Annotated in this window: 44 protein-coding genes and 2 pseudogenes; 32 read left to right on the forward strand and 14 right to left on the reverse strand. The window is 47.8% G+C overall.

The genetic code is table 11. The annotated features are described in order from the left end of the window. Positions 1–44 precede the first annotated feature (44 nt). The 3 genes from H4O21_RS19940 to H4O21_RS19950 form a co-directional block, all read right to left on the reverse strand. Positions 45–530 carry a tyrosine-type recombinase/integrase gene (locus tag H4O21_RS19940; protein ID WP_182810659.1) on the reverse strand — a complete coding sequence of 162 codons (486 nt, stop codon included), beginning with the start codon at positions 528–530 and terminating at the stop codon, positions 45–47. 307 nt (positions 531–837) lie between these two features. Beyond that, positions 838–1,158, reverse strand: coding sequence for an NIPSNAP family protein (locus H4O21_RS19945; protein ID WP_182810660.1), 321 nt, complete (start codon positions 1,156–1,158; stop codon positions 838–840). 28 nt (positions 1,159–1,186) lie between these two features. After that, positions 1,187–2,413 carry a CAP domain-containing protein gene (locus H4O21_RS19950; RefSeq protein ID WP_182810661.1) on the reverse strand — a complete coding sequence of 409 codons (1,227 nt, stop codon included), beginning with the start codon at positions 2,411–2,413 and terminating at the stop codon, positions 1,187–1,189. Positions 2,414–2,646: 233 nt separating this feature from the next. Here H4O21_RS19950 and H4O21_RS19955 point away from each other — a divergent pair, with 233 nt between their 5' ends. From H4O21_RS19955 to H4O21_RS19975, 5 genes are all read left to right on the forward strand, one after another. Then, entirely contained in the window at positions 2,647–2,898 is a 252-nt protein-coding gene (locus H4O21_RS19955) for a type II toxin-antitoxin system Phd/YefM family antitoxin (protein WP_182810662.1), read from the forward strand. Next, positions 2,888–3,175, forward strand: a complete 288-nt coding sequence (locus tag H4O21_RS19960; RefSeq protein WP_182810663.1) for a type II toxin-antitoxin system RelE family toxin — start codon at positions 2,888–2,890, stop codon at positions 3,173–3,175. Before H4O21_RS19955 ends, H4O21_RS19960 begins: the two co-directional genes overlap by 11 nt. A 233-nt stretch (positions 3,176–3,408) precedes the next feature. Then, positions 3,409–3,663 (forward strand): helix-turn-helix transcriptional regulator, encoded by a 255-nt coding sequence (locus tag H4O21_RS25480; protein WP_220495767.1) that lies wholly within the window; start codon positions 3,409–3,411, stop codon positions 3,661–3,663. Positions 3,664–3,971: 308 nt separating this feature from the next. Then, the gene (locus tag H4O21_RS19970) at positions 3,972–4,274 is read left to right on the forward strand and encodes a hypothetical protein (RefSeq protein ID WP_182810664.1); all 303 of its coding nucleotides are present in this window, start codon (positions 3,972–3,974) and stop codon (positions 4,272–4,274) included. 441 nt (positions 4,275–4,715) lie between these two features. Further along, on the forward strand, positions 4,716–4,943 hold the full coding sequence (locus tag H4O21_RS19975; RefSeq protein ID WP_182810665.1) for a hypothetical protein: 228 nt from the start codon (positions 4,716–4,718) through the stop codon (positions 4,941–4,943). A gap of 293 nt (positions 4,944–5,236) precedes the next feature. On the opposite strand, the gene H4O21_RS19980 is transcribed toward H4O21_RS19975, so the two are convergent. After that, on the reverse strand, positions 5,237–5,467 hold the full coding sequence (locus H4O21_RS19980) for a tyrosine-type recombinase/integrase (RefSeq protein ID WP_220495762.1): 231 nt from the start codon (positions 5,465–5,467) through the stop codon (positions 5,237–5,239). A 208-nt stretch (positions 5,468–5,675) separates the two neighbouring features. On the opposite strand from H4O21_RS19980, the pseudogene H4O21_RS19985 reads away from it, so the two are divergent. Both H4O21_RS19985 and H4O21_RS19990 read left to right on the forward strand, forming a co-directional pair. Then, positions 5,676–6,255, forward strand: a pseudogene (locus tag H4O21_RS19985) (IS5 family transposase); the annotation flags it as partial. Positions 6,256–6,339: 84 nt separating this feature from the next. Further along, positions 6,340–6,759 carry a hypothetical protein gene (locus H4O21_RS19990; RefSeq protein ID WP_182810666.1) on the forward strand — a complete coding sequence of 140 codons (420 nt, stop codon included), beginning with the start codon at positions 6,340–6,342 and terminating at the stop codon, positions 6,757–6,759. A 55-nt stretch (positions 6,760–6,814) separates the two neighbouring features. On the opposite strand, the gene H4O21_RS19995 is transcribed toward H4O21_RS19990, so the two are convergent. Then, positions 6,815–7,213: a VOC family protein gene (locus H4O21_RS19995; protein ID WP_182810667.1), complete on the reverse strand. Its 399-nt coding sequence runs from the start codon at positions 7,211–7,213 to the stop codon at positions 6,815–6,817. A 443-nt stretch (positions 7,214–7,656) separates the two neighbouring features. Here H4O21_RS19995 and H4O21_RS20000 point away from each other — a divergent pair, with 443 nt between their 5' ends. From H4O21_RS20000 to H4O21_RS20065, 14 genes are all read left to right on the forward strand, one after another. Further along, positions 7,657–8,910 (forward strand): sarcosine oxidase subunit beta family protein, encoded by a 1,254-nt coding sequence (locus tag H4O21_RS20000; RefSeq protein ID WP_182810668.1) that lies wholly within the window; start codon positions 7,657–7,659, stop codon positions 8,908–8,910. Between the two features lie 29 nt (positions 8,911–8,939). After that, a complete protein-coding gene (locus H4O21_RS20005) occupies positions 8,940–9,224 on the forward strand; it encodes a sarcosine oxidase subunit delta (RefSeq protein ID WP_182810669.1) in 285 nt (94 codons plus the stop codon). A 15-nt stretch (positions 9,225–9,239) separates the two neighbouring features. Continuing rightward, the gene (locus H4O21_RS20010; RefSeq protein WP_182810670.1) at positions 9,240–12,257 is read left to right on the forward strand and encodes a sarcosine oxidase subunit alpha; all 3,018 of its coding nucleotides are present in this window, start codon (positions 9,240–9,242) and stop codon (positions 12,255–12,257) included. After that, positions 12,250–12,921 (forward strand): sarcosine oxidase subunit gamma, encoded by a 672-nt coding sequence (locus H4O21_RS20015; protein WP_182810671.1) that lies wholly within the window; start codon positions 12,250–12,252, stop codon positions 12,919–12,921. The genes H4O21_RS20010 and H4O21_RS20015 overlap by 8 nt, the downstream gene beginning before the upstream one ends. Before the next feature lie 191 nt (positions 12,922–13,112). Next, complete coding sequence (purU, locus tag H4O21_RS20020) at positions 13,113–13,979, forward strand: formyltetrahydrofolate deformylase (RefSeq protein ID WP_182810672.1); 867 nt, start codon at positions 13,113–13,115, stop codon at positions 13,977–13,979. 182 nt (positions 13,980–14,161) lie between these two features. Continuing rightward, complete coding sequence (locus H4O21_RS20025; protein WP_182810673.1) at positions 14,162–14,812, forward strand: helix-turn-helix domain-containing protein; 651 nt, start codon at positions 14,162–14,164, stop codon at positions 14,810–14,812. 151 nt (positions 14,813–14,963) lie between these two features. Further along, positions 14,964–15,716, forward strand: a complete 753-nt coding sequence (locus H4O21_RS20030) for a helix-turn-helix domain-containing protein (RefSeq protein ID WP_182810674.1) — start codon at positions 14,964–14,966, stop codon at positions 15,714–15,716. 51 nt (positions 15,717–15,767) lie between these two features. Further along, a complete protein-coding gene (gene fabA, locus H4O21_RS20035) occupies positions 15,768–16,256 on the forward strand; it encodes a bifunctional 3-hydroxydecanoyl-ACP dehydratase/trans-2-decenoyl-ACP isomerase (RefSeq protein ID WP_182810675.1) in 489 nt (162 codons plus the stop codon). Positions 16,257–16,387: 131 nt separating this feature from the next. Next, the gene (locus tag H4O21_RS20040) at positions 16,388–17,023 is read left to right on the forward strand and encodes a LysE family translocator (protein ID WP_182810676.1); all 636 of its coding nucleotides are present in this window, start codon (positions 16,388–16,390) and stop codon (positions 17,021–17,023) included. A gap of 183 nt (positions 17,024–17,206) precedes the next feature. Beyond that, positions 17,207–18,430 carry a serine hydrolase domain-containing protein gene (locus tag H4O21_RS20045; protein WP_182810677.1) on the forward strand — a complete coding sequence of 408 codons (1,224 nt, stop codon included), beginning with the start codon at positions 17,207–17,209 and terminating at the stop codon, positions 18,428–18,430. 149 nt (positions 18,431–18,579) lie between these two features. After that, complete coding sequence (locus H4O21_RS20050) at positions 18,580–18,993, forward strand: MmcQ/YjbR family DNA-binding protein (RefSeq protein ID WP_182810678.1); 414 nt, start codon at positions 18,580–18,582, stop codon at positions 18,991–18,993. Positions 18,994–19,019: 26 nt separating this feature from the next. Continuing rightward, entirely contained in the window at positions 19,020–20,381 is a 1,362-nt protein-coding gene (locus tag H4O21_RS20055; RefSeq protein ID WP_182810679.1) for a sensor histidine kinase, read from the forward strand. After that, entirely contained in the window at positions 20,378–22,057 is a 1,680-nt protein-coding gene (locus H4O21_RS20060; RefSeq protein ID WP_182810680.1) for an ATP-binding protein, read from the forward strand. The genes H4O21_RS20055 and H4O21_RS20060 overlap by 4 nt, the downstream gene beginning before the upstream one ends. A gap of 123 nt (positions 22,058–22,180) precedes the next feature. Next, complete coding sequence (locus H4O21_RS20065; RefSeq protein WP_182810681.1) at positions 22,181–22,891, forward strand: response regulator; 711 nt, start codon at positions 22,181–22,183, stop codon at positions 22,889–22,891. Positions 22,892–22,914: 23 nt separating this feature from the next. Here the strand turns inward: H4O21_RS20065 and H4O21_RS20070 are convergent, their stop codons facing one another. The 7 genes from H4O21_RS20070 to H4O21_RS20100 all read right to left on the reverse strand — a co-directional run bounded on the left by H4O21_RS20070 (position 22,915) and on the right by H4O21_RS20100 (position 32,271). After that, a complete protein-coding gene (locus tag H4O21_RS20070; RefSeq protein WP_182810682.1) occupies positions 22,915–24,993 on the reverse strand; it encodes a methyl-accepting chemotaxis protein in 2,079 nt (692 codons plus the stop codon). A gap of 218 nt (positions 24,994–25,211) precedes the next feature. After that, complete coding sequence (locus tag H4O21_RS20075; protein ID WP_182810683.1) at positions 25,212–25,955, reverse strand: glutamine amidotransferase-related protein; 744 nt, start codon at positions 25,953–25,955, stop codon at positions 25,212–25,214. Positions 25,956–26,164: 209 nt separating this feature from the next. Beyond that, positions 26,165–26,974: an ABC transporter permease subunit gene (locus tag H4O21_RS20080; RefSeq protein ID WP_182810684.1), complete on the reverse strand. Its 810-nt coding sequence runs from the start codon at positions 26,972–26,974 to the stop codon at positions 26,165–26,167. Continuing rightward, entirely contained in the window at positions 26,974–27,882 is a 909-nt protein-coding gene (locus H4O21_RS20085; RefSeq protein WP_370463941.1) for an ABC transporter permease subunit, read from the reverse strand. Before H4O21_RS20085 ends, H4O21_RS20080 begins: the two co-directional genes overlap by 1 nt. A gap of 44 nt (positions 27,883–27,926) precedes the next feature. Further along, on the reverse strand, positions 27,927–29,117 hold the full coding sequence (locus H4O21_RS20090; RefSeq protein ID WP_182810686.1) for an ABC transporter ATP-binding protein: 1,191 nt from the start codon (positions 29,115–29,117) through the stop codon (positions 27,927–27,929). A 272-nt stretch (positions 29,118–29,389) separates the two neighbouring features. Next, positions 29,390–30,502, reverse strand: a complete 1,113-nt coding sequence (locus H4O21_RS20095; protein WP_182810687.1) for a polyamine ABC transporter substrate-binding protein — start codon at positions 30,500–30,502, stop codon at positions 29,390–29,392. 425 nt (positions 30,503–30,927) lie between these two features. Continuing rightward, complete coding sequence (locus tag H4O21_RS20100; protein ID WP_182810688.1) at positions 30,928–32,271, reverse strand: glutamine synthetase family protein; 1,344 nt, start codon at positions 32,269–32,271, stop codon at positions 30,928–30,930. A gap of 258 nt (positions 32,272–32,529) precedes the next feature. Between H4O21_RS20100 and H4O21_RS20105 the strand changes: the two genes are divergently transcribed. From H4O21_RS20105 to H4O21_RS26365, 6 genes and pseudogenes are all read left to right on the forward strand, one after another. Next, the gene (locus H4O21_RS20105) at positions 32,530–33,240 is read left to right on the forward strand and encodes a GntR family transcriptional regulator (RefSeq protein WP_182810689.1); all 711 of its coding nucleotides are present in this window, start codon (positions 32,530–32,532) and stop codon (positions 33,238–33,240) included. A 399-nt stretch (positions 33,241–33,639) separates the two neighbouring features. Next, positions 33,640–35,016 carry an aspartate aminotransferase family protein gene (locus tag H4O21_RS20110; protein ID WP_182810690.1) on the forward strand — a complete coding sequence of 459 codons (1,377 nt, stop codon included), beginning with the start codon at positions 33,640–33,642 and terminating at the stop codon, positions 35,014–35,016. A gap of 396 nt (positions 35,017–35,412) precedes the next feature. Further along, positions 35,413–36,222 (forward strand): LuxR C-terminal-related transcriptional regulator, encoded by an 810-nt coding sequence (locus H4O21_RS20115; protein WP_182810701.1) that lies wholly within the window; start codon positions 35,413–35,415, stop codon positions 36,220–36,222. 302 nt (positions 36,223–36,524) lie between these two features. Then, a complete protein-coding gene (locus H4O21_RS20120) occupies positions 36,525–38,429 on the forward strand; it encodes a TonB-dependent receptor plug domain-containing protein (RefSeq protein WP_182810691.1) in 1,905 nt (634 codons plus the stop codon). Positions 38,430–38,567: 138 nt separating this feature from the next. Beyond that, on the forward strand, positions 38,568–40,160 hold the full coding sequence (locus H4O21_RS20125; RefSeq protein ID WP_182810692.1) for an alpha/beta hydrolase-fold protein: 1,593 nt from the start codon (positions 38,568–38,570) through the stop codon (positions 40,158–40,160). A 164-nt stretch (positions 40,161–40,324) separates the two neighbouring features. Next, positions 40,325–40,638, forward strand: a pseudogene (locus tag H4O21_RS26365) (PD-(D/E)XK nuclease family transposase). A 216-nt stretch (positions 40,639–40,854) separates the two neighbouring features. Here the strand turns inward: H4O21_RS26365 and H4O21_RS20135 are convergent. Continuing rightward, a complete protein-coding gene (locus H4O21_RS20135; protein ID WP_182810693.1) occupies positions 40,855–41,817 on the reverse strand; it encodes a LysR family transcriptional regulator in 963 nt (320 codons plus the stop codon). A gap of 302 nt (positions 41,818–42,119) precedes the next feature. Between H4O21_RS20135 and H4O21_RS20140 the strand changes: the two genes are divergently transcribed. From H4O21_RS20140 to H4O21_RS20150, 3 genes are all read left to right on the forward strand, one after another. Continuing rightward, entirely contained in the window at positions 42,120–43,535 is a 1,416-nt protein-coding gene (locus tag H4O21_RS20140; protein WP_182810694.1) for an acetyl-CoA carboxylase biotin carboxylase subunit, read from the forward strand. Between the two features lie 86 nt (positions 43,536–43,621). Continuing rightward, positions 43,622–45,427 carry a sodium-extruding oxaloacetate decarboxylase subunit alpha gene (oadA, locus tag H4O21_RS20145; RefSeq protein ID WP_182810695.1) on the forward strand — a complete coding sequence of 602 codons (1,806 nt, stop codon included), beginning with the start codon at positions 43,622–43,624 and terminating at the stop codon, positions 45,425–45,427. Between the two features lie 85 nt (positions 45,428–45,512). Beyond that, positions 45,513–46,169, forward strand: coding sequence for a carbonic anhydrase (locus H4O21_RS20150; protein WP_182810696.1), 657 nt, complete (start codon positions 45,513–45,515; stop codon positions 46,167–46,169). A 104-nt stretch (positions 46,170–46,273) separates the two neighbouring features. Here H4O21_RS20150 and H4O21_RS20155 read toward each other — a convergent pair whose 3' ends face one another. Continuing rightward, on the reverse strand, positions 46,274–47,185 hold the full coding sequence (locus H4O21_RS20155) for a LysR family transcriptional regulator (RefSeq protein ID WP_182810697.1): 912 nt from the start codon (positions 47,183–47,185) through the stop codon (positions 46,274–46,276). A gap of 92 nt (positions 47,186–47,277) precedes the next feature. Between H4O21_RS20155 and H4O21_RS20160 the strand changes: the two genes are divergently transcribed. Both H4O21_RS20160 and H4O21_RS20165 read left to right on the forward strand, forming a co-directional pair. Next, positions 47,278–47,559, forward strand: a complete 282-nt coding sequence (locus H4O21_RS20160) for a DUF1330 domain-containing protein (protein ID WP_182810698.1) — start codon at positions 47,278–47,280, stop codon at positions 47,557–47,559. A gap of 6 nt (positions 47,560–47,565) precedes the next feature. Next, a complete protein-coding gene (locus tag H4O21_RS20165; RefSeq protein WP_182810699.1) occupies positions 47,566–48,069 on the forward strand; it encodes a DUF2867 domain-containing protein in 504 nt (167 codons plus the stop codon). Positions 48,070–48,287 lie beyond the last annotated feature (218 nt).

Here is a 48,287-nt window from a genome sequence, read left to right on the forward strand (position 1 = left end):
GTTTATCCCTGAATGAGAAAAAAGTCATGGACACTTATGAACAATTAAGCCTTTACGGGGTTATTGCTGCATGAAAGTGTCCACAGTATTGCTATACGGTTCTGTAATTCAAGCATGCTAATGATCTGATAGTTTCTCAGACCAATATCCATTCTGGCCCGGTTCATTAAAACCTGAAGCTGATCAGTCCCCAGATTACGGGGTAATTGTTGAGGTAGCCGAATTCTGAGATCCACTTTGTGGAAAGGATTAACATCGATCTGCTCATCAAATTCCAGCCACCGGAACATGGCCTTGAGGCAAGCTATACGTCTTTTTACAGAGCTGCTTTTGAGTCCATCTTCAAACAGGTGTTGTACGTAACCTGTGATCACATGCTTGTCTATATTTTTGATTTTCTTGCGACCACCAACAAAAGTAATGAACTGCTTCAGATCGATGTCGTAAGCTTTCAGGGAGAGGTCTGACAGATTTTTATGGTAGCGGCAGTAATTCAGGTATTCTTTGACGCAGCTATTCAGTGTTGTCATTTTAATTCGCAGATACGTGAAAATTTTGCATGATCATATCATTGCGACAGAATTTGACGCTATATTTTTGGGCCTGAATCTTTATTTCAATAAGTATGATTTGAAGTGGTACCAGAAAATGAAGAAAAAATATAACAGGTATTTTTTCTGATACTTTTCATGTAATTATCGCCATGCAGTGTCCTCGGTGACTTTGCCTTTAAACTCTTGCCATATGCTGAAAAAAAAGGGATGGTCATCATAACCATCCCTTATCAGATCACCCGATGAAACCGCTTTACCAGTCATTCTATGCGTTGATTGTCATTCAACCTGTTTGCAGATGGCTGAACTCTTTTCGGGCAAAGCCTGACTGCCGGTCCAGCATGGTGTTATGGGTTAGTGGCCAGTCCGGGTTATCCGGTGACGTTTTAAAGTAATGCAGGTTGTTTTTCAGAAAGGTCTGAAAAGGAACACCATTAACGTGCTGGCTGAAGGCGGCTTCGTCTTTATAGGCTTCTATAAACGTCACCTGAGTTTGTTCCTGTAAAGGAATCGGTTGAGGTGGCGATTCTATCGGGTTGTTGTCTGCATCCAGAACATCGGGTCCTGTCAGGCTGACGTTATATGCCAGTGTGTCTTTCTCCATTTCCCTGATTTCTTCTGCCTGGTATGTGCTACTTGGACCTTGTCTTGAATTTCCAGCTTACTATAGAGTGATCCCCATCCAGCTCATACACCAGCTCAGCACGATATTCACTATCATATTGCAGCTCTTCAATTGGGAAGAAAGCAAATTCATGAGAGTCTAATTTATTATTTACATCTGTATATTGATCAATTCTGATTACTTCATCTATTAGAAGCCCCTGATCATCAAAAAGCTGAAAAGATATAATGTCTGGTGGGATAGGGAAGTAATAAGGGTTAAACGCAATGGACACAGGGTAGCCCGTTTTATCGTAGTTAGGAAGTGGGTCTGGTTTTTCTCCAGTGAAGTTAACTGGTATATCGATACTATTAGCATGAGGCCATATAATGAATGCAGGATTTTCTTTCAAAACCTGATTTTTTGCCTCCTTAAATTCACGCTCTCCAACTTTTCTGCTTTCAACTGCACATATGCCACTGTAAGATGTGCCGCCTTTGTAAGAATCATAAGAACAAAGGTGATTGATAAAGCTATTTGAATAATTTATCACCAGGTTGTGACCACATTGATTTTCTTTGACTGAATAACCAGTACCAATAGAGTTCATCCTGAATGACAGCATAATAAAACGGTGATAAATACCGGAGAACAGCCGATCGATAGATGACTTTAGAGTCCTGCTGTATGATATAACTTCAGAAACTTGATTAGATTGACCTCCGGTGTGCATTGCCCGATTTGCTGCTGTTTTACCTGTGAACTGGGGAGAGTACCTTTCTTCTGTATGCCCAGTTGTGTCATTAGCAATTAAGTAATCGCTATGCTTCTGGGCTGCATTTTCAAGATAGTCTGCTCTCTGCATTCGTATCATGCCAGCCTGCTCCCTTAGTTGAGCATGATATTTGTAAATTTCTTCTTTAGATATAAAATCTGGCCTGCAGCTATGGGTTTTATAGTATTCTTGATACTGATCTTTGTAATGAGCTCTCCAGCCAATCTCTACAGGCTCTTCTCCGTATCGCCCCCCCTGAATGTATACTTTACTACTCTCATCAATACCAAGGTATATTTTTGTATCTGGATAAAAGCGATAGGTCCAGCCATTTTCTGTTTGCGTTTCTTCCTGGCCAGGGAATAGGTCAGGGTATTCAAATTCGGCCCAGTTCAGGAATCGATCATTGTTATCGAAGTAACCGTAAGATGCTGCAGGCAGAGTAGAGAGAAGCAAAATGTATGCGATATTCCTGATCACGATTAAATCCTGTTGAAGTATGAAGTCATCATCTTTTATCTCATGTAGTAGCCTTGGGTGAAAGCAGAAAAAAGCAGGATAGGCACTTTTTTCCTGATATTTTTCAGGTAATTATCACCTGTGGCTCCGCAATCAGGCAAGGCACACCGAGAGTATTGCCCAAAATACATTTGGCCAGAACCGGAAATAGGATCTAAAATAAGCACTGATTTTAGTGCCGATTTGGTGTTGTTATGAGACAGATTTTAGCGGATTACTCAGCCAGTATTTCAGAGCTGAAAAAGAACCCGACAGCTTTGCTGAATAAGGCTGAAGGTTCAGCAGTGGCTATTTTAAATCACAATACGCCTGCGGCTTATCTGGTTCCTGCGGAAACCTATGAATTGATGATGGATATGCTTGATGACTATGAGCTGGCAAAGTTGGTAGAGAGCCGTCGGGCAGATCTGTCTGAAGCGGTAGAAGTCAATATTGATGACTTATAAGCTCAAGTTCTTGCCGGTCGCTCAAAAGGAGTGGAGTAAACTGGCACCGCCCATCCAGCACCAGTTTAAAAAGAAACTGAGAGAGCGTTTGGATAACCCTCATGTTCCTTCTGCAAAACTTCGGGGTTATGAATCGGTTTATAAAATTAAACTTCGTACTGCTGGTTACCGTTTGGTGTATGAAGTGATAGACGATGAGATCGTTGTGTACGTTCTGGCAATCGGCAAGAGAGATAAAGACGCTGTATACAGAACGTTAGCCTCCAGATCTGGTTGAGTGAAAGAAAAATAAGACAGGCATTTTTTCCTGATATTTTTCAGTTAATTATCATCTTTCACTGACAAACAGCTGATAGTTCCTGTTAAAACGTTTAGAGAACTCGCCAAAGTGCTGCAACAGATGGTGAAGCCTGCTCTGTTCCGGGATGTTGGCCAGCATGCTATGCAGGACATTCTTTCAGGATGTTTTTCTTCTATTTGCTGTGATTTGAGTCTTCCAGTAGGGAAGCGATGATATTGACGCCATCCAGCCCGTTAATCAGTACATCATGGGTAAAGGTCATCTCTGCTTCAATCCGTTTTTCTGCAGAAAAATCAGAGGTGAGGGTACTCCGGGTACGGTATCCGGATCTGTTTGCCTTTATACTGACCGATCTCAGCAGGATCAAAGTAACCGTTTCACCAGAGATGGCGTTGCGTTTGTCTGAGGCTCTGGGTCGTACAGCAGAAAGCTGGCTGGCCATGCAGGGTAATTACGATCGCTGACAGGCCGAACTGGTTTTGTTATGAGGCGGACTTTGTCAGTTTGATATGGTTATCTTTGATGTCATTCGGCTGGGTGTCGGTACTCGATAGGTGTCTCTGCAGGTAAAACAACCCGGCCCATCACCACGCACATTCCCGGCAAACAGACTCATGCCATTCTGTATTATTTCGTTATAACGACCTTTCATTTTTTGCTTTTAACTCTGAGTTAACACACAAGTAACAAGCAGAGGGCTACCTAAAAATATCAGCCTGGTTAACATACGCATCATCAAGTTACGACTTACAAGTTCAAGAGGAATTAAACCATGAATACTTTTACTAAACTGATTGTTGCTTCTGTTGCTGCTGTATCTTTTCAGGCGGTTGCTGATACCAGTACCACTAACAACCCATTTGCAGCGATTGAGCCTGCGGGTTACTCTCAGGAAGCGAATCTGAGCGGTTCATCTGCTATCAGCAATGATGTTGTTACCCTGAAAGTGATTGAGCCGGTATCCAGCTCTAAAGAAGCACAACTGACTGATTCAAATGATTTTTCGTATGATTTTGAAGAAGTGGCTTTCCACGATGTAGAGCCGGTTTCAGTATCTAAAGAAGCGCTGCTGTAAGCTGTCTGGCAGCATTCAATGCTGAACTTGCAGGGTTGCATACAGACAGATGTTTATATTGATAACCAGAATCTCCCAATATGACTATCCATATAAACCTGAAATAAAAGGGATACGATCTGACAGGTGATAAGGTTGAGGTTAATACTGTTTTAACCAAATCTTATTGCCTGCGATCTTTTATAGTTGTTCTATCTTTTTTCTTCTTATTGTTTCATGATTTACAAATGATTTATGTGTTGTATATCGCTTCGATAACCTGAGGGATGTATTCCCTGGCTGCGCTTTTCCAATATACCTTTTGCTTTATCCATGATGCTGACCAATCCGCCTGACACGGCCACAGCAAAATCACTGCTCATTCAGAAATTTTTAGTCGTTTATGCATGATGGGTTGGATATACTAATTTTTTAATAATTAGTAGTTAAAGGCTTGTCACAGTGAAAATGCCCCTTGTTCCGCCTGCTTCGGATCGTCTGCTGGATATACTGAATAAGGGAGATGAGTCCCTGTTTCAGTTGTTGTTCAGTTCAGATATTGGCCCATGTGATGATAAAGGCCGATATATGCACTGGGATAAGCTACGTCACCTGACACCTTCTGCAGGTTTTACCTCTGAGCTGTACTGGCATGCAAATATATCAGAACTGATCAGGCAGGTGGGCTAGTACAGCTGAATGTGTCATCTGGCGTCCCACTATACAGACGTAACATACTGATTTCATTAGGTGCTAAAAGAGCGAATTCTATCAGGGTTAGTTATTCTTCTTAGTAAAAATATCATTATATTCAGTATGTTACGTCTTCAAAAAGATAAAAGTGGGGTTGTGGGGGGCGGAGGTTCGAATCCTCTCGTCCCGACCATCGTTTTATCTTGAAAAATAGCAACTTATAATGAGTTGCTGTTTTTTTTCGTCTGTCGTTTGCAGAAGTTTTGCAGATAGTTTGCAGACAAAATCCCTCATTTCAGTGTTTTTCTATCGTAATTTGCCGCTTTTGCCGGTGTCCATTTCTGCTGATACCCTGCCAGATAGTGCTCTGTCATTTCTGCATTAGAGTGGCCCATTAATGCCTGTACGGCATAGGTGTCTGAACCTGTTTTTTCCAGCAAGTGACCTCCCAGTGATCGAATTTCATGAAAGGTCGGACGGGCATTTTCCGGAAGCCCCGCTGTGTCGGGATAGTTGTCCAATAAACCTGTACTGAATAAAAACAAACAGTGGACACATGGACTGGATATGCCTCGTTATTCTGATTCACGCCGTGAAGCCATACTGAAGAAACTGGAAGCCTGTAGGTGATGTCACTCTGAATCCGGTAAAAGAAAAAGAGATGAACCGCTCTGTTAATCAAGCAGGCTGAAACCTGTTTATTGGACAACTATCCTGACACAGCGGGCCAGTGACTTCCCAAAATGGAGAACGGTACATGCCTACTTCCTGCAATGGAGCGAGACACGAGAAGAGGACAATACCAGCATCCTTCAGGAAGCCTTAAAAAAAACAGGTTGGAGAGGCCCGTATAAAACAGGGGCGCAACGCCTTGACGAGCTTTTGCATCGTTGATGCTCAAAGTGTCAGAAATGCCGATACAGCAGGTTCAAAAGGCTATGATGCAGGGAAGAAGATCTCCGGTATCAAGCGCCATATTGTTGTTGATACTCAGGGTTTGCCTCACGCCATTGCCGTTACTACAGCCAATGTCACGGATCGAAAAGGCGCACTAAAAGCGTTTGCTGATAACCTGCCAAACCTGTCATCGGTTAAGTCCGTATTGGTTGATGGAGGCTATACAGGCCAGCCTTTTGCAGGAGCTGTTGATGATATTCTGAATGCAGAGGTACAGTTTGCGAAAAGAAGTGAGTTGCACTCTTTTGCAGTGATCCCTAAGCGCTGGGTAGTAGAAAGATCTTTTGCCTGGCTGGAGAAGTGCCGTCGCTTATGGAAGAATTGCGAGCGAAAGCTTAATACCAGTCTCTAGTTCACACATCTGGCATTCCTTGTTCTGTTGCTTTGAAGATTATGAACAGGCTCTAAAACAAAAACACTATGAGCAATTCAGGCTATGAGTAACAACTTACTTGCCAGCTGGCATTCCAATCATAATAAAAGGCTTGTCTCAACGGTTTTACCTGATGGTTGTCGTGATGTAATCCTGAAGATAATGGGGTCAGAAAAACCTGTTTGCTTTGTTTCTCCCCTGTTTGATATACCAGAAACGGTTTATATCGAAGTAAATACTCGCTTTCAGGGATTTCCTTTAAAACCGGGAGTTGAGATTAAAGAAACGGAGCTGGTTGATTATTTTCAGGACAAACCGGTGGCGGCCAGTGAGTTAGCAGAGGTTCTGGACGATTTCACAAGTTTGTCCCCTGCTGTAGATGAGGCGTTAGCCTGCTTAGCCAGCGACGTTTACTCTATAAAGCAGGCTTCGAATCGACTAGGTGTAAGTACTCGCACTCTGCAATGGTTAATATTAACGTAACACCCACACAGCTATTAAATGCGCCAGAACTGCTCGAACAACTCAAAGAAAAAGGCTACGGTTGAGCCGCCATTGGAGAACAAAGCTCAACAAGAAAACCATTGTTATCCGTCACATAAGCTATCGTCTGCCCCCAGGGCATAGCCTCAGTATCCTGTACCAGAACAGCACCGGCATCCAAAGCTCTCGCCACTGCTGATGCGACATCATTAGTCTCAAAAGCAATTTCAAAACTGGGCGAGTTTGCGTTGACTTTTCCCGGACTCTTACCAAGCTCTTCCATCAGCTTAAACGATGAAAATGAGAGCGTAGTACCGCCAGTATCAAGCTCTCCGTAATCACCACTCTCATGCAACATCGCCTGCTCCAGACCAAATGCTGCCTTGTAAAAGTCGAGTGTGTCGCGAACATTTTCAACGTAAAGAATGGTGTATCTGAATTTTAAAGCATCCATAACCTTTAACTCCTGATTATTTAAAGCCTGTAGCAGTTTAGATGCTCCCGGATCGCTTGTCCTGGATAAATGCGACAGTCCGTGGACACAAAAAATGGCGTGTATCAAATCATCATGGCTCCAGGAGATACCCTCTGTTAAGCAACACTGAGCTTTCGACAGTCCGGGTGTCGCAAATCGACATGATTGGGCCGCTGTTAAGCAGCACTCAATCCCCCCCTCTGTTTAGTATTAACTGGACAATGTGGCCTACACCGTGATCCGGACAAATCTGGCTTTGAAAGCCAGAGGGATTCAAAAGGCTACAAATGAGCACTCTGCCTGAGGTCTGTATTCAGCCTTAGCAGTTATAAAAAAGCGGAATGAAGTGAACCTGAATACACAATTCACTTCTGAGCTGGTTTTTCAGCCAGGTTGGCTGGCATCCAGAGAGGGTTATAACAATGCAAAAATACTCTGGCTTCGGGCTGTTTAAGCACAGTCTGAACCACCACGAAAACTGGCAGCGTGCCTGGAGAAACCCAACGCCAAAGAAAAAGTATGATGTCATCATTGTTGGCGGTGGTGGTCACGGTCTGGCGACAGCTTATTACCTGGCAAAACAGTTTGGTGTAACCAATGTTGCCGTTATCGAAAAAGGGTATCTGGGTGGCGGTAATACCGCACGTAATACAACTATTGTTCGTTCCAACTATCTGTGGGACGAAGCGGCTCACCTGTATGAGCACGCAATGAAACTGTGGGAAGGTCTGTCTCAGGATCTGAACTACAACGTGATGTTCTCTCAGCGTGGTGTACTGAACCTGGGCCACACTCTGCAGGATATGCGTGATATCGAGCGTCGCGTGAACGCTAACCGTCTGAACGGTGTGGATGGTGAGGTTCTGGATCCTAAGCAGATCAAAGAGATCGTGCCGCATATGGATTGTTCTGAAAACACCCGTTACCCAATCATGGGGGCTTCCTGGCAGCCACGTGGTGGTGTAGCCCGTCACGATGCGGTAGCCTGGGGCTTCGCTCGTGGTGCGGATATGCACGGTGTCGATCTGATTCAGCAGACTGAAGTAACTGATCTGATCATTGAAGATGGCACGATTACTGGCGTTAAAACCAACCGTTACGGCGAAATCAAAGCCGACCGTGTGGGTTGTGTTGTTGCAGGTAACTCAGGTGTGCTGGCTAATATGGCTGGTTTCGAGCTACCGCTGGAGTCTCACCCGCTGCAGGCGCTGGTATCTGAGCCGATCAAACCGATTCTGGATACGGTTGTTATGTCGAACCATGTACACGGTTACGTATCCCAGTCCGATAAAGGTGACCTGGTAATCGGTGCCGGTATCGACGGTTATAACGGCTATGGCCAGCGTGGTTCTTTCCCAACGATTGAACACACGGTACAGGCGATTGTTGAGCTGTTCCCTATCTTTAGCCGTGTGCGTATGAACCGTCAGTGGGGCGGTATTGTTGATACGTGTCCTGATGCTTGTCCAATCATCAGTGAAACGCCGGTTAAAAACCTGTTCTTCAACTGTGGTTGGGGTACCGGTGGCTTTAAGGCGACTCCGGGTTCCGGCAACGTATTTGCGGCATCTCTGGCCAAAGGTGAGATGCATGAACTGGCTAAGCCGTTCTCTATGTTCCGTTTCCACAATGGCGCGCTGATTGATGAGCACGGCGCTGCTGGTGTAGCGCACTAATACGGGCAGAGTCTGAGGAGAGAGAATCGATGTTTCATATCTATTGCCCGCATTGTGGCGAATACCGGGAAGAAGAAGAGTTCCACCCCGCTGGCCAGGCACACATTGCCCGACCACTGGACCCGGAAGCCTGCTCTGATAAAGAGTGGGGTGAATACCTGTTTTTCCGTAAGAACCCTCGTGGATTACACCATGAGCTGTGGGTACACGCAGCGGGTTGTCGTAAGTTTTTCAATATGACCCGTGATACCCAGACTTATGAAATTAAAGAAGTTTACAAGATCGGCGAACAGCCATCTGTAGTGGCAGAGTAATAAGGAGCGGAATCCATGACACAGAAAAACCGCCTCCAGAGCGGAGGTCGCATCGACCGTTCCAGAACCCTGACTTTTACCTACAACGGTAAGCAGTACAAGGGGTATCAGGGCGACACTCTCGCTTCTGCGATGCTGGCAAATGGCATCGATGTGATTGGCCGTAGTTTTAAATACAGCCGTCCTCGCGGCATTATTGCAGCCGGTGCAGAAGAGCCGAATGCAATCATGCAGCTGGGCGCGACTGAAGCCACTCAGGTGCCTAACGTACGTGCCACTCAGCAAGAACTGTTCGATGGTCTGGTATCCGGTGCCACCAATGGCTGGCCGAGTGTTGATACCGACATAATGGGCGTATTGGGTAAAGTCGGCGGCAACATGATGCCACCGGGCTTCTACTATAAGACCTTTATGTATCCTCAGTCTATGTGGGATACCTATGAGTCCATTATCCGTAAAGCGGCTGGTCTGGGCCGTTCTCCGCTGGAAAATGATCCGGATACCTACGACAAAGTAAACCAGCACTGTGACGTTCTGGTAGTCGGTGCCGGTCCTGCGGGTCTGTCTGCAGCATTGGCGGCAGCGCGTAGTGGCGCTCGCGTTATTCTGGCAGATGAGCAATCCGAATTCGGTGGCAGTTTGCTGAGCAGTAAAGAAACCCTGAATGGCATGCCTGCCAGTGAGTGGGTAAGCTTTGTTACAGAAGAGCTGCGCGGCTACGACGATGTGATGCTGCTGCCTCGCTCTACAGTGAACGGCTATCACGATCATAACTTCCTGACCATTCACGAGCGCCGTACAGATCACCTGGCAGATCTGGCACCTGCCGGTCAGGTACGTCAGCGTCTGCACCGTGTACGGGCTAAATGGGTGATCCTGGCGACCGGTGCTCACGAGCGTCCGCTGGTATTTGCCAACAACGATGTACCGGGTTGTATGGTCGCTAATGCTGTATCGACTTACATCACCCGTTATGGTGTGGTTCCGGGCAATGAACTGGTACTGATGACCACCAATGATTCAGGTTATCAGGCTGCTCTGGACTGGCATGATGCAGGCCGTAAAGTAGCGGCGATTGTGGATACCCGTCAGAGTCCATCCGGTGATCTGATTGAGGCTGCCCGTAAGCGTAATCTGAACATCATAACCGGTTCCGCAGTCATTGATGTACAAGGCAGCAAGCGTGTGTCCGGTGTTTCTGTTGCACCGATCAGTGCAGACGGCAGTCGTGTGACCGGTTCCGTAACGAAACTGAGCGTGGATACGGTTGCATCTTCTGGTGGCTGGAGCCCGGTAATTCACCTGTCCTGCCATACTGGCAGTCGTCCGGTCTGGAATGAAGAAGTGGTAGGCTTCCTGCCAGGACCTACCGTACAGAAACAGCTGACTGCTGGTGCGATCAATGGTAGCTACAGCACAGGTAAGGCACTGGAAGAAGGCCTGACGGCAGCGGTAGAAGCGATTTCTGCGCTGGGTCTGAAAGCGGCTGAAGTGGTACTGCCTGAGTCTGTTGATGTGAACAACGGCGCACCGATGACGCTGTTCCACGTTCCGCACCTGAAGCCGACTGCAAAAGCGCCAAAACAGTTTGTTGATTACCAGAATGACGTAACGGCTGCAGGTATTGAGCTGGCTTGTCGTGAAGGTTACGAGTCCATCGAACACGTTAAGCGTTATACCGCTATGGGCTTCGGTACTGACCAGGGTAAGCTGGGTAATATTAACGGTATGGGCATCGCAGCCAAAATACTGAACAAGTCTATCCCTGAAACCGGTACAACCATTTTCCGTCCTAACTACACGCCAGTTACCTTTGGTGCTATTGCCGGTCGTGATTGTGGCGCGCTGTTTGATCCTGAGCGTTACACGGCAATGCATAAGTGGCATGTTGAGAACGGTGCTAAGTTTGAGGATGTGGGTCAGTGGAAACGTCCGTGGTACTTCCCGAAAGCCGGTGAGTCCATGCAGGATGCGCTGAACCGTGAGTGTAAAGCCACTCGTGAATCCGTCGGTATTCTGGATGCGTCTACACTGGGTAAGATTGATATCCAGGGTAAAGACGCCCGTGAATTCCTGGGGCGTGTTTACACCAACGCCTGGGCCAAGCTGGCAGTCGGTAAGTGTCGCTATGGCCTGATGTGTGGCGAAGACGGCATGGTGTTTGACGATGGTGTGACCTCTTGCCTGGGCGAGAACCACTTCGTAATGACCACCACATCTGGCGGTGCAGCCCGTGTTTACGAATGGCTGGAACTGTACCATCAGACCGAATGGCCAGAGATGGAAGTGTACTTCAACACGGTAACGGATCACTGGGCTACCATGACCATCTCCGGTCCTAACAGCCGTAAGCTGCTGCAGGAACTGACTGATTACGATGTGTCGAAAGAGAACTTAGGCTTTATGGATTGGAGAGAGATGCAGGTTGCTGGTGTTCCAGCACGTGTATTCCGTATCTCCTTTACCGGTGAGCTGTCGTTCGAGATCAACGTACAGGCTAACTATGGTCTGCATGTTTGGGAAAAACTGTTCGAGCACGGTGCTAAGTACAACCTGACGCCATACGGCACAGAAACCATGCACATTCTGCGTGCAGAGAAAGGGTTCATCATTGCCGGTCAGGATACGGATGGCTCTGTGCACCCGTACGATCTGGGTATGGCCTGGTGTGTATCGCCGAATAAACCATTCAGCTTTATCGGTAAGCGCGGCATGGCCCGTGAGGATTGTGTTCGTCCGGACCGTAAACAACTGGTAGGTCTGAAGACCGTTGATCCGAACGTGGTACTGCCGGAAGGCGCCCAGGGTGTATTTGACCCGAAAGCACCTATCCCTATGCCAATGGTCGGCCATATTACTTCCAGTTACTGGAGTGCCAACCTGGGTCGCAGCATCGCCATGGGCTTTGTAAAAGGCGGTCTGGATAAGATGGGTGAGAAAGTCTATTACCCTCTGGCCGATGGCAAAGTTGTAGAAGCTGAAATCTGTAGTCCAATCTTCCTGGATCCTAAAGGGGAGCGTCAGAATGTCTGATAATGTAGCCGTAGAAGAACAAGCGCCAGCACCAGCCACTGTGGCGATCATGGATCAGCGCCCTGGTCCAGAGATTGCAGGTGAGTCTCCTCTGCATCATGCTGATCTGGATTCTCTGGCAAAGCAAGGCAAACGTCAGGGTGGTGTTCACCTGCGTGAGAACAAACTGCTAGGTCACCTGACTCTGCGCTGTAACCAGAGTAACTCTGAGCAGCTAGCTGCCGTGGTTCGTGTGCTGGATGTGGCTCTGCCACTGCAGCCTCTGACCTCTGTGGAGAAAGGCGATGTCTCTATTCGCTGGATGTCTCCTGATGAATGGCTGATTATTGTGCCAGGCGAAAAGGCGTTTGAAGTAGAAAGTCGCTTCCGTGATGAAATGGAAGGCCATTACTCTCTGGTGAACTCCAGTGGTGGTTCAACGGTACTGGAACTGTCCGGTAACAACGTGGTGGATATGCTGAAAAAATCCACGCCGATTGATCTGCACCCGAAAGAGTTCCCAGTGGGTAAAGTGGTATCGACTGTCTTTGCAAAAAGCACCGCTATCATCCGTCGTACTGGCGACAAGCGCTTTGAACTGGTGATTCGTCGCAGCTTTGCTGATTACGTATGGCTGTGGATTCAGGATGCCAGCCGTGAATATGGTCTGGTTGTTGACGCCTGATAACGGCGTACTTCCTGCACCAACGGGCTGATTGCCCTTCTGATAAACCGCCCTGTCCGGGGCGGTTTTCAGCCATTAAATACTTTTGCTGATTCAGCACCAGAGTACCACCCATGATTCAGCCTGACCTGCCGGTTTTCTGAATCCCTTTCTGGTTGTCGAATAAGCCACTAAGCCTGGAAAAGATTGCTATGACAAGCCCGATTAAACCCTGGATTTTTACTGCAACCTGTCCCAGTCTTCTGGGCACCGTTGATGTTGTGACCCGCTATATGGCGGCATCAGGACATTATGTGGATGAGATCCACTCGTTTGATGACCGTGAAGCAAAACGCTTTTTTATCCGTATTGAATTCACCCCTCAATCTGATGATTTCAGCCCAGAGAAGTTTGCCGAAGAATTCGCCTCACGTGCAGAACAATTTCAGATGGAGTGGGAACTGACAGAACCGAATCATCGCCCTCGCGTGGCCATCATGGTATCTAAGTATGATCACTGTCTGAACGATCTGCTGTATCGTCATCGTACCGGCCAGCTGAATATCGAAGTACCTGTAATTATCTCCAATCACCCGGATCTGGAGCCTCTGGCTAAATGGCATGATATTCCTTACTACCATCTGCCAATCACCGCTGAGACGAAACCTCAGCAAGAAGCAGACGTGATTAAACTTCTGGAACAATACGACATTGATCTGGTCGTACTGGCGCGTTACATGCAGGTTCTGTCACCGGATCTGTGTCGGTATCTGGATGGTAAAGCCATTAATATCCACCACTCTCTGCTGCCAGGCTTTAAAGGGGCTAAACCGTATCATCAGGCCTGGGAAAAGGGTGTGAAAATGGTTGGTGCTACCGCTCACTACGTGAATAACGATCTGGACGAAGGTCCTATCATTACTCAGGGCATTCAACAGGTAGATCACGCCCATTATCCGGAAGATCTGGTCGCTAAAGGTCAGGATATAGAACGCGTCACTCTGTTTAACGCGGTTCGTTATCATGTGCAGAAACGTGTATTCCTGAGTGGCAGCCGCACGGTCGTGTTCAGTAACTGATCGTACCTTTTTTCAGGGCTGGTGCAGAAAAGTATATCTTCTCCCGGAGATATACTTTTCTTTCTGCCTGAAAGTCTTCTGGTCAGCCCTCTCTGCCAGATAAAACAAGACGTTATAATCTGATAGCATGACACCAGCCACCACAAATACCCGTTAATACTCCAGCCCTGAAGTCTGTATCCATGAATAAACTGAATCTGAATAAAATTGCTTATGATGACCCGACAAGCCGTCATAGCAAGCAACTGCCCTGCTCCACTTCAGATCAGGCTCAGAAGCAGACACCGGATCTGGGCAGTACACTACGCAGCCATCGGCAGGAAAAAGGCTATACCCTGGATCAGGTGGCCCAGCTGACAGGTATCGCTAAGTCGACGATATCTAAAGTAGAAAACAACCAGACCTCCCCCAGCTTTGAGACCCTGCAGCAGATTACTCAGGGGTTGAATATTCACCTGCCCCAACTATTTGAACGCGTTGAAGATAGACCAAAACCTTATGGCAGACTGGATATTACCCAGGGTGATAAACAGAAGCTGTACACTGCTCAGAGCTATGACTATCAGCAGCATTCAGACCAGATTGCCAATAAAAAGCTCAGCCCCAGGGTACTGACCATTAAAGCCCGCTCAACCCAGGAATTAAACGGCTGGATCAAAGACGACGGCGAAGGCTTTTTATACGTGTTACAGGGCAGTATTATACTTTACTCAGAATTTTATGAGCCTATCACCCTGAATAAAGGTGACAGCACCTATTACGACTGCAATATGGGGCATAACTTCTTAGCTTCTGGCGAAGATATCGCCAGGGTTTTATGGGTGGTTTCCTGAACGATCAGGCCACTTGTAAAATTTACTTTATTCCTCTATGCCCGTGATACAATCGAACGACACATATCTGTATTCGATCTGAGTAAGTCTTATCTATCATCCGTTTCAACCGACTCTGACCCAGCCAGGTCAAACACACTTTGGCATTGAGGTGAAACTGGCCAGACCTTGTAAAGCTCTGGAAAACACCGTTTATGCCTTTGTTCAGGTCAGAACGGACAGAACGGCGATATACCCCATTGTGCCAGACGGTACTAACATTCTGTTTTTCTCATCATGTCGTGAATCCTTTGGTGGTACTCAGTCAAAAATTTTAGAAATACCGCTGACAATTCCTGATGGCGAGTATTTTGGTATCTGGTTTTATCCGGGAGCGATGCGCCGCTTTTTTAATATCGACCTGTCAGAGGCAAGCGATACCGTCTTTGGGCTGGATTTTCTGGAAGTTCCTGTGTTCCGGAACTTACACGAGCGTATTTATGATGAGGTCAGTTTTGAAAACCGGATCAGTTTATGTGAACGCCTGCTGACCAGGACGCAAAGCAACGCTGGTTTTATCGCTTATCTGGATCATACCCTGAGTCAGATTTATCAATCTGGTGGGAATCTCTCTGTTGAGAAGCTGGCTGATAGGGTGGGTTGCAGCTCCAGGCATCTGAACCGTATTTTTCAATTACATATTGGCGCTTCAATCAAAGCGTTCTCTCAAATGGTTCGAATGAATTCTTTTTTGAATAACAAGTATCGTTATGGGACTTACTCCAGTTTTCCTGCTCTGCCTGGACAGTATGATTCTGGATTCTTTGATCAATCTCATCTGATCCGCGCCTTTAAAAAACAGGGCCTTCAGTCACTGTCGCCTTTCGTACAAGAATTTATGTCCGATTTTTACAATTCAAAATAGAGTCTGAAATTCATACTACTAAGCCTGCTTTTAAGAGTTTATGAGGTCAGTATGCAGTTTTCTCACTCCGATATTTTAGCCATGTCCGAAGGTTCCTTTTTTGGCAAAGGTAACGCTCAATTGCCCAGTGACCAGATGCTTATGCTGGATGAAATTACTCATCTGGATACATCGGGTGGCCAGTATCAGAAAGGTTTTTTGCAAGCTCAGTTCATGATCAAACCCGATCACTGGTTTTTTGCTTGTCATTTTAAGGGCGACCCCGTTATGCCCGGATGTCTGGGGCTGGATGCATTATGGCAATTATTGGGTGTTTTTCTGGGCTATTCAGGCCTTCCGGGAAGAGGTCGGGCATTGGGTGTTGGCAATGTACGTTTTACGGGACAAATCTATCCGGATACCAAAGCCATTGAATACCATATCCATGTTAAGAGAGTTATCAGAAAACCGCTAGCGATGGGAATTGCTGATGGCTTTGTCCTGCTGAATGGCGAAGTGATTTACAGAGCGACCGATTTAAAAGTAGGCATGATTTGTTGATGGCCTGGCTGAAAGGCAGCAGTTGGAAAACACCGGTTGAACAAACCTTAAATTCTATTAGCTTCATTCCCTGATGAGCGGGTATCCTGTGCAGCACAATTGACCTGCTCTTATTAGGAGGGTTCCAGAACGTGGATATCATACAAATATTCAGTTTTATGCTGGTAGCGGCACTGCTGGTTATTTCACCCGGACCAAACGGTGTCTTAATTGCGAAAACAGTCCCTGTTTCTGGTAAAGCGGCTGGGTTTGCCAACATCGGGGGCTTTATTGCGGCATTCTTTGTTCATGGCAGCCTGTCTGTATTCGGATTATCGGTGCTTCTGGTTCAATCTGCTCAGGCGTTCACCCTGTTCAAACTGCTGGGAGCCGCTTATCTCTGCTGGATCGGTATCAAATCATTGATGCAGGCATGGCAAAACAAGCCTGTTCAGAATAACGCTGAGGGAACCAGTAAGCCAACATCACTGACAAGTGCTTTTGCGGAAGGCTTTCTGACCAACGCCCTGAACCCTAAGGTGTCCATGTTCTATCTGGCTGCTTTTCCACAGTTCATCCCTGTCGACGACAGTGTTGCGGCCGCATTTATGCTGGTCGTCCTGCACGCAATCATTAATCTGGCCTGGTTTTCGGTCATGGTCATGCTGCTGGCCCGCATAAAGCAGGTATCCCGGAATTCCGCTTTTTCCCGTTGGCTGAAATCAGTGACGGGGGCTGTATTTATCGGCTTTGGGGCTAAACTGGCGTTTCTGAAACCAGCCGGGTAAAGCGTGCTTCAACTCCGAATCTGGATAGCCCGTTTTTTCAGACACCCCGTCTTTACTGATGAGCTCAGGCTTTGCAGATAACTCGACAAAGCCTGACAAAACCCGACACTTCCCGAACCACTCTGACCGGCTCTGAGGATAAGCTGAAGGCACAGATTAGAGAGATTTCCGGAGTGGTTCAGTATGAACAAATGGCTTTCTGTTGTGCTATGCGGCACAGCAATAACGTTATCAGGTTGTAATGGCAGTTCATTTAAAGAAGCTTTTGACAAAGTTGAGGCTGAAGAAAAAATTCGTAAGCTGATTAATGACACCATGAAAGAGGATCAGATACCGGGCATGGCCCTGGCGCTGGTCTCTGATGAAAAAACACTGTTTGCCAAAGGTTTTGGCCATCTGGATACCAGTCAATTAAATAAAGTGGGCTCTGATACCCCTTTCTGGCTCGGTTCCATCAGTAAAGCCGTCATGGGTACGGCTATCATGCATGCCAGAGATCAGCAGTTGCTGAGCCTGGATACCTCAGTGCCTGAAACCCTGGCGCAATCCGCCCCCTTTGTACTGGCATCGCCAGAAACAGATTCTCTGACGCTCAGACACCTGGCTACCCATACCGGAGGAATTACCGACAATGACTATTATGGCTGCGCTTATTACACCCATGATGCCGGGGGCAATATTCAGTATCTGGTCAGTAACTATACTGATATAACCTGCTCTTCTGAGGTTTCGACAAATCTGGCAGGGTATCTGCGTAGTTACCTGGCAGAAGATGGTCAGTATTATGATCCGACAAATTTCACCACACAGGGAGAACAGCAATACTCTAATATCGGGGCGGCGCTGGCAGGTTACACCCTGGAGCTGAAAACAGGGCAGTCTCTGGCAGATTATGCCCAATACAATCTGTTCAGCCCTATGGGCATGACCGATACCAGCTGGAAGCTCAGTGACTTTGATACCAGCCGAATCGCCCGGCCTCATATGCGCTCGGATACCGGGCAACCTATTCCTCTGCCACTGTACAGCTTATCGACCTGGCCGGATGGCGGGTTGCGCAGTAGCGCCAGAGACCTGGCAGTTTATCTGCGTATGATGATGAATCAGGGTAAGCACAATGACACCCGAATTATCCGCTCTGACAGCGCCGCTCTGATGCAGGCGACTTTATCCGGGGATAATAATAACGGCCACGGGATATTCTGGTACACCGTGACCAGTTACGGCCGCACGCTTAAAGGCCATAGTGGATCGGATCCGGGGGCCTTCAGCATGATGTTTTATGATCCGGATAAATCGCTGGGGCTGGTTCTGCTGGCAAATGGCGATGATGACTTTCCCGGCATGGACAGTAAGTACCAACACCTGATGGAAAAACTGCTGGATTATGCTGAAGACCTGGACTAAAACATCGGACTAAGTCAGCAGACATATCTGCTGTACACAGTGCCAGTGCTTTATCTGCAACGGGGCGGGTTATCAAAGTAACCCGGTCACTGTTTCCGGGTCTGAACGACAGGTATTATTCGAATCTGTGTTTACTCAGGAGAGAAATAATGAATTACCAGGATACTGTTAATTATTGCCTGTCCCGCCCGGAAGCGACCCAGGACTATCCATTCGGACCGGATGTGTCAGTCTTTAAAGTCAGAGGAAAAATGTTTGCCCTGCTGGGCACCAGCGGACAGTCTGGTAAAGAACTGGGTACTGAGTTTGCAGGGTGCGATTTTCTGAACCTTAAATGTGATCCTGATGAAGCCTTTATGCTCAGAGATATTTTTCCGGAAGTACTGCCCGCCTACCATATGTCAAAAAAGCACTGGATCAGCGTGGTTCTGAAAGTATCTATGCCAGCGAATGAAATAGAACGATTAATAGATCGCTCTTATGGTCTGGTGGTTAAAGGGCTGAAAAAGTCAGAACGTGCTCAGCTGGAGCTGCACTATTCTGCCGAAGAAATCTATCGCTGAGCCTGGTCTTCGGGCAGATTATTCTTATGAAGAAGTCATTTTTTCTGACGCTGTTACTGGTCATGCTCGCAGCGGGTATGTTACTGCCCTCACTGGCATCAGAGCATCTGGGCGGCTATCTGATGAAACCCTTTCTGCAGCGCCTGAGTCACTACTACGTCACCACCAGTGCTCATACTGCGGCTTACTGGTTATCTCTGCAGTCTGAAGAGCAGCGCCCTGAGGCCTTTGCACAGGTAAAAAGCCTGTATCCGGTTGAAATACAGATGACCAGGACAGATCAGCTATCTCATTTATTAGCCCACTCACTATCAGATAACACTCTGAACAGACTCAGTAACGGAGAGCTTATTTTTCTGGATCAATCAGAGCATTTTATTATTGGTATCCCTGATTCAGACCAGATACTGATTCTGCTCAGCCCGGATAAAACCCTGGTCAACATTACCACAGATGCAGAAGCTGAAAGTATGGGAACTCTGGCTCTGTTACAGCGGCGCTTTCAGAATCAGCCTGAACAGCAATGGCCGAAGATTATGGCCGAAACGTCTGCTCTGTTTCCTTATCCTGTCACTCTGCTCTCCATACAGGAGATACTAACCGATCAGCATGACAGCATACGTCTTAATGCTTATCAAAAAGAAGCCCTTCAACAGGGGCGGGCCGTTGCAGTGAGCAATAAACGCAACCTGATGAACTATGGCTCCGGGCTGGATTATTTTATGCAGCGACTGGATAATAGTAATCAGGTACTGGTTGCGGGTCCGGCTTCATTGGTTGTTCAGCAACAACTGGACCGCTATCAACTGATCAGTCAGGGCAGTATGTCACTGCTGGTATTGTTGCTGTTATCACTCTGGTTGTTACCAACCTGGCGAGCGTCTCGCTCTCTGATCAATAGTGCCAGGCGTTTTGCAATGGGCCAGATGCCTGACCGGGCCCGACGCTATCGCTTCAGTCATTTTCATCCGGTGACAGACACCTTTAACCGAATGGCAGAAGATATTGAAGCGGATTTTAAAGCCAATCAACGTCTTATCCAGACCCTGAGCCGGGAGATGGATTCCAGAATATCGGGGATTGAAACCGGTCTGAATCAACTGGAGAAACATCTTAAATCGACTTCCGAAGCAGATACCACTTCAAGCGTTTCCAATAAAGCCGGAGAGTTGCCGGAAGCCTGTACCGAACAGCAGATGACCTGGCTGATCGAAAAAGAAGTGGATCAGCTCAGCCAGTTAACATCGGATGCCCTGATCAAAGCCCGCCAGCGCTCAGAAGACACATCTTTCACGGATACCACCAAAGACACCACAAAACCTGTAACAGATAAAACCAGGGTTCACACGGCTTCTGTTCCAGAATCCGGTTCAGGAGAAAAGCGATGAAGAAAAGCTTTTTTCTGCAATTACTGATACTTATTATTCTGCTGGTCAGTATTAGTCAGGCCAGTCAGATATCCCGTATCTTCGATTTATGGTCACCTCATATGACCATGATTGAACACCACCGCTTTCAGGGAACCCGAGCCTTGCTTGAGCGACACCTGCAAAGCTTTCCACCTTCTGAACGCCAACGGCAAGTCGATAGCCTGCAGCCGGAATTTGGCTATTATCTGGGTTATCAGGCTATCGAACAGCTGTCATTATCAGACGAACAATGGCAGCAACTGGAGCAACAAACGCATATCTTTGATCCGGATAGCCTGAATCACTATCTGCTATCTGAACAAGTACGCACCAATCGCCCGCAGGTTCTGGTGATACAGAATATCGATATGGATACCGGTCATGTGGAATCCCCCATAGAAAAAGGACTGACGGGTAACGCTCGTTTGATCGAGGCTATTCTCCTGCGTTTTCCTCAATCACAATGGTCCGACCTTGTGCAACAGATACAGCCCGATGATGGCATACCCTATGCTCTGCACGCTCTGGAGAGTTTATCGCTGACAGCTGGCCAGCAAATAGCACTGCAACAGACCGGAATCACTTTTCAGCCAAAGGAAGAATACGAGCAGTCCGCCGATATGGCTTTCAGCCGAATCGGTAACAGCCAACAAATACTTGTACAGGGACCGGTCACAGGCGAGGCCGTCTCCCGTTATCAGATGAGTGCTCTGGCCGCTTATTTTCTGATGCTGGCCGGTATGATAGGTCTGCCTGTTGCTCTCTGGCTCTGGCCAGTATGGCGTTTCTCTGGCCGGATTAAACAATATTGCCAGCAGTGCGCTCAGGGAGACTTCAGCCAGCGTTTATCGTTAAAAGCAGCCGGGCAGTTAGCCCCCCTGGCCGAAGTGCTGAACACCATGGCTGACCGTGTGGATTTCAGTCGTCAGCAGAGCCAGACGTTCAGCCATGCGATCTCCCATGATATACGCACCCCTCTGACCAATCTCAGTTTTTCACTGGAGCTGTATCGCCGGGCAGACAACCCTGAGCAAAAACAAAAAATTATGCGCCGTATGCAGGCATCACTGACAGAAATAAAACAACTGCAAACCGAACTGGATATGTTCAGCCGGTTTGAGCATCAGGTGGTTCGTATGCCTCTGAACACAGAACCACTCGCCGAGTTCTGGCAGGAGGTGCAGAATAAATGGCAACATTTACCAGCGCAGCATGCTGCTGATGGCAAAACCCTGACCATAGCCGCAAGCCAATGCCAGGCTCTGTGTCAGCTGAACAATCACTATTTACAGCGGGCACTGGATAATCTGATTAACAATGCATTAAGGCATGCCGACAGTCAGGTCCGTGTCACGCTTAATCAGGTGGAATCGGGTCAAATCGGCACTCATTGTGTGATCAGTGTAGAAAATGATGGTCAGCCGATCGACAAGCAGGATCAGGAACGTATATTCCAGCCCTTTGTCCGTCTGGAAGAGAGCCGCAACCGTGACTCCGGTGGTGCGGGCCTTGGCTTATCTATCGTCAGAGCCATTGCAGAAGCTCACAATGGCAAAGTCAGTGTAATGTCTGAGGTTTCTTCGGGATGGACCTGTTTTCAGATAACCCTGCCAGTTTACCAGTCAGAAGAACAACACCAGACCGGCTCAGACTGAAATATGGCCAAAGGCACAAAAACCGGGCAGCATCTGTAGCCTGTAGAAGTTGTCCGGATAACGCTGCATCATGTTAATCTCTGGTTATAAGCGACATAATTAATTCTCTGGAATCATAGGGTTATGCATAAGATATTACTGGTAGAGGATAACCTGTCACTGGCAGAATCGATCTCAGACTACCTCACAATGGAAGGTTTTACGGTTGGTACAGAGCCTGATGGTGCTCAGGCTGAACAGCGTATCCTCAGTGAGCAGCCTGATCTGATTATTCTGGACCTGATGCTGCCAGGCAAAGATGGCCTGAGCATCTGCCGGGATATTCGTGCACATTATTCCGGAATGATCCTGATGTTTACTGCCAAGGAAAGCGAAATCGACAATATTGTCGGGCTGGAACTGGGAGCTGATGACTATCTGATTAAGCCGGTTAATCCCAGATTGCTACTGGCCAAAATCAAGTCTCTCTTACGCAGAGAGTCTACGCCTGCTGTTACTACGGCCTATTCTCCTTCAGAACTCAGACAGTTTCCGGGACTAACCCTTTGCACTCAGCAAAGACAAGTGACTCTGAGAGGCATCCCCGTCCCTTTAACCACCATGGAGTTTGATCTGCTGGACCTTCTGAGCGCTCATCCGGGAACTATTCTGGAACGGGAGTTTATCGCCCGCAGTATTCTGGGCCGTGAATACGATGGTCTGGATCGAAGTATAGATACCGTTATTAGCCAGTTAAGAAAGAAACTGGGTGATAATGCCAAAGAGCCCGGACTGATCAAAACGGTACGCGGCAAAGGCTATATTTTTGTGCCAGGCGGGCTGGATCAGAGGTAGTCAGTACAAGCCTGATCTGATGATCAGGCTCTATCTGAAGTCTTAAAGTAACGCACACTCTGATCCAGAGACTCTGCCAGCACCTGCAGCTGATCACTGTGCCTGACAGAGGAAGATGCCCCTTCTTTGATCGACAGCATAATCTGGTTAATGTCCGATAAACTCTGGTTCATTTCCGAGACGGTCATACTCTGCTGCATGGTTGCTGTCGCGACCTGAGCATTTTTCTCTCTCATATTCACAACGGCTGCAGATACCGTCTGCAGTTCATGACAGCTCTGATTAACCTCATCACTACAGGATTCTGCCTGCTGGCAACATAGTTTCAGCGTTGCTGCACTTTTCTCTGCACCTTCCTGTAACGCTTGTACCATCTCTTCAATGGTACTGACCGATCCTTGTGTCCGTGTTGCCAGAGAACGTACTTCATCAGCCACAACCGCAAAACCTCTGCCGCTTTCCCCGGCGCGGGCAGCCTCAATCGCCGCATTCAAAGCCAGCAGATTAGTTTGTTCAGCAATACTCTGAATCACAGTAATCACATCACCAATGGATTCACTGCTCTGATGCAACAGATGGATATGAGACATGGTGTCTGTCATGGCCTGAGATAGCTGTCGGATCTGCTCGCTATTCATTAATAGCGTTTGCTCTGCAGCAGACAAAGCTTGTTCCGCATTGACCGCATCTTGCAGTGTTGCTTCTGCGTGGTGTGCCACATCTGCTGCACTGGCTTCCATTTCTGTGGTGGTGGCAGCCAGCCGCTCCATTTCTGCACTTTGTTCTGACATCGCCGTTAACGCCTGATGACTGATTTTACGGCCATGATCCGCCGTTTGCAGAACCTCTTTTATCGTCCGGATAATCTGCATAACCAGCGTATTTAAACCGGTTGCCAGCTGATTACTGCTGAGCGCCAGATAGCCCAGTTCATCCCGCCCCTGAACAGGCAAATTAAGCGTCAGGTTCCCCTGAGACATCTCAGACATACCAGCCACTACCTGATTCAGAGATCGGCGGATATAACGCACCAGCGCCAGCCCGGACAGCAGGGAACATATCACCGCCAGGATAGCTCCAGTCAGTGTCAGCCACTGTCCTTTATCGGCTGTACCGCGGGTACTCAGGCCTGCTACTGCAGCCCGTTCAACGGCATCTGTAATTAGCTGATCCATCTGCTGATCATTTTGCTGAGTTCGTTGTTCAATACTCTGTAATAACTGCTCTGATGTTTGTAAGGCTTTCAGGCCTGCCAGATGTGCCTGTAGCATTTTGTTTTCTGTCAGTAGCTGTTCACGAAAAGGTAACCAAGTTTCATTAATGCTTTCCCAGGCTTCCTGATCAACCCGTTTTACAGCTTCAATGTCTGTGTCTGCTTTTTCAATGCTGCCGGTGATCTTCTGATATAAACGCCCGGCGGCATCAGGCGCATCACTTTGCAGGAACGCCTCGATATGGCTATTGTTGTAAGCGATCAGGTCTCTTAACGGCTTGATCGCTTTGAGATACTCATAATCAAACTGATCTTCCAGCAAATCTTCAAAGGTATAAACGATCTCACGATACAGCCAGTCAAACTCTTCAGACTGCTCTTGCTTATGCTGTTGATAACGGGCGAATAATGTCTTTTGCTCAACAATCTGATAGGCCAGATTAAAAATAGCATCTGACTGTGCGGAGATATGCTGTAAAACCGAAGCTGTCTCTGAACTAACCTGCCCTGCTTGTAATAAAACAGACAACTGGGTTTGTTGCTGCTGAAAGTCAGACTGTTTCTGTTCAAGAAAGCGTTTCATATACAGATCAGGAGAAGTATTATCCGGCACTTTAAGGTGGCCGGTGACAAATAACAGTAACTCATACCGTATATCTGCCAGAACCGCTTTCAGTTGATGGCTGAGTTGCAAACCGGGAGTTGCCTGTTCTGTCACCTGAGTAATCTGGGAACGTACATGGTTAAAGCTCTGCCAGGAGATAGCAGACGATGCCATAAATAACAGCAGAATAAGGCTGAATGTCAGCGTGATTTTCTGGGCAATAGAAAACCGGATGCCGCCAGAAAAGCGAGTGTTTGTTGCAGTATAGGGGGAATGGGAAGTCATAAGTATTAATGTCCCGTTTTATTCAGCCCGTTCAGAACATTGCCTGATACCGGCCTTATTATTGTGATAGGCGCTGCAATGAAAATTTTGTCAGATACGATGGATCAGAAGATGTCAGAAATGCTTTGCCTGAACACGCTCGGATCAGGCAAAACATTTTTAATCACGCTTCTCAATAACACGCTATGTTTTCGAGACACTTAGCTCAGTACAGAATATCAGGCTTCCATCGCCATACGGTCGTTCAGGAAACGCACCATCCAGCCAGCAACCATCAAAGAATCCGCCTTAGGATGATTTGTACGCAGGCCTTTCAGACCGTCTTCGGCAGTCTGCTCAGGAATCACACTGCCTTTACGTAACTCGATCAGCTCTTCTTCATAAGCCAGGTTAAACTCAGGATGCGCCTGGAAGGTCAGAATCTGATTGTCGTATACCAGCCCGGCATACTGACAGAAGTCTGAACAGGCAAACGTCTCGGCATTATCCGGTTTAACCACGACCTGATCCTGGTGCATAGAGCTGATAGCAAAAGATCCTGCCTCTGCGACACCGGGCTGCTTTATAAACTCTGATGAACCACACAGCTCATAACGATGCAGACCAACACCCCAGCCACCGGAAAACGCTTCTACCCGACCTCCAAAGGCTTCTGCAATAATCTGATGCCCAAAGCAGATACCGACCATAGGCCTGCCAGAAGCATGGATATCAAGAATCAGCGCTTTGAGGCGCTGCATCCAGGGATCATTGTGGTATACGTTGAATTTCGATCCCGTAATGATCCAGCCATCGCACTGATCCGCGCCAGCCGGAAACAGATCTTCCCTGACATCATAGACTTCATATTCAAAGCTGAAGCCTGCCTGATCAAACAGCTGGATAAACATATCCGAATAGGAGCCGTATTGCTCAATCAGTTCATCCGGTGTGATACCGGTTGCCAGAATACCGAGTTTCATTGTCTTACCTGTATATGTGTAGTGCTTTATTCTGACTGTTATACGCTTTGACTGATTAGTCACAAATATAAAAAGACAGAACAACTCATCCCTGCCCTTCAAGTCTCAGGAGCAGGAGTTTTAATATTCAATGTGATGCGTAACGGGCTGCTGAGTGTGGCCGGTAAAACACCTGCACCACACTTGGAGCGATTGATGCGTAAACGCTGTTATGAACTCATCATGCGATTTTGTCGGCGCATCTGGTACATGGCGGCGATCACACCAATGGCAACAATAGCGATCATCAGAGTCGCCAGCGCATTCACTTCAGGTGTTACCCCCAGACGTACTTTAGAGAAAATCACCATTGGCAGTGTGCTGTTACCCGGACCAGAGACAAAGCTGGCAATTACCAGATCATCCAGCGACAGAGTAAAAGACAGCAACCAGCCTGAGATAATCGCCGGGGCGATCAGCGGCAGTGTCACCAGGAAGAACAGGGATGACGGCTTAGCCCCCAGATCCATCGCCGCTTCTTCCAGCGTCTCATCCATACTGGACAAACGAGCCTGAACAATCACCGCAACATAAGCCATACAAAAGGTCGTATGTGCAATAATAATGGTGCCCGTGCCCCGGCCAGCGGGCCAGCCAAACATGCCTTCTAACGCGACAAACAGCAGCAACAGAGATAAGCCGGTAATAACTTCCGGCATCACCAGAGGTGCGGTAATCCAGCCAGATAACACCATTTTGCCGCGGAATGGTCCGAATCGGCTCAGTACAAAACCGGCCATCGTTCCCAGTACCACCGCAAGCGTGGCACTGATAAAGGCAATTTTTACACTAAGCAATGCCGCATCAATGATCTGATCGTTATTAAACAGCTCGACATACCATTTCAGGGACCAGCCACCCCAGACAGTCACCAGTTTTGATTTATTAAAACTGTAAATAATCAGTGCAATTATCGGCGCATACAGGAACAGAAAGCCCAGACCTGCGGTGGTATTCAGAAATAAAGATCTGCGCTTCATCAGATAGACTCCTCTTTACCCTGACCATTGCGGATCAGCATGATTGGCAGTACCAGAACAATCAGCATGACAATGGCTACGGCAGAAGCCATTGGCCAGTCACGGTTCAGGAAGAATTCATCCCAGAGCACCCGGCCAATCATCAGAGTATCTGAACCACCCAGCAATGCCGGAATCACAAACTCACCGACTGCCGGGATAAATACCAGCAAACAACCTGCGACAATACCAGGCAGAGCCAGCGGCAGTGTAATCAGGAAAAAGCTTTGGGCCGGACGACAGCCCAGGTCTTCTGCGGCCTCCAGCAGCGTTATATCCAGCTTTTCCAGCGCACTGTACAAAGGCAACACCATAAATGGCAGATAGGTATAAACAATACCGATATATACCGCAAAGTCGGTCTGCAGCAGTGTTAATGGCTGATCAATAATGCCAATGCCCAGCAGAAACTCATTCACAATACCGTTTTTTTTCAGAAACCCCATCCAGGCGTAAACACGTAGCAGAAAAGAGGTCCAGAATGGCAGAATCACCAAGGCCAGCAATACGCCACGCTTAGAACTTTCAGTACGGGCAATCAGATAAGCGATGGGAAATGCTACCAGTAAAGTAAAAAATGTAGAGACCGCTGCAATTTTAATCGAGCTGAGATAAGCATCCAGATAGAAAGCATCTTCAAACAGATACAGGTAGTTGCCCAGGTTCAGCTTCAGGTTGATATACGCTTCTTCCAGATCCCATTCCAGCAATGAGGTGTAAGGTGGTACTGCAATGGCTGTTTCTGACAGTGATATTTTGAACACCACCAGAAAAGGTATAAAAAAGAAGATGCCCAGCCATAACATGGGTACGGCAACAACGGAAAGACGTCCCCAGTTAATACGGCGGATAAAGTTATACTTCGTCATCAGAGATGATGATTCTTCAATCCATGGCAAGCGTGATGTAGTACTCATGATGTCAATACCACGCTGCTGTCTTCAGTCCAGGACAGGTAAACCTGATCATCCCAGGTAAAACGCTCACCCACTTCCCGATTAAAGTTTGGTTGCGTGACCCGAACTTCTTTACCGCTGTCCAGACGCACTTTGAACACCGTCAGACTGCCCATGTAGGCAAAATCCATAATACGCCCGTGCAGGCAATTTTCTTTCTGCTCAGGCTGCTCATGGCCCAGGCGGATTTTCTCCGGACGGACCGCCACATGAACCACCTGATGCGGCGCACAGCTGATACCGTGATTGATATAGAGCACACCACCGGCTTCTTCAGACTGAATTCTTACCGTATCCGGTTCATCTTCAATCACCACACCTTCGAACAGATTGACCGAACCAATAAATTCGGCAACAAAACGACTGTTCGGGTATTCATACACATCATGGGGTTCGTCAGTCTGAACAATCACACCATGATTCATAACACCGATCCGGGATGCCAGAGTCATGGCTTCTTCCTGATCATGAGTCACCACAACAAAGGTAACACCCAGTTCATCCTGAATATTAATCAGCTCAAACTGGGTTTCCTCTCTGAGCTTTTTATCCAGTGCGCCCAGCGGTTCATCCAGTAGCAACAACTTAGGGCGCTTAATCAGAGAACGAGCCAGAGCCACACGCTGACGCTGACCACCGGACAACTGGTGAGGTTTACGTTTGCCCAGATGTCCCAGCTGTACCAGATCCAGCATCTCCTGTACCCGGCGTTTAATCTCGGCTTTAGCTACACCTTCACGCTTCAGGCCAAAGGCGATATTGTCTGCTACGGTCAGATGAGGGAACAAAGCATAAGACTGGAACATCATATTGACCGGGCGATCCCAGGGCTGGACACCCGCCATATCCACACCATCAATCAGGATACGGCCACTGGTCGGCGTTTCAAACCCTGCCAGCATTCTGAGTAATGTACTTTTACCCGAACCGGAACCACCTAACAGACAGAAGAGTTCGTTTTTATAAATATTCAGTGAAATATTATCCACTGCTGTGAAATCACCGAATTTCTTGGTGATATTTTCAATTCTGAGAAAAGGTTCAGCGCCTTCCTGCTGCCAGAGAGGAACAGATGAAGTCGCCGGTTTATCCTTACCGGAAACTTCCGTTTCCTTGCTCGAAAAATCAATTGTCTGAGAGGACGTCATAACAAACCCTCGTTATTTTTTATTATTTAACTCTGTAGTCTTACCGGCTGGCAGGCTTCAGAAATGAATAGGGAATCTCTGGTAAAAGGTTTTCAGCGTTAACTCATCCGATCATCGGTATGAAGCGGTTAAGCCTCTGGCCTGAGCTTGTCTCGGGACAAGTTGCGTTGTAAGGGCTGCAAAAACCTTTTGCCTGAAACTCCCCCGAACCAGTAAAACTGGTTCGGGCTGATCGTTCAGTAATCAACACGGGTGATCAGATATCCGGAAAATTAACGTCCCGTTTTTACATTGGTCCAGGAACGGGTCAGGATGCGATCAAATTTGGCAGTATGAGCGTTCTGCGTAAACAGATTGGCTTTTACCGCCTCAGAAGGATAGATGCCCGGATTAGTACGCACATCTTCATTCAGCAGAGGCTCAGCGGCCTTGTTTGCCACCGCGTAGTAAACATAGTTAGAGATACTGGCGCTAATTTCCGGCTTCAGAATAAAGTCGATAAATTTGTGCGCGGCTTCAGGATGTGGTGCATCCGCTGGAATCGCCAGCAGATCAAACCAGACAAGAGTGCCTTCTTTCGGAATGGTGTAATTTACTTTTACACCCTGACCGGCTTCTTCTGCACGGCCCTGAGCTTGCAGGATATCGCCGTTGTAACCCAGGGCGACACAGACTTCACCATTGGCCAGGTCAGAGATATATTTACCAGAATGGAAGTATTTATAGCTGGAGCGTACCGACTTCAATAGTGTTTCACCCTGTTTCAGATCCGATTTTTTTTCAGAATTAGGGTCAAGACCGATATAGTTCAGTGCGATAGACATGACTTCTGCCGGAGAATCCAGCAGAGCAATACCACAATCGGCCAGCTTAGCAGCAACTTCCGGTTTAAAAATCAGATCCAGAGTATTCACCGGCATATCACCCAGACGGGCACGGATCATCTCTTCGTTATAACCCAGACCAATAGTCCCCCAGGTGTAGGGCACATTGTGCTTATTTCCAGCATCGTGTCGGCTGACTTTATCAATCATCGCCGTATCCAGGTTGCCATAGTTGGTCAGTTCAGAGTGATTAATTTCAGCATAGATACCGGCCTGGACCTGACGCTCCAGGAATGCACCGGTTGGTACTACCACATCATAGCCCGTACCACCGGACATCAGTTTCGCCTCCAGCACTTCGTTGGAGTCGTAAACATCGTAGTTCACTTTGATACCGGTTTCTTTTTCGAACTGAGTAATGGCTTCCGGATTCATATAATCCGACCAGTTATAAACGTTCAGCACTTTTTCCTCTGCCTGAGCAGATAGCGCTGCTGTCAGTGCCAGAGAGACAGTGGCAGCCAGTCCTGTTTTTTTGAAAAGATGTGTATGGCGATGCATTGATATTTCTCCATTTCTGGCTCTGTCCGGGCAGAACATCTGAGCACGAGCATCACGGTTAACCCGGACAGTTAACCGGTAGGCTCGTTAACTCATATCTGAACAGACATGGGCCTGGTTCTTTTTTTACCTCTGAAGAGGATTATCAGCCGTATAGCAGAACCTGGTTGTTTGTTGTTGTTATCGTAGAGATCAGTCGGAGATCTCTGTTAACGGCGGCTTCAGACATCAGCACTGTAAGCAGCCAGTCAAATCGCTGTTCCGGGTTAAACCGGTATTATCGAATGTAAGTGACGCCTCCCTTCTATCCCTATACCCCTCAATGGGTATTTTTCTGTCCCCATCTGTGAGGGGTTTTCTGTCTGCACCCAATATCACAGCAGACAAGAAAAAAGGGGCTGACCTGAATGGTCTGCCCCCGGATATTACAGATAGCCCAGATAGGCTTCATACTCGACATCTGAAATTTGCTCGTGAAGCTTGCGCTGTTCCTGGCGTTTAGCGGCAGTAAATACCCGGATAAACTCTTCACCCAGATACTGATTCAGTACTGCGCTCTGACTGAAAATCTCAGTGGCTTCATCCCATTTGTTCGGCAGAATCAGATCCTGATTCGCTTCGGCATAGGCATCACCTTCTACCGGAGCCGGTGGCATCAGCTTATTCTCAATACCATAAAGCGCTCCGGTAAGGATCGTCGCCAGCACCAGATAAGGGTTGGCATCAGCACCGGCAACACGATGTTCAATACGACGAGCTACGCAGGGGCTTTCCGGAATACGAATAGCTACCGTGCGGTTTTCATAACCCCAGCTGGCAAATGTCGGTGCATGAGCGCCAGCCATAAAGCGGCGATAGGAATTCATACCTGGTGCAAAAGCCAGCATGCTATCGGCCATAGTGTGCATCAGACCCGCTACGGCGTGTTTCAGCAAATCAGTACCTTCTTCTCCACCATTGTCGAAGACATTTCTGCCCTCTTGATCAATCAGACTGAAGTGAACATGGAAGCCATTACCGCTTTTATTACCGTAAGGCTTGGCCATAAAGGTAGCGCCATAGCCATGCTTACGTGCAACTCCCCGTACCAGACGTTTGAACATGATGGCCTGATCGGCTGCCAGCATAGGGTTGGGGACATGATTCAGGTTAATCTCGAATTGACCGGCTCCCAGCTCAGAGATAATGGTATCTGCCGGAACGCCCTGTTCTTCACAGACCTGACGTACTTCTGCAAAAAACTCTTCCAGATTGTCCATCTCATCAATGGAGTAGCAATCTGTCTCGGTCAGGCGGCGACCGTGTCCTTCCGTCATGACCGGAGGCCGGGGACGCTGCGTTTTTTCTGATTCGCCATCCAGCAGGTAAAACTCCAGCTCTGTTGCCACAACCGGAGTCAGGCCCAGTGCTTTAAAACGATTCACAATCGCAGTCAGTGCCTGACGAGGATCAGCACTGAATGGCGAACCATCCGGATTGAACATCATTGCCAGAATCTGGTTTCTCGGTGATTTCGCCCAGGAAACGGGTACCGGTGTTTCATGAACCGGCATACAAACGCCATCACTGTCTCCGGTTTCAAACACCAGGCCGTTTTCCAGAACATCATCACCCCAGAAATCAAAGCCGATGACAGACCGTGGTAACTTAACGCCTTCTTCCATCACCTTGCCTAATGCACCCGCTGGCATACGCTTACCACGCAGATTACCGTTCAGATCAGTGATAAACAGATCAAATTGTTTTTGATTGTCGGAGCTGGAAGACATATAAACTCTCTCTCGAAAATGGCACCCCCTGGTCAGAACAGTATCCGCTGATAAATGCGCTGAATTTGTTCTGCCGGGTGTGGCTTGTTGATCACGCATCTATTTTTGTGATCACAAAAACTTGCTATTGATATGATCATAATTTAAAAAGATGGTCAACAACCGGAATTCATTTTATTGTTTTGCACCAATATGGTGATCACATTTAGTATAGAAGCACTATTTCAGTGATTCAGATTCAGGGGACCTGAATAGCCAATGGATAAAAAATCACCCATAAGAATTACATTAACGACTCGGGACGAGACTGTAACTATCACCCAATGGGTATACAGCACTCTGAGACACGCCGTGATGAATGGCCAGATACTGCCTGGCCGGGCACTGACAATCCGGGAGCTGGCCAGTATTCTTGATGTCAGCCCGATGCCAGTGCGTGAAGCGCTACGACAACTGGCGGCTGAAAATGCGCTGGAAATCCAGGGAAACCGAAGAGTTATGGTGCCACGTATGACGGCTATGAAATTTAATGAACTTTGCGAAGCTCGTATCACACTGGAGTCTCACGCCGCCGCCCGTGCTCTGCCTTATATAGACAAAGAACGCCTGCAGTTGCTGATTGCACTGGATAAAGAGATTGATCAGGCCCATGATGAAGGAGACCTGGAGCAAATTACAGTCCGTAACCAGCGCTTTCACAGAACACTGTATACCTCAAATCCTCATCAGATCACGCTGCCTCTGATTGAAAGCCTCTGGCTACAACTCGGCCCTTTTATGCGGCTGGCTAACAGCAAACTGGAAGAACACTACACGATAGACCGCCATAATGAGGCTTTGCAGGCGATTGAGCGCAAAGATGCTCTGGCACTGCAAATAGCCATTACTGCAGATATTCGGGAAGGTTTTGCCTTTGCCGGTACACCGGAATTACTGCATAGTTTTATTGAAGAGTCAGCGTCTGCCTGAGCCTGTCCCCCTCTTTCTGAATCCCCCTGCTGGTAATGACAGGGCGCTCTGTCCGGGAGTGCCCTGTTCAGGAACATTCTGATCAGAATTCGAGCAGCACTGTGTATGGTGTTTTCAGCCGGTTGCTACCTCTTTTAACTGCCTGAAAAATGGATTTTTTCACTCTCCTCAGCAGTATATTCTGTCACTTTGAATCAATTTTGTGATCACAAAATTTGCTTTCTATGAAAAAAGCGGTTAGCTTCTAAAATACAAATTGTGATCACAAAATTAAAGGCATAGCTTTCTGAAGCACAGAAACCTGTGCTCGACTGAAACAAATAAAGAAGACAACGCGACCTGCTCACAGACAGATAGTCCGCTCAGACGGGACTGATCAGGCGTTATCAGGAGAACAAAATGTCCGAACAGAACAAAAATGCAGTTACAGCAGATTATCAGGCACTGGATGCCTCTCATCACCTGCACCCTTTTACCAATACTGGCGCACTGAATAAAAAAGGTGCCCGGATCATCACTCACGGAGAAGGTGTTTATCTGTGGGACAGTGAAGGCCAGAAAATTCTGGACGGTATGGCCGGTCTCTGGTGTGTGAACATGGGCTATGGCCGACAAGAGCTGGTTGAAGCCTCTTATGAACAGATGAAAAAGCTGCCATTTTACAACACGTTTTTCCAGACAACCCATATGCCTGCTGCTGAGCTGGCTCAGGAAATTGCCAGTGTCACACCTGAAGGTCTGGATCATATTTTCTTTGCCAACTCAGGTTCTGAAGCAGTAGACACCATTATTCGTATGGTACGCCAGTACTGGGCAATTAAAGGAAAACCATACAAAAATATCATTATCAGTCGTGAAAATGCCTATCACGGCAGTACTGTCGGTGGTGCCAGCCTGGGTGGTATGTCTGGCATGCACAAGCAGGGTGCTCCAGGTGTTGGCGGTATTGAGCGTATTCGCCAGCCATACTGGTATGGTGAAGCGGGTGATATGAGCGAAGAAGAATTCGGTATTGCCTGTGCTCAGGCGCTGGAAGAAAAAATTCTGGCAGTAGGACCGGATAATGTAGCCTGCTTTATTGGTGAGCCGATTCAGGGGGCCGGTGGTGTTATTGTGCCACCGGCTAATTATTGGGGTGAGATTCAGAAAATCTGTCAGAAGTACGACATCCTGGTCGCAGCAGATGAAGTGATCTGTGGCTTTGGCCGTACAGGCAGCTGGTTCGGTAGTCAGACGTTCGATATCAAGCCTGACATTATGTCTATGGCGAAAGGACTGTCTTCCGGCTACTTGCCTATTTCTGCTGTTGCTGTCGGTGAGCGTATTTCCAGCGCTCTGATTGAGCACGATGATGACTTTAATCATGGCTTCACTTATTCAGGCCACCCGGCAGCCGCGGCCGTTGCGCTGAAAAATATTCAGTTGATGAAAGAAGAAAACATCGTTGATTATGTTGCCAATGATATCGGCCCTTATTTCCAGCAGAAATTACGTGAAGCACTGGCGGATCATCCTCTGACTGGCCATATTGAAGGTACAGGGCTGGTTGCGGGTATTGCTCTGGTCAAAGATAAAGAGAAGAAAGAGTTCTTCCCGTCTGACCTGGATATCGGCTACATCTGTCGTGAACACTGTTTTAACAACGGTCTGATTATGCGTGCCGTTGGCAGCCGAATGGTACTGTCACCACCTCTGGTAATCACTCACGCGGAGGTGGATGAGCTGTGTGAAAAAGCACGCCTGTGCTTTGACCTGACCCTTCAGTCTGTCAGCTGAAGATAAGTGCAGTTAACCGTTTCAGGGTTAACTGCACTATCAGAATAGTACCGGATCAATCTGATTACTCCGGGGTCTGCCCCCCCCCTGGAAACCACCTGCGACGGTAAAGACCTGATCCGGTACACTGAAAATATCATAAAGCTCAGCACAATCAATACATCTGTAACATTCTGCTTGTGTTACGGACTTCAGGCATTACCGTCACCATGACACTGTTTCTGCCTTATACATGCCTGAAAAAAAGTATTTCCATGTTCTTCTGTCAGTGCCCGGAGAATATGGCAACGCTCACAGAGATACTTTTCTTCAGGTGCATACTACGAATAAAACGATTTACTGCCATGAGCAGGCCAGAAGCTTATATGCTCTGTCACCTGCGGAGAGAATAAGATGATGCACCAGAAAATCAGCCCGGAACTCATTACTCCACAGTGTTCAAAGGATCTGGCACAACTTATTCACCATCTGCGTGTTCCCAGCTTTTTAAGCGTACTGGAAGAGTTTCTGGCCACTCAGTGTAATTTCGATACCATCCTGATTCTGACCTATAAGAAATCTTTTAAACCCATTATTCTGCATCCCAAAGATCCTGCAGAACATAGCCCCACTCTGAGAAGTTATATTAATCAGGCCTATGTGCTGGACCCGTTATTTAATGCCTTACAGGACAACCTGACACAGGGACTTTGTCGACTGGCTGATATCGCTCCGGACTCATTTGAACGAACCGAGTACTATCAGAGCTGTTATCGCAATTTCGATCTGGTCGATGAAACTAATCTGATCATCCCACTGGATAACAATACAACCTGCGCCATTGCTCTGGGCCGAAAATCCAATCTGGGCAGTATTACCCGCGCTGAACTGAACCGTCTGAAAAATATTTTTCCGGTTATCGAATCTCTGATTCATCAGTTCTGGCTGGCCCAGGCTCAGGAGTTCGTTAAATTCGAAAAATCGGATGGGCCAATCAAACAGGCATTAAAAACCTTTGCCAGTGGGGTACTCACACAACGGGAGCAGGAAATTCTGGGATTGATACTACAGGGCCACTCATCAAAGTCGATTGCAGATATTCTGAGCATCAGTGTAGGCACCGTTAAAGTGCATCGAAAGAACATTCATAGCCGGTTAAATACCTCAACTCAGTCTGAAATTTTCACTCTGTTTCTGAACCATCTGAACACATTTGATACGCCATAAACTGACTGACCCGATAAAGCAGATGCTTACACATCAAGTATATGACATAGACTGTCGGATCCAGAAGATCAGTGATGGCATAATCATGGTCGCACCCTTTGCAGCCCCTGTTAGCGATAAAATGGTTGATAAAATAAAGGAGAGTTTTGTATAGATTGTAAATTTAATTGAATGCTAATTGTTCTCATTTAAATTATTCGAGCCTTGTGCAACTCTGTGTATGTCAGTTGATGGCTTATTCCATCATTCGAAATAAGCAATCCGGCACGAGGGTTGAACCTCACGTTTAAGGAACAAGTTCTATGCATTCACCCAATACGCTTTTTCGTCCATTCGCACTTTCTGCGATAACTGTTGGCGTAACACTTGCCTATCAGCCTGCTTCGGCAAACCCCCGGAACCTGGACACTCTGATTGTCAGTGCTTCTGGCACTGAACACAGTCAAATGACCGCTCCGGCATTTACGACTGTGATTGATGATCAGATGTTGCGTCAGAACCCCTCTTTAAGTGTGGCTGACCTGGTAGGACGCAGCGCAGGTGTTATTAATACGACAGATGCATCAGGCCGAGATGAGATCAGAATGCGAGGACTGGAGTCCGGTTACACTCTGATCCTGGTCGACGGCCGTCGTATATCGTCGTCTAATGCGCTGTGGCGTGGGGGAGACTTTGATTTCAGCGCTGTTCCTCGTTCCAGTATTGAGCGTATCGAAATTGTACGAGGCCCTATGTCATCGCTTTATGGTGCTGATGCTATGGGCGGTGTGATCAATATCATCACTAAAAAAGGGCAGTCTGGCTGGTCAACCAGTATTGATGCGACCTACGAAAATGTTCTGGAAGGAAAAGATGGCCATCAGTTCCGCACGAATCTTTCAACAGCCGGTGCATTAAATGATGATCTGTATCTGCGTCTGAGCGGTGAAGTCTATAATCGGGATGCGTGGTTCTTTGATAAATCGGATCAGGTTCCGGAACGGGAAGAAAAACAAGCACGCAATCTGTCAGGTTCTTTAAGCTGGACTATTGATGACCGGCAGACGTTGAATGCTGACGTGATGATAAACCGGGATAAGCGCCCTTATGCTATTTATAGCGCAGGACCTGATTATCGTGCCCAGAAAATTGAACGTGAAACATATGGCCTGAGCCACGAAGGCGACTGGGACTGGGGACGTACTCAGTTAAGCTTCAGCTATGAAGATGGCGATATTGATGATCTGAATAGTCGTTACCCTGAACCTCAGCAGCGCCATCTGAAAGAACAGAACCTGACTTTAAGTGGCAGTGCAGGTTTGTCTCTGGGCATTCATGCTATCAAAACAGGCTTTGAGCATCGGGAGCAGGAAGTGGCGGATAAAATCGCTTTCTCTCAGACCGGTGGTTCTGAAGCCACTCAGCAGGCAATCTATTTACAGGATGAAATGCAGCTGACAGATAAGTTACGTCTGACGCTTGGCGGGCGCTATGACCACCATGAAGATTTTGATGGTGAATTCACACCTCGGGGTTATCTGGTATACGAGCTGAATGATGGCGTTTCTCTGAAAGGAGGCATCAGCAAAGCATACAAGGCTCCCGGCCCTCACCAGATTATTGCGGAATACCAGATTGTCAGCTGTGGTGGATCTTGTTTTATTCCCGGTAACCCTGATCTGGTGCCAGAAACCAGTGTTAACTATGAAGCCGGTGTAGAGGTTCGTCAGAATCTCTGGCGCATGAGCGCGGTAGCATTCCGCTCTGATGTCGACGATATGATTACTGCAATCCGCAGCCCCCGTTCCTGGGTGAATCTTAACGAAGTGCAGATCACTGGCCTGGAACTGGAAGGTGACGTCGACCTGAATCCATCCGTGACTCTGGAAGGCGCTTATACCTATATTGAGACAGAGGAAAATGGTTCTGATGAACTGGCTTTCCGTCCTCGACATAAACTGAATGCCGGTCTGAACTGGCAGGTGTCAGATAGCACAGGTCTTCGTCTGGGTATGGATTACTTCGGTAAACAGAAAAACTGGAACGGTGAAAATCAATCCGCCTATACCCTGTTTGATCTGGCAGTCAGTACTGAAATCTCACAGGACCTGGTACTGCGTGGTGGTATTAATAACCTGACTAATATCGACCTGAACGATGATGATGACAATTACTACAGCAATGTCATCGGTCGTAGTGTTTATGTTGGTGCCAACTATAACTTCTGAGTCTGTTTCAACTCTATGACAGCCTGCTTCGTACACCTGAAAAGTATTCAGCCGGGACGTTGCCCCAAGGCTTATTAACAGGCTGATCTATCGTTTTATCCGGCGGCCATAGGGCCGCCTTTTTTGTGGAAATATACTATGTTGAGATTGTTGAGTGTTACAGCACTGTTAATGTCGATGGCCGCCAGAGCCGATGTTATATCGTTGCCTGTTAAACAAATGATCCCTGTGTCTCAATCGTCGTCGTATTCAATTGAGTTCCCGTTAAAAGAAGGAGACTACCTGAGAGGGAATTTAAAAGGATCGTTGCCAATTAAGGCCTGGCTGGCACAGGCAGATGGTACACCCGTTCGCTACCTGACCCGCACTGGAGATATTGATGCAAAGGTGGCATTCCGCGCTCCGGAAACGACAACATATAAGCTGATGCTGCAGGCTGAAGCCGATTCAGTCAATGTCAGCCTGATGCTGGAACAAGTCCCGTTATTGAAACAAGGGCAATCACGGACATCAGAGATTACCAGTACTGCCATTCAGAAGGCGGTACTGTCTCTTGCTCAGGGTAAATCAGACGACCTGATCTGGTCGGCACTGGTAAAAGAGGGCACTCCTCTGGTAGAAAGCCCGGCGCAGATCCCTGAAGCAGCTCTGGCTGAAGATGAACTGCTGGTCACCTTTTTGTGGAAAGGTGCAAAAGACAGAGTACTGATTATGGGCGCGCCCGGATATGAGCATGATGCGATGCACCGCCTGGGCGAAACCGACATCTGGTTTCGCAGCTATGCTATGAAAAATGATACCCGCCTGAGCTATAAACTGGCACCGGATGTGCCTCAGGTTGAGGGTTCTGAGAGAGAGCAGAGAGTAGCCATTCTTGCAACCGCTCAACAGGACCCGACTAATCCTGAATTCTGGGTACCAGATGGGCTGAACGATAAATATAACACCCTGTCCATACTGGAGCTGGAGCAGGCACCTTCTGATGAACGGCTTTATGGCGACACTGCACTACCTGTGGTCCAGCGTCATCGTCTGTATAGTCCTCGTATGGGCAACAAGCGCAACGTGGATATTATTGTACCGTCGTCACTTAAGACTGAGCCCGGCCAGGCTGTTCCTCTGGCCATCTTTTTTGATGGCAAGGAATATCAGAGCCGTATACCTGTTCCACGTATCATGGATAACCTGATGCGTGCTGGAAAAATCCCAGCCACAGTAGCCGTACTGATCAGCAACCCCAGTCATGCAGCACGAAGAACAGAGCTGCCCTGCAACCCGGATTTTGCTGATTTTATGGCTCAGGAGCTGTTGCCTTTTGTCGCGGAAAAAACCGGGCTGCGTTTTTCAGCTTCGTCCACACTACTGGCCGGAGCCAGTTACGGTGGACTGGCTTCGGCCTGTACAGCTTACCGATACCCGGAAAAATTTGGTCTTGTGCTAAGTCAGTCCGGTTCTTTCTGGTGGAGCCCGAAAGATAGTGAGCGGCCTGAATGGCTGACGACTCAATTTGCATCAGTACCCAAAAAACCGCTACGTTTTTATCTGAGTGCGGGTCATTTTGAAACCAACTTTGGTGAGAGCGGGATTCTGAGCTCCAATCGACAGCTGGAATTAATTCTTAAAACCAAAGGGTATCCGGTTCAGCTGGAAGAATTCAGTGCCGGACATGATTATTTTCATTGGCGGGCAACACTGGACAGGGGGCTGATACATCTGCTTGGTGAAAAGTAATTATCTCCAGTTACAGACCACACTGATCTTCTGGCCGGGATAACGACCTGGCCAGATTCGTTTATTTCCCCTTGGTGAAAAATGCCTGCAAACTCTGTCGGTAAACACCTGAACAACAATTTTCTATCAACCAGACATTTTACGACAAACTGACCTTTATCTATATGACGCTGCCTAATTTCACTAAAACAGAAGATGAACTGGAAAGCCTGCAGGACAAATGGTTCTATCTGTTTCGCCACCTGCATGAGCTGGAAGAGATTCCTCCCGTCTCAGAGAAAAAGTATTTCTGAGTCTGTTTGAAAAAGCCAGTATTGCTCAGTTTCAGCCAGAAGAACGTCAGGCTTATGAGTCCAGCCTGAAGTATTACCGTGATTTAAAAATGGCATTGATACGGCCCAAGACGAAGGGAGTGAAGAAGGTGAGCAGATTGGCTACGAAAAAGCTCAGTCTGAAGCTCAGCAGAAAATGGCATTAGCTGTCATGAACTTAGTAAAACTGGGCCTGCCAGACCAGCAGGTTGCAGAAGCCTTTCAGCTTAGCGTGGATGAAATCCAGCAGATTAAGCGGCATTACCACAACTGAAATAAAGAAAAATCAGGACAGCCATTATCCAGGGCATGATTTAATGGTTGATCCTGGTGACTGGTCTGCCAGATTGCGGCTTTACCAGGTAACCTATCACCTATCTGGGTTATTCGACTAAAGACATTGTTGCCCGGTTAATAAAATAACGCTCAAACTGTTTAATATTCTGCTGAACGTAGTCCAGAAACGCCTGCATTGCTGGAGTAGGATGTTTGCCCTGAGGGTGAACGACACAAAAGCTACGTCGCAATGGAAAGCCATTGACAGAGGGTGCTATCAGAGTGCCCAGCTCCAGCTCAGGTAAAATACTGAGTTTGGGTAAGACCGCGACACCTAAACCGGCAATCACCGCATGTTTTACCGCATCGTTTGAACCCAGTTCCATACTGGGCAGGATACGCAAACGTTGCTGCTGACAGTGTTGCTCCAGAGCCAGGCGACTGCCGGAACCCGGCTCGCGGATCAGTAAACCACTATCTAAAAAGAGCTGAGCAGGGAGATCATGAGAAGCCAACAAAGGATGCTCAGGTGGCACCACAGGAACAAACTCATTATCCAGAAAAGGTAGCGACATCAAAGGTCGATCAACAGGTACCATCCCCATGACGACCAGATCATCACTGTTATCATTCAAACGCTGCAGTGCGGTTGCCCGATTAACCACCTTAACACTGACACTGACCTGAGGGTGTAAATTAAGAAAGGCTCTCAACAGGTAAGGCACCACGTACTGAGCCGTGTTGACCGCAACCAGCTTTAACTCACCTGCCACGGCTCCCTGCAATGCCGCCAGATCGGTTTGCAGATGTCCCAACTCCGTAAAAATAGTATGGATGCTGGATGCCAGACGCTCTCCCGCAGCGGTACAGAATAAACGTCGTCCGACATATTCAAACAGGGGCTGCCCTATCGCTTGTTCCAGTTGGCGTATCTGACTGCTGACCGCAGGTTGGGTCAGGCCTAGCTCATCACCGGCCTTGCTATAGCTTTGCCGTTCATAAACTGCTTTAAACACCTGCAACTGCCGGAATGTCAATCGACTGGTCATCTGAGGAACAGAAAGGGGCATATTGTCACCTGATCAAGCATCTGAATCGTCACTGGATATGATAAATGGCCTGTGCAAAAACACTGTCAGAACAAACGGTCGGGGTAACGCCCGGTAATCTGCCCCGGCGCATTTTGACGCCAGAATATCCTCTCTGACAAGCAAAATCCTTACAAACCTTATTATAATTTTATCCAAAAACAACAGAGCTATAAGCTTTACCTTATAACTAAGCTAAAAAATAACAATTTCTCCTTATCCGATCATTCTACTAGGCTAAGTGGACTTTAAGGGCAAACGAGCTGAAGGCTTAGGAGAATGCCATGATCAAAAAAGTTTTAATTGCCAACCGGGGGGAGATTGCGGTTCGAATCGTGCGCGCCTGCGCTGAAATGAGCATTCGTTCTGTGGCAATTTATACCGAGCCAGACCGTTACGCATTGCATGTTAAGCGTGCGGATGAGGCTTACTCTCTGGGAGACGATCCTCTGGCGGGTTATCTTGATCCCCCTCGTATTGTCAATCTGGCACTAGAAACCGGCTGTGATGCGATTCATCCCGGCTATGGTTTTCTATCGGAAAATGCTGAATTTGCCCGTTTATGTGAACAGAAGGGAATCACCTTTATCGGCCCAAAAGCCGACATTATTCATAAAATGGGGGATAAAACTCAGGCACGTGATGCCATGCGCGCAGCCGGTGTCCCCATTACACCGGGTTCGGAAGGCAACCTGAGCGGTGTGGAAGAAGCCCTGACGCTGGCCGATGAGATCGGTTACCCCATTATGATCAAGGCCACTTCCGGCGGTGGTGGTCGCGGGATACGTCGCTGTGACAGCCCTCAGGAGCTGAAGCTGCAGTATCCCAGGGTGATCTCTGAAGCAACCAAGGCCTTTGGTTCTGCCGAAGTCTTTATGGAAAAGTGCATCGTTAACCCGCGCCATATTGAGGTTCAGGTGCTGGCAGACAGCCACGGTAATGTGGTGCATCTGTATGAAAGGGATTGCTCTATTCAGCGCCGTAACCAGAAGCTGATCGAGATCGCCCCTAGCCCCCAACTAACCCCGGAGCAGCGTCAGTATATCGGCGGCCTGGCGGTTAAAGCCGCTCAGGCAGTGGGTTATGAAAACGCCGGTACGGTAGAGTTTCTGTTCTCCGGCAATGAAGTCTACTTTATGGAGATGAATACCCGTGTTCAGGTAGAGCACACCATTACCGAGCAGATCACCGGGGTCGATATTGTGCGCGAACAGCTGCGAATTGCCTCCGGGCTGGAGTTGAGCTATCGCCAGCAGGATATCAGCTATCGCGGTTTTGCACTGCAGTTCCGTATCAACGCGGAAGACCCTAAAAATGACTTTCTGCCCAGCTTTGGCCGTATCTCCCATTATTATGCGCCAGGCGGCCCTGGGGTTCGGGTCGATACCGCGATTTATACCGGTTATGAGATTCCTCCCTTCTACGACTCCATGTGTCTGAAGTTAGTCACCTGGGCGTTGACCTGGGAGGAGGTTGTTGCTCGGGGACAACGTGCGCTGGACGATATGCGTCTGCACGGCATTAAGACCACAGCTACTTACTATCAGCAGATTTTGCAGCACCCGGATTTTCAGCAGGCGAATTTTGACACCAGTTTTGTGCCCAGCCACCCGGAGCTGATGAACTACTCAGAAAAACGTCATCCCAGCGAGATTGCTCTGGCGGTGGCCGCGGCTATCGCAGCCCATGCGGGCTGGTAATCAATGACACTAGCCGCACAGACCGGCAGATAACGGAATCAAACAGAATTCAGACAATCGCACTGGCGATTGCAGGAGAATAGATCATGAGTCATGGGAAAAAAGTTGAAGTCACTGATGTCATCCTGCGGGATGCCCACCAGTCCCTGATTGCAACACGGATGCGCACAGACGATATGCTGCCTATCTGCGAAAAACTGGATCAGGTGGGCTACTGGTCCCTTGAAGTCTGGGGCGGTGCGACCTTTGACGCTTGTGTGCGTTTTCTGAAAGAAGACCCCTGGGAGCGTTTACGCCAATTGCGAGCAGCATTGCCTAACACTCGTTTACAGATGCTACTGCGCGGACAGAACCTGTTAGGCTATCGCCACTATGCCGACGATGTGGTTGAGGCATTTGTGGCAAAAGCCGCCGATAACGGTATTGATGTGTTCCGGGTGTTTGATGCCCTGAATGACGTACGCAACCTGGAAACAGCAATGGCTGCGGTCAAAAAAGCAGGTAAACATGCCCAGGGCACCATCTGCTACACCACCAGCCCGGTACATACACCAGAGTTGTTTGTAAAACAGGCCCAGGCGATGCGCGATATGGGAGCCGACTCCATCGCTATTAAAGATATGGCGGGTTTGCTGACTCCTTATGCGACCTATGATCTGGTTGCTGCACTGAAATCGGAACTGGATCTTCCAGTTGTGGTTCATAGTCACTCTACTGCAGGTCTGGCCCCCTTATGTCAGCTGAAGGCCATTGAAGCCGGTGCAGATCGTATTGATACTGCGATCTCCTCCTTTGCCAGCGGCACCAGCCACCCGGCTACGGAAGCCCAGGTTGCAGCCCTGAAAGGTTCCGATTATGACACAGGTCTTGATCTGGAACTGCTGTCAGAGATTGCTGACTACTTCCGCGAAGTACGGAAAAAATATCACCAGTTTGAAAGTGAATTTACCCGCGAGGATGTCTCGGTACAGATCAACCAGGTGCCCGGTGGCATGATGTCCAACCTGGCCAACCAGCTGAAAGAGCAGAATGCACTGGATAAGATCCGCGATGTGTTTGCCGAGATTCCACGGGTACGGAAAGACCTGGGTTATCCGCCACTGGTCACACCAACCTCTCAGATTGTCGGCACCCAGGCCGTGTATAATGTTTTAGCCGGTGAGCGCTACAAAACCATCACCAACGAGGTCAAACGCTACCTGCAAGGGGGCTATGGAGCCGCACCGGCTGAAGTCGACAGCCAGCTGCAGAAAAAAGCGATTGGTAATGAAAACGTTGATGTGGGCCGCCCTGCAGACCTGCTGCAGCCGGAGCTGAATAAGCTGCGCACTGACATTGGTGATCTGGCACTGTCGGAAGAGGATGTACTTACCTATGCCATGTTTCCTGACCTGGGGCGTGAGTTCCTGCAGCAACGTGCTGACGGCAACCTGAAGCCAGAAGAGCTGCTGCCAGTCGATAGCGGTCAGGGTAGCAAACTGGGACAAACCGGGGCGTCAGAATTTAAAATTGATGTCCACGGTGAGACCTACGAGATTGCTGTGACCGGTATTGGTGATCACGGCGTGGGCAAACGGAAAATCTATCTGTCAATGGATGGTATGCCGGAAGAGGTGATTTTCGAACCGCTCAACGAGTTTATCTCGGAAGGTGGTAACAGCCGTAAGCGGGCCAGTGAGCCGGGCCATATTACTACGGCTATGCCGGGTAATGTGGTTGAAGTCCTGGTGAAAGAAGGCGATAGTGTTGAAGCCGGACAGTCGGTACTGGTTGCTGAAGCGATGAAGATGGAAACTGAAATTCATACCAGCATTGCTGGCACTGTACAGGCCATTCATGTTACTAAAGGTGACCGTGTAACTCCGGGTGAAGTTTTAATGGAAATTGGCTAAGCACCCGTTTCTGATAGCAGTCTGCCAAAATGGTGGCGGACTGCAATTTATCCCCCTTTTAGTAAATTGTATTAGAGAGTAAACAGTGGACAGAATCGTCAAAGGCGTATTGAATTTTCGCCAAAATGTATACCCCCAGCATAAAGACCTGTTTGGTACACTGGCCACTGGGCAGAACCCTGATGTGTTATTTGTCACCTGTTCCGACTCCCGTATTGATCCGAATCTGTTAACAGGCTCTGATCCGGGTGATCTGTTTATCTGCCGTAATGCCGGTAATATTATCCCTCCCCACAGCAACGAGACAGGTGGCATGACAGCCTCTATTGAGTATGCCGTGGCGGTATTGGGAGTCAGTCATATTATTATCTGCGGCCATACCGATTGTGGTGCCATCAAGGGGGCTCTGGACCCGGACAACCTGAAGGGCCTTCCCCATGTCAAAGAATGGCTGGGCCACTGCCGCTCTGCAATGGAGATTGTGCGTGAACGCCATACTATTCCCTTTGATCAGGGCGTTCCCCATGAATTGCTTAATGAAGCCATTGAAGAAAATGTGCTACAACAGGTTCAGCATATTCGCACCCATCCTGCTGTTGCCGCCAAGATAGCCACGGGTAAAGTGCAGATTCATGGCTGGATCTACAATATTAAGACGGGTGGTATTCGTTGCTGCCAGCAAAACGATACCCTGTTCAGTAACTTTGATGATCAGTACGCAGATATTATTGAACAACTGTAATCACAGATAACAACTTTCCCTGAGATGTTGTGTGCTCTGTCTCAGGGATCGTTTTTCTGATTTCCCTGGCGGCCGGGATTTCTGTTCCCGGACAGTGCCCATTGTCAGCTTGATACAATGCTTGCTCTGGTAAAGAAGTGGCAATATAGCTGATAAAATCTGGACAGATGTGGCGGTTTCTCCCCTTTATAGTGATGTAAAAAGTAGAAATGCCACTCTCTTCCTCTGACATCAGGCAACACCCTGAGTAATCGCCCGTTAGCAGAATTAGCGTTCACCAGAAACTCGGGGAGCAAAGCAATTCCCATATCATATAAGACAGCATCAAGCCCGCTGGCCAGGGTGTTTACCTTCAGACAATGATCGACAGAGATCTGCTTTCTGTTGTTCTGCTGGTTATCAAAAATCTCCAGCTTTTTACGATGCCAGGCGGTTGCAATAAATTTATGTCTGATCAGGTCGTCAACATCTGCGGGATTACCATACTGAGCAATATAACCCGATGAAGCACAGAAAACTTCAGAGACTTTACCGACGGATAGTGCCCGGTAATCACAGTCTTTTATATCACCACCAAAGACAGCAGCATCCAGCTTGTGCTCAATAAGATCCTGCCATCTCTCGGTAACCACCACTTCTGGTATGAGCTTAGGAAACTCCAGCCCTAACTGTTTAATCGCAGGAATAACAATTTCTTTCTCAAAAAGAGGTGGCACTGATACCCTGAACAGGCCACTCGGCTGAGCTTTTTTACTGTTAATTTCGGTAAATGCCATGCTCATCTGTTCACTCAGTAATTCACTACGAGCCAACAGAGTTTCTCCAACAGATGTCAGTATTACCCCTCTGGTATTGCGTATTAATAGCTGCTGACCAATGGCGTCTTCAAGTCGTTTGATCTGCTGACTGATTGCAGATTTGCTGATACCCAGCTTTTTCGCTGCAGCAGTATAGGAGCGTTTACTGGCTACCTCCGCGAAGATAAGTAGCAGTGGCGCAAGCTTTATATTGTTCATATAACTAAACAGTCCGTTTGTTTTTATAGTATTGTTTTGTTTTTAATACACAAATAAGCTAAGTCAATCCTTTGAGTTCAGGAGATAACAGGATGACTTGTTTCGTAATTGTGGGGGTAACCCCTGTCGACATCACAAAGCTTTTAGAATACAGCGCTCGCGCAGAGGAGACCCTGACAGCGTTTAACGGACGATTCATCGCTAAAGGTGAATCAGACGTTATGCATGGCGAACCAGAGCACTCAATGACAGCCATTATCGAATTTCCTGATAAAGAGAAAGCCATAGCCTGGTACTCAAGCCCCTCATATCAGGCGTTGATTCCTCTGCGAGAGCAGGGCATGAAAAGTAGCTTCCAGCTGCTATCGCAGTAACAAATCATGAATACTAAAGATGAGGCTGAGACACCAGTGTATAAGGTAAGAGTGGCTGATTTGCCCCTGCAAAGTGGGCTTTTTGAGAGGATGGCTCCTGCTGATTTTGTTGACTGCTATTGCGTGCAGTCTGAATTGTCTCCCCGTCAGGCAGCCAATATCATTACGAACTTCCCCTGGTGGGCCCGTTTTTTAATTCGTGTGCGGAATTTTCTGACGATGCCGTTTGGCTTATCCAGTGATGGTCCGGCAGCAGAAGATAAAGTAGGCTTTTTTCCGGTTGAGTCAGAAAGCAGCAAGGAACTTATTGCAGGCTTTAATGACAAGCACCTGAACTTCCGAATATCGGTTATGTCTCTGCAGGGGCAGGTATTCCTGGCAACCTGGGTTCATATTAATAATGTAGCTGGTTGGCTCTATTTTAAGACGATCCTTCCGTTTCACATACTGATTGCCCGTAATGCTCTGGTTCGGGTTGGGATGCATACAGACTTCAGTGATAAACGATAACGGAAGATGGGGGCAGGACGTTATTTCTGGCTTCTTCTGCTGGATTCCCTAGCGGTAGTTTTCAAGGTAGTTGTCCAATAAACAGGTTTCATTCAGCCTGGTTAACAGGCTGATTCATCTCTTTGCTTTTGACCGGGTTCAGTGTGACATCTCCCACGGCTTCCCAGTTGCGCGTTTTCTTACCGGGCCAGCGTCCGGGATTCTCTTTCATCGCCTTC

The sequence above is a fragment of the Oceanospirillum sediminis genome (genome assembly GCF_014164585.1).
Classification (GTDB): domain Bacteria; phylum Pseudomonadota; class Gammaproteobacteria; order Pseudomonadales; family Halomonadaceae; genus Oceanospirillum; species Oceanospirillum sediminis.

What these genes read in the sequence shown, in the direction of transcription:
- H4O21_RS19940 (WP_182810659.1), bottom strand. Translation starts at nt 530, where the DNA reads ATGACAACACTGAATAGCTGCGTCAAAGAATACCTGAATTACTGCCGC.
- H4O21_RS19945 (WP_182810660.1), bottom strand. Translation starts at nt 1,158, where the DNA reads ATGGAGAAAGACACACTGGCATATAACGTCAGCCTGACAGGACCCGAT.
- H4O21_RS19955 (WP_182810662.1), top strand. Translation starts at nt 2,647, where the DNA reads ATGAGACAGATTTTAGCGGATTACTCAGCCAGTATTTCAGAGCTGAAA.
- H4O21_RS19960 (WP_182810663.1), top strand. Translation starts at nt 2,888, where the DNA reads ATGACTTATAAGCTCAAGTTCTTGCCGGTCGCTCAAAAGGAGTGGAGT.
- H4O21_RS25480 (WP_220495767.1), top strand. Translation starts at nt 3,409, where the DNA reads ATGATATTGACGCCATCCAGCCCGTTAATCAGTACATCATGGGTAAAG.
- H4O21_RS19970 (WP_182810664.1), top strand. Translation starts at nt 3,972, where the DNA reads ATGAATACTTTTACTAAACTGATTGTTGCTTCTGTTGCTGCTGTATCT.
- H4O21_RS19990 (WP_182810666.1), top strand. Translation starts at nt 6,340, where the DNA reads ATGAGTAACAACTTACTTGCCAGCTGGCATTCCAATCATAATAAAAGG.
- H4O21_RS19995 (WP_182810667.1), bottom strand. Translation starts at nt 7,213, where the DNA reads ATGGATGCTTTAAAATTCAGATACACCATTCTTTACGTTGAAAATGTT.
- H4O21_RS20000 (WP_182810668.1), top strand. Translation starts at nt 7,657, where the DNA reads ATGCAAAAATACTCTGGCTTCGGGCTGTTTAAGCACAGTCTGAACCAC.
- H4O21_RS20005 (WP_182810669.1), top strand. Translation starts at nt 8,940, where the DNA reads ATGTTTCATATCTATTGCCCGCATTGTGGCGAATACCGGGAAGAAGAA.
- H4O21_RS20010 (WP_182810670.1), top strand. Translation starts at nt 9,240, where the DNA reads ATGACACAGAAAAACCGCCTCCAGAGCGGAGGTCGCATCGACCGTTCC.
- H4O21_RS20015 (WP_182810671.1), top strand. Translation starts at nt 12,250, where the DNA reads ATGTCTGATAATGTAGCCGTAGAAGAACAAGCGCCAGCACCAGCCACT.
- purU (WP_182810672.1), top strand. Translation starts at nt 13,113, where the DNA reads ATGACAAGCCCGATTAAACCCTGGATTTTTACTGCAACCTGTCCCAGT.
- H4O21_RS20025 (WP_182810673.1), top strand. Translation starts at nt 14,162, where the DNA reads ATGAATAAACTGAATCTGAATAAAATTGCTTATGATGACCCGACAAGC.
- fabA (WP_182810675.1), top strand. Translation starts at nt 15,768, where the DNA reads ATGCAGTTTTCTCACTCCGATATTTTAGCCATGTCCGAAGGTTCCTTT.
- H4O21_RS20045 (WP_182810677.1), top strand. Translation starts at nt 17,207, where the DNA reads ATGAACAAATGGCTTTCTGTTGTGCTATGCGGCACAGCAATAACGTTA.
- H4O21_RS20050 (WP_182810678.1), top strand. Translation starts at nt 18,580, where the DNA reads ATGAATTACCAGGATACTGTTAATTATTGCCTGTCCCGCCCGGAAGCG.
- H4O21_RS20055 (WP_182810679.1), top strand. Translation starts at nt 19,020, where the DNA reads ATGAAGAAGTCATTTTTTCTGACGCTGTTACTGGTCATGCTCGCAGCG.
- H4O21_RS20060 (WP_182810680.1), top strand. Translation starts at nt 20,378, where the DNA reads ATGAAGAAAAGCTTTTTTCTGCAATTACTGATACTTATTATTCTGCTG.
- H4O21_RS20065 (WP_182810681.1), top strand. Translation starts at nt 22,181, where the DNA reads ATGCATAAGATATTACTGGTAGAGGATAACCTGTCACTGGCAGAATCG.
- H4O21_RS20070 (WP_182810682.1), bottom strand. Translation starts at nt 24,993, where the DNA reads ATGACTTCCCATTCCCCCTATACTGCAACAAACACTCGCTTTTCTGGC.
- H4O21_RS20075 (WP_182810683.1), bottom strand. Translation starts at nt 25,955, where the DNA reads ATGAAACTCGGTATTCTGGCAACCGGTATCACACCGGATGAACTGATT.
- H4O21_RS20080 (WP_182810684.1), bottom strand. Translation starts at nt 26,974, where the DNA reads ATGAAGCGCAGATCTTTATTTCTGAATACCACCGCAGGTCTGGGCTTT.
- H4O21_RS20085 (WP_370463941.1), bottom strand. Translation starts at nt 27,882, where the DNA reads ATGACGAAGTATAACTTTATCCGCCGTATTAACTGGGGACGTCTTTCC.
- H4O21_RS20090 (WP_182810686.1), bottom strand. Translation starts at nt 29,117, where the DNA reads ATGACGTCCTCTCAGACAATTGATTTTTCGAGCAAGGAAACGGAAGTT.
- H4O21_RS20095 (WP_182810687.1), bottom strand. Translation starts at nt 30,502, where the DNA reads ATGCATCGCCATACACATCTTTTCAAAAAAACAGGACTGGCTGCCACT.
- H4O21_RS20100 (WP_182810688.1), bottom strand. Translation starts at nt 32,271, where the DNA reads ATGTCTTCCAGCTCCGACAATCAAAAACAATTTGATCTGTTTATCACT.
- H4O21_RS20105 (WP_182810689.1), top strand. Translation starts at nt 32,530, where the DNA reads ATGGATAAAAAATCACCCATAAGAATTACATTAACGACTCGGGACGAG.
- H4O21_RS20110 (WP_182810690.1), top strand. Translation starts at nt 33,640, where the DNA reads ATGTCCGAACAGAACAAAAATGCAGTTACAGCAGATTATCAGGCACTG.
- H4O21_RS20115 (WP_182810701.1), top strand. Translation starts at nt 35,413, where the DNA reads ATGCACCAGAAAATCAGCCCGGAACTCATTACTCCACAGTGTTCAAAG.
- H4O21_RS20120 (WP_182810691.1), top strand. Translation starts at nt 36,525, where the DNA reads ATGCATTCACCCAATACGCTTTTTCGTCCATTCGCACTTTCTGCGATA.
- H4O21_RS20125 (WP_182810692.1), top strand. Translation starts at nt 38,568, where the DNA reads ATGTTGAGATTGTTGAGTGTTACAGCACTGTTAATGTCGATGGCCGCC.
- H4O21_RS20135 (WP_182810693.1), bottom strand. Translation starts at nt 41,817, where the DNA reads ATGCCCCTTTCTGTTCCTCAGATGACCAGTCGATTGACATTCCGGCAG.
- H4O21_RS20140 (WP_182810694.1), top strand. Translation starts at nt 42,120, where the DNA reads ATGATCAAAAAAGTTTTAATTGCCAACCGGGGGGAGATTGCGGTTCGA.
- oadA (WP_182810695.1), top strand. Translation starts at nt 43,622, where the DNA reads ATGAGTCATGGGAAAAAAGTTGAAGTCACTGATGTCATCCTGCGGGAT.
- H4O21_RS20155 (WP_182810697.1), bottom strand. Translation starts at nt 47,185, where the DNA reads ATGAACAATATAAAGCTTGCGCCACTGCTACTTATCTTCGCGGAGGTA.
- H4O21_RS20160 (WP_182810698.1), top strand. Translation starts at nt 47,278, where the DNA reads ATGACTTGTTTCGTAATTGTGGGGGTAACCCCTGTCGACATCACAAAG.
- H4O21_RS20165 (WP_182810699.1), top strand. Translation starts at nt 47,566, where the DNA reads ATGAATACTAAAGATGAGGCTGAGACACCAGTGTATAAGGTAAGAGTG.